At 68.7% G+C, this 56835-nt stretch carries 56 protein-coding genes (2 of these 56 only partly in view); 27 read left to right on the top strand and 29 right to left on the bottom strand.

Annotated elements, in window-relative coordinates:
- On the bottom strand, positions 1 to 575 hold the 5' portion of the coding sequence (locus ON43_RS17480; RefSeq protein WP_040808540.1) for an alpha/beta fold hydrolase. It extends 328 nt beyond the left edge of the window; 575 of the gene's 903 nt are visible here — the first part of the coding sequence; the start codon lies at positions 573 to 575; its stop codon lies off the left edge, out of view.
- 38 nt (positions 576 to 613) lie between these two features.
- Entirely contained in the window at positions 614 to 3646 is a 3033-nt protein-coding gene (locus ON43_RS46810) for a crotonase/enoyl-CoA hydratase family protein (RefSeq protein ID WP_281033319.1), read from the bottom strand.
- A gap of 165 nt (positions 3647 to 3811) precedes the next feature.
- Here ON43_RS46810 and ON43_RS17470 point away from each other — a divergent pair, with 165 nt between their 5' ends.
- Both ON43_RS17470 and ON43_RS17465 read left to right on the top strand, forming a co-directional pair.
- Positions 3812 to 4162 carry an ArsR/SmtB family transcription factor gene (locus ON43_RS17470; protein ID WP_040808538.1) on the top strand — a complete coding sequence of 117 codons (351 nt, stop codon included), beginning with the start codon at positions 3812 to 3814 and terminating at the stop codon, positions 4160 to 4162.
- Entirely contained in the window at positions 4159 to 4638 is a 480-nt protein-coding gene (locus ON43_RS17465) for an SRPBCC family protein (protein WP_040808536.1), read from the top strand. The genes ON43_RS17470 and ON43_RS17465 overlap by 4 nt, the downstream gene beginning before the upstream one ends.
- A gap of 4 nt (positions 4639 to 4642) precedes the next feature.
- On the opposite strand, the gene ON43_RS43765 is transcribed toward ON43_RS17465, so the two are convergent.
- The 6 genes from ON43_RS43765 to ON43_RS17430 form a co-directional block, all read right to left on the bottom strand.
- Complete coding sequence (locus ON43_RS43765; RefSeq protein ID WP_157514086.1) at positions 4643 to 5509, bottom strand: GNAT family N-acetyltransferase; 867 nt, start codon at positions 5507 to 5509, stop codon at positions 4643 to 4645.
- A 209-nt stretch (positions 5510 to 5718) separates the two neighbouring features.
- A complete protein-coding gene (gene mshC, locus ON43_RS17450) occupies positions 5719 to 6957 on the bottom strand; it encodes a cysteine--1-D-myo-inosityl 2-amino-2-deoxy-alpha-D-glucopyranoside ligase (RefSeq protein ID WP_040808534.1) in 1239 nt (412 codons plus the stop codon).
- Positions 6958 to 7168: 211 nt separating this feature from the next.
- Complete coding sequence (locus ON43_RS17445; RefSeq protein ID WP_051178559.1) at positions 7169 to 7996, bottom strand: SCO1664 family protein; 828 nt, start codon at positions 7994 to 7996, stop codon at positions 7169 to 7171.
- Complete coding sequence (locus ON43_RS17440; RefSeq protein WP_040808531.1) at positions 7944 to 8531, bottom strand: DUF3090 domain-containing protein; 588 nt, start codon at positions 8529 to 8531, stop codon at positions 7944 to 7946. The genes ON43_RS17445 and ON43_RS17440 overlap by 53 nt, the downstream gene beginning before the upstream one ends.
- 24 nt (positions 8532 to 8555) lie before the next feature.
- Complete coding sequence (locus tag ON43_RS17435) at positions 8556 to 9290, bottom strand: histidine phosphatase family protein (protein WP_040808529.1); 735 nt, start codon at positions 9288 to 9290, stop codon at positions 8556 to 8558.
- Positions 9291 to 9306: 16 nt separating this feature from the next.
- Positions 9307 to 10257, bottom strand: coding sequence for an undecaprenyl-diphosphate phosphatase (locus tag ON43_RS17430; RefSeq protein ID WP_040808749.1), 951 nt, complete (start codon positions 10255 to 10257; stop codon positions 9307 to 9309).
- Between the two features lie 388 nt (positions 10258 to 10645).
- Between ON43_RS17430 and ON43_RS17425 the strand changes: the two genes are divergently transcribed.
- From ON43_RS17425 to ON43_RS17410, 4 genes are all read left to right on the top strand, one after another.
- Positions 10646 to 11605, top strand: coding sequence for an aldo/keto reductase (locus ON43_RS17425; protein ID WP_040808526.1), 960 nt, complete (start codon positions 10646 to 10648; stop codon positions 11603 to 11605).
- A 20-nt stretch (positions 11606 to 11625) separates the two neighbouring features.
- Entirely contained in the window at positions 11626 to 12663 is a 1038-nt protein-coding gene (locus ON43_RS17420; protein WP_083913480.1) for a heme/hemin ABC transporter substrate-binding protein, read from the top strand.
- A 194-nt stretch (positions 12664 to 12857) separates the two neighbouring features.
- On the top strand, positions 12858 to 13946 hold the full coding sequence (locus ON43_RS17415; protein ID WP_373283452.1) for a FecCD family ABC transporter permease: 1089 nt from the start codon (positions 12858 to 12860) through the stop codon (positions 13944 to 13946).
- Positions 13943 to 14785 carry a heme ABC transporter ATP-binding protein gene (locus tag ON43_RS17410; protein WP_040808522.1) on the top strand — a complete coding sequence of 281 codons (843 nt, stop codon included), beginning with the start codon at positions 13943 to 13945 and terminating at the stop codon, positions 14783 to 14785. The genes ON43_RS17415 and ON43_RS17410 overlap by 4 nt, the downstream gene beginning before the upstream one ends.
- 61 nt (positions 14786 to 14846) lie before the next feature.
- Here the strand turns inward: ON43_RS17410 and ON43_RS17405 are convergent, their stop codons facing one another.
- The 4 genes from ON43_RS17405 to ON43_RS17390 all read right to left on the bottom strand — a co-directional run bounded on the left by ON43_RS17405 (position 14847) and on the right by ON43_RS17390 (position 18285).
- On the bottom strand, positions 14847 to 15197 hold the full coding sequence (locus ON43_RS17405; RefSeq protein WP_040808746.1) for a YrdB family protein: 351 nt from the start codon (positions 15195 to 15197) through the stop codon (positions 14847 to 14849).
- Positions 15194 to 17296 carry an MMPL family transporter gene (locus ON43_RS17400; protein ID WP_040808520.1) on the bottom strand — a complete coding sequence of 701 codons (2103 nt, stop codon included), beginning with the start codon at positions 17294 to 17296 and terminating at the stop codon, positions 15194 to 15196. The genes ON43_RS17405 and ON43_RS17400 overlap by 4 nt, the downstream gene beginning before the upstream one ends.
- Positions 17296 to 17823 carry a WKL family lipoprotein gene (locus ON43_RS17395; protein ID WP_245568632.1) on the bottom strand — a complete coding sequence of 176 codons (528 nt, stop codon included), beginning with the start codon at positions 17821 to 17823 and terminating at the stop codon, positions 17296 to 17298. The genes ON43_RS17400 and ON43_RS17395 overlap by 1 nt, the downstream gene beginning before the upstream one ends.
- 105 nt (positions 17824 to 17928) lie before the next feature.
- Positions 17929 to 18285, bottom strand: a complete 357-nt coding sequence (locus ON43_RS17390; protein ID WP_051178590.1) for a hypothetical protein — start codon at positions 18283 to 18285, stop codon at positions 17929 to 17931.
- Positions 18286 to 18513: 228 nt separating this feature from the next.
- Here ON43_RS17390 and ON43_RS17385 point away from each other — a divergent pair, with 228 nt between their 5' ends.
- The 3 genes from ON43_RS17385 to ON43_RS17375 are packed head-to-tail and all read left to right on the top strand — an operon-like array spanning position 18514 to position 20879.
- Positions 18514 to 19518: a YncE family protein gene (locus ON43_RS17385; RefSeq protein ID WP_040808514.1), complete on the top strand. Its 1005-nt coding sequence runs from the start codon at positions 18514 to 18516 to the stop codon at positions 19516 to 19518.
- Entirely contained in the window at positions 19518 to 19781 is a 264-nt protein-coding gene (locus tag ON43_RS17380; RefSeq protein ID WP_040808513.1) for a DUF5703 family protein, read from the top strand. Before ON43_RS17385 ends, ON43_RS17380 begins: the two co-directional genes overlap by 1 nt.
- Positions 19782 to 19799: 18 nt before the next feature.
- Positions 19800 to 20879, top strand: a complete 1080-nt coding sequence (locus ON43_RS17375; protein WP_040808743.1) for a quinone-dependent dihydroorotate dehydrogenase — start codon at positions 19800 to 19802, stop codon at positions 20877 to 20879.
- A 144-nt stretch (positions 20880 to 21023) separates the two neighbouring features.
- Here ON43_RS17375 and ON43_RS45765 read toward each other — a convergent pair whose 3' ends face one another.
- Together ON43_RS45765 and ON43_RS17365 are read right to left on the bottom strand one after the other, a co-directional pair.
- Positions 21024 to 21296 (bottom strand): hypothetical protein, encoded by a 273-nt coding sequence (locus tag ON43_RS45765; protein WP_174416472.1) that lies wholly within the window; start codon positions 21294 to 21296, stop codon positions 21024 to 21026.
- A 333-nt stretch (positions 21297 to 21629) separates the two neighbouring features.
- Complete coding sequence (locus ON43_RS17365; RefSeq protein ID WP_157514085.1) at positions 21630 to 21950, bottom strand: hypothetical protein; 321 nt, start codon at positions 21948 to 21950, stop codon at positions 21630 to 21632.
- Between the two features lie 458 nt (positions 21951 to 22408).
- Between ON43_RS17365 and ON43_RS17360 the strand changes: the two genes are divergently transcribed.
- Together ON43_RS17360 and ON43_RS42555 are read left to right on the top strand one after the other, a co-directional pair.
- Positions 22409 to 23968: a carbohydrate kinase family protein gene (locus ON43_RS17360; RefSeq protein WP_051178557.1), complete on the top strand. Its 1560-nt coding sequence runs from the start codon at positions 22409 to 22411 to the stop codon at positions 23966 to 23968.
- Between the two features lie 21 nt (positions 23969 to 23989).
- Positions 23990 to 24787, top strand: coding sequence for a GTP cyclohydrolase II (locus tag ON43_RS42555; RefSeq protein ID WP_083913479.1), 798 nt, complete (start codon positions 23990 to 23992; stop codon positions 24785 to 24787).
- On the opposite strand, the gene ON43_RS17350 is transcribed toward ON43_RS42555, so the two are convergent.
- A complete protein-coding gene (locus ON43_RS17350; protein ID WP_245568631.1) occupies positions 24784 to 25638 on the bottom strand; it encodes a GTP cyclohydrolase II in 855 nt (284 codons plus the stop codon). The genes ON43_RS42555 and ON43_RS17350 overlap by 4 nt on opposite strands.
- 368 nt (positions 25639 to 26006) lie before the next feature.
- On the opposite strand from ON43_RS17350, the gene ON43_RS17345 reads away from it, so the two are divergent.
- Positions 26007 to 27836 (top strand): AMP-dependent synthetase/ligase, encoded by a 1830-nt coding sequence (locus ON43_RS17345; protein ID WP_040808510.1) that lies wholly within the window; start codon positions 26007 to 26009, stop codon positions 27834 to 27836.
- Between the two features lie 113 nt (positions 27837 to 27949).
- On the opposite strand, the gene ON43_RS17340 is transcribed toward ON43_RS17345, so the two are convergent.
- Positions 27950 to 29254, bottom strand: coding sequence for a phthiocerol/phthiodiolone dimycocerosyl transferase family protein (locus ON43_RS17340; protein ID WP_157514084.1), 1305 nt, complete (start codon positions 29252 to 29254; stop codon positions 27950 to 27952).
- Between the two features lie 131 nt (positions 29255 to 29385).
- On the opposite strand from ON43_RS17340, the gene ON43_RS17335 reads away from it, so the two are divergent.
- Positions 29386 to 29937: a TetR/AcrR family transcriptional regulator gene (locus ON43_RS17335; RefSeq protein ID WP_040808505.1), complete on the top strand. Its 552-nt coding sequence runs from the start codon at positions 29386 to 29388 to the stop codon at positions 29935 to 29937.
- 45 nt (positions 29938 to 29982) lie between these two features.
- Here the strand turns inward: ON43_RS17335 and ON43_RS44865 are convergent, their stop codons facing one another.
- The 4 genes from ON43_RS44865 to ON43_RS17315 form a co-directional block, all read right to left on the bottom strand.
- Positions 29983 to 30156: a hypothetical protein gene (locus tag ON43_RS44865; protein WP_157514083.1), complete on the bottom strand. Its 174-nt coding sequence runs from the start codon at positions 30154 to 30156 to the stop codon at positions 29983 to 29985.
- Positions 30157 to 30306: 150 nt separating this feature from the next.
- Entirely contained in the window at positions 30307 to 30849 is a 543-nt protein-coding gene (locus ON43_RS17325) for a YbhB/YbcL family Raf kinase inhibitor-like protein (protein WP_040808501.1), read from the bottom strand.
- 19 nt (positions 30850 to 30868) lie between these two features.
- The gene (locus tag ON43_RS17320; protein WP_083913478.1) at positions 30869 to 32218 is read right to left on the bottom strand and encodes a M20/M25/M40 family metallo-hydrolase; all 1350 of its coding nucleotides are present in this window, start codon (positions 32216 to 32218) and stop codon (positions 30869 to 30871) included.
- A gap of 320 nt (positions 32219 to 32538) precedes the next feature.
- Positions 32539 to 33756, bottom strand: a complete 1218-nt coding sequence (locus ON43_RS17315) for a hypothetical protein (protein WP_051178554.1) — start codon at positions 33754 to 33756, stop codon at positions 32539 to 32541.
- Positions 33757 to 33936: 180 nt separating this feature from the next.
- Here ON43_RS17315 and ON43_RS17310 point away from each other — a divergent pair, with 180 nt between their 5' ends.
- From ON43_RS17310 to ON43_RS17300, 3 genes are all read left to right on the top strand, one after another.
- Positions 33937 to 35181, top strand: coding sequence for an LURP-one-related family protein (locus ON43_RS17310; RefSeq protein ID WP_040808499.1), 1245 nt, complete (start codon positions 33937 to 33939; stop codon positions 35179 to 35181).
- A 64-nt stretch (positions 35182 to 35245) separates the two neighbouring features.
- Positions 35246 to 36859 (top strand): FAD-dependent oxidoreductase, encoded by a 1614-nt coding sequence (locus ON43_RS17305; RefSeq protein WP_051178553.1) that lies wholly within the window; start codon positions 35246 to 35248, stop codon positions 36857 to 36859.
- 164 nt (positions 36860 to 37023) lie between these two features.
- Positions 37024 to 37902 (top strand): NAD(P)-dependent oxidoreductase, encoded by an 879-nt coding sequence (locus ON43_RS17300; protein WP_040808498.1) that lies wholly within the window; start codon positions 37024 to 37026, stop codon positions 37900 to 37902.
- Positions 37903 to 38034: 132 nt separating this feature from the next.
- On the opposite strand, the gene ON43_RS17295 is transcribed toward ON43_RS17300, so the two are convergent.
- The 6 genes from ON43_RS17295 to ON43_RS17270 all read right to left on the bottom strand — a co-directional run bounded on the left by ON43_RS17295 (position 38035) and on the right by ON43_RS17270 (position 45574).
- Positions 38035 to 39258 carry a hypothetical protein gene (locus ON43_RS17295; protein WP_051178552.1) on the bottom strand — a complete coding sequence of 408 codons (1224 nt, stop codon included), beginning with the start codon at positions 39256 to 39258 and terminating at the stop codon, positions 38035 to 38037.
- 5 nt (positions 39259 to 39263) lie between these two features.
- Complete coding sequence (locus ON43_RS17290) at positions 39264 to 39485, bottom strand: hypothetical protein (RefSeq protein WP_157514082.1); 222 nt, start codon at positions 39483 to 39485, stop codon at positions 39264 to 39266.
- A gap of 108 nt (positions 39486 to 39593) precedes the next feature.
- A complete protein-coding gene (locus ON43_RS17285; RefSeq protein WP_051178551.1) occupies positions 39594 to 41960 on the bottom strand; it encodes a GMC family oxidoreductase N-terminal domain-containing protein in 2367 nt (788 codons plus the stop codon).
- 13 nt (positions 41961 to 41973) lie between these two features.
- A complete protein-coding gene (locus tag ON43_RS44860) occupies positions 41974 to 43002 on the bottom strand; it encodes a hypothetical protein (RefSeq protein WP_040808495.1) in 1029 nt (342 codons plus the stop codon).
- 15 nt (positions 43003 to 43017) lie between these two features.
- Positions 43018 to 44583 carry an aldehyde dehydrogenase family protein gene (locus ON43_RS17275; RefSeq protein WP_051178550.1) on the bottom strand — a complete coding sequence of 522 codons (1566 nt, stop codon included), beginning with the start codon at positions 44581 to 44583 and terminating at the stop codon, positions 43018 to 43020.
- Between the two features lie 265 nt (positions 44584 to 44848).
- Positions 44849 to 45574 (bottom strand): FadR/GntR family transcriptional regulator, encoded by a 726-nt coding sequence (locus ON43_RS17270; protein WP_051178549.1) that lies wholly within the window; start codon positions 45572 to 45574, stop codon positions 44849 to 44851.
- Between the two features lie 532 nt (positions 45575 to 46106).
- On the opposite strand from ON43_RS17270, the gene ON43_RS17265 reads away from it, so the two are divergent.
- Positions 46107 to 47237: a glycosyltransferase gene (locus ON43_RS17265; RefSeq protein ID WP_040808493.1), complete on the top strand. Its 1131-nt coding sequence runs from the start codon at positions 46107 to 46109 to the stop codon at positions 47235 to 47237.
- Between the two features lie 94 nt (positions 47238 to 47331).
- Here ON43_RS17265 and ON43_RS17260 read toward each other — a convergent pair whose 3' ends face one another.
- A complete protein-coding gene (locus ON43_RS17260; protein WP_040808491.1) occupies positions 47332 to 48447 on the bottom strand; it encodes a hypothetical protein in 1116 nt (371 codons plus the stop codon).
- A 248-nt stretch (positions 48448 to 48695) separates the two neighbouring features.
- Between ON43_RS17260 and ON43_RS17255 the strand changes: the two genes are divergently transcribed.
- From ON43_RS17255 to ald, 5 genes are all read left to right on the top strand, one after another.
- Positions 48696 to 49895 (top strand): inorganic phosphate transporter, encoded by a 1200-nt coding sequence (locus ON43_RS17255; protein WP_040808489.1) that lies wholly within the window; start codon positions 48696 to 48698, stop codon positions 49893 to 49895.
- 12 nt (positions 49896 to 49907) lie between these two features.
- Positions 49908 to 50201 carry a hypothetical protein gene (locus ON43_RS17250; RefSeq protein ID WP_040808487.1) on the top strand — a complete coding sequence of 98 codons (294 nt, stop codon included), beginning with the start codon at positions 49908 to 49910 and terminating at the stop codon, positions 50199 to 50201.
- Positions 50202 to 50204: 3 nt separating this feature from the next.
- Complete coding sequence (locus ON43_RS46235) at positions 50205 to 50507, top strand: DUF3349 domain-containing protein (protein WP_040808484.1); 303 nt, start codon at positions 50205 to 50207, stop codon at positions 50505 to 50507.
- A gap of 33 nt (positions 50508 to 50540) precedes the next feature.
- A complete protein-coding gene (locus ON43_RS46230) occupies positions 50541 to 50852 on the top strand; it encodes a DUF3349 domain-containing protein (protein WP_040808482.1) in 312 nt (103 codons plus the stop codon).
- A 200-nt stretch (positions 50853 to 51052) separates the two neighbouring features.
- Positions 51053 to 52159, top strand: coding sequence for an alanine dehydrogenase (gene ald / locus ON43_RS17235; protein WP_040808481.1), 1107 nt, complete (start codon positions 51053 to 51055; stop codon positions 52157 to 52159).
- A 1-nt stretch (position 52160) separates the two neighbouring features.
- Here the strand turns inward: ald and ON43_RS17230 are convergent, their stop codons facing one another.
- Positions 52161 to 52667, bottom strand: a complete 507-nt coding sequence (locus tag ON43_RS17230; protein ID WP_040808479.1) for an Lrp/AsnC family transcriptional regulator — start codon at positions 52665 to 52667, stop codon at positions 52161 to 52163.
- A 458-nt stretch (positions 52668 to 53125) separates the two neighbouring features.
- On the opposite strand from ON43_RS17230, the gene ON43_RS44855 reads away from it, so the two are divergent.
- The 5 genes from ON43_RS44855 to ON43_RS17205 all read left to right on the top strand — a co-directional run bounded on the left by ON43_RS44855 (position 53126) and on the right by ON43_RS17205 (position 56387).
- The gene (locus ON43_RS44855) at positions 53126 to 53437 is read left to right on the top strand and encodes a hypothetical protein (RefSeq protein ID WP_157514081.1); all 312 of its coding nucleotides are present in this window, start codon (positions 53126 to 53128) and stop codon (positions 53435 to 53437) included.
- Positions 53438 to 53466: 29 nt separating this feature from the next.
- The gene (locus ON43_RS17220; RefSeq protein WP_306304972.1) at positions 53467 to 54573 is read left to right on the top strand and encodes an EamA family transporter; all 1107 of its coding nucleotides are present in this window, start codon (positions 53467 to 53469) and stop codon (positions 54571 to 54573) included.
- Positions 54574 to 54634: 61 nt separating this feature from the next.
- Positions 54635 to 55297 carry an HAD-IA family hydrolase gene (locus ON43_RS17215; RefSeq protein WP_040808472.1) on the top strand — a complete coding sequence of 221 codons (663 nt, stop codon included), beginning with the start codon at positions 54635 to 54637 and terminating at the stop codon, positions 55295 to 55297.
- Positions 55298 to 55444: 147 nt separating this feature from the next.
- Positions 55445 to 55927 carry a hypothetical protein gene (locus ON43_RS17210; protein ID WP_174416471.1) on the top strand — a complete coding sequence of 161 codons (483 nt, stop codon included), beginning with the start codon at positions 55445 to 55447 and terminating at the stop codon, positions 55925 to 55927.
- On the top strand, positions 55920 to 56387 hold the full coding sequence (locus ON43_RS17205) for a hypothetical protein (RefSeq protein WP_040808469.1): 468 nt from the start codon (positions 55920 to 55922) through the stop codon (positions 56385 to 56387). Before ON43_RS17210 ends, ON43_RS17205 begins: the two co-directional genes overlap by 8 nt.
- Positions 56388 to 56470: 83 nt before the next feature.
- Here ON43_RS17205 and ON43_RS17200 read toward each other — a convergent pair whose 3' ends face one another.
- Positions 56471 to 56835, bottom strand: partial view of an amino acid permease gene (locus ON43_RS17200; protein ID WP_040808468.1) — the 3' end only. The gene runs 1063 nt beyond the window's last position; 365 of the gene's 1428 nt are visible here — the last part of the coding sequence; the start codon falls outside the window, past its right edge — the gene reads right to left on this strand; it ends in the stop codon at positions 56471 to 56473.

Raw genomic sequence — 56835 nt, 5'->3', positions numbered from 1 at the left:
TGGCCCGCACCGAACTCCCAGCCCGGCGACCAGCGTCGCCACAACGCCCGCACGAACGCGGCCTCGCGGCGCACCAGCAGCCGCGGCGAGAACCCCGACTGCATCACCGGGATATACGACGACAGCAGCAGCTGCCGCGGCAGATATCGCCACAGGCCCGCCGCGACCCCGCCCCCGAACGGTGGAATCGCCAGCAACGTCAGCGACCGCCACCGCCCGGGCTCCTGCTTGGCCAGGACCATCGCCACGAACGCACCCCAGTCATGGCCCACCAGATGCGCCGGTGGCGCACCGAGTTCGGCATGCCAGGCCGCGATATCGGCACTGACCGCCATCAGGTCGTAGCGGGCATCGCGTGCGGCCGAGGCCGGGGTGTAGCCGCGCAGCCAGGGCGCCAGCACCTGATAGCCCGACTCGGCCAGCGCCGGGATCAGCCCGTCCCAGGTGTGCGGTGTGTCCGGGAAACCGTGCAGCAGCATCACCAGCGGGCCATCAGAGGGGCCGAAGCGGCGCGCCGACAGGGTGAGCCCGTCCCGCACCAGGGTGAGGGTGGACTCGGTGAGATCCGATGTCATGACCGTTCTTTCGTGCTCGCGTCTGTCGCGCCGCAGGTTCAGCGGCCCTGCCACACCGGCGGCCGCTTCTCCACGAACGCCCGCATCCCTTCCCCGGCGTCCTGCGACGACAAGGCCGCCGCCGCGACCTGGCTCTGCTTGCCGAACGCCTCGGCCACCGACCAATCCGGCGCTTGCTCGATGATCTGCTTGCTGGCATCGATACTCAGCGGCGCGTTCACCGCGATCCGCTCGGCCAGCACCAGCGCCGCTTCGAGGGCCTTGCCCGGTGCGGCGACCTGATTGATCAAGCCGACCTCGGCGGCACGGGCCGCGGTGATCGGATCACCGGTCAACGCCAACTCCATGGCGACCGCACGGGGTAGTCGCTGCGACAGCCGCAGCACACCACCGCCGACGGCGACCAGCCCGCGTTTGACCTCCGGAATCCCGAACATCGAATCCGCGGCGGCCACAATCAGATCCGCCGCCAACGCCAGCTCGCACCCGCCCGCCAGCGCCGGACCCTCCACCGCCGCGATCAACGGCTTGCGCGGCGGCGCCGACACGATCCCGAGAATGCCGCGCTTCTCGGTCACCGGCACCTCACCGCGCGCCGCGGCCTTGAGATCCATCCCGGCGCTGAAATAGCCACCCGCCCCGGTCAAGATCGCGATCCGCGCGTTCGGATCCGCCTCGTAGGCGTCGATCGCCCGCTCGAGCCCCAACGCGGTCGCCAGATTGATCGCATTGCGTGCCTGCGGCCTGTTGATCGTGATGATCATGACGTGGCCGCGGCGCTCGATCAGCACCGGCGCGGGCGGCGGTGGCGGCAGCGGCACCCGCGCGATACCCGCCGTACTGAGCCCCGTATGCGTGGCATCGGTCCCGGCGTCGGCGGCGGGCACGATCGCCTCGCCCTCCACGCGCACCGGCAATCCCAGCCAGTCGTCCTCGTCGAGAGCGGCCAGCAGGGCGGAATCGGTGGCGCGCACCAGGACTCGCTCACCCTGGGGAGTCAGCACGCTCACGATCCCCGCCTCGGGGACACCGTCACGGCCGTAGGGCAGGGTGTAGGCCTCGACCACGGCCGCACCGGTGTAGGTGCTGCGGGCCGGGCGGGCCGGGGGATGCTCGATGACCGGAGTCAGATGCTGGTAGCCGCGCCGGGGCGGGGTCGCGGAATAGACGCCCAGGGCGTGTTTGGTCAGGTACCAGCCCAGCGAGGTTGCCAGGCCGAAGGATTCGGGCTCGGCACGCAACCGGCCCACCAGGGTCGCGACCGCGTGACCGCCGTAGTTGTTGCCCGGCCCGCCACCGAAGGTCAGCCCACCGGTCACCGACAGCGGCCGCTTCGGATCGTCGACGGGCAAGCCCAGCTCCCGCGCCGCGATCTGCACCGCCACCGGGAAACACGCATACAGATCCACATGCGACAGATCCTCGGGGCCGATCCCGGCATGGTCGAGCACCGCGGCACCCAGGGCCGCGATGGCCGGGGAGGCGGCCAGCTCGGTGCGTTCGCTGACGAACCATTCGTCGGTGCCCGAGGCGCCCGCGTGCAGGAACACCCACTTGTCCTGCGGCACACCGGCCGCCTCCGCGGCGGCCGCGCTGGCCACGATGATGCCCGAGGCCATGTCCACGGTCAGGTTCGCGCACTCGAGCTTGGTGTAGGGCGTCGAGATCATCCGGTTGGCGTCGGTCACCGCCGCGATCTGCGCCGCCGAGAACTCCTGCGGCTGCCAGGCATGCGGATTGGCCGCCGCCACCGCCGAGAGCCGCGACCACAACTCGGCCACCGCCGCCGCATGCTCGGCCGGCGTACGACCCAGCCGATGCCGGTTGGCCGATTCGAGCAGCGCGTACATGTTGATCGGGGCCTGCAGCCCGGCCGCGGACTCGGCGGCATTGTTGGCGGGCTTGTCGATACCGACCGTGCGCGTCGGCGACACGCTCGAATCCTGCACCGGCCAATCCAATTCGATCCCGGCGCGCTGCGCCGCGGCCTGCGTGGCACCGGCCTCGGCGCCGGTCACCAGCACCAGCTCGTAGTCCCCGGCCGCGATCGCCGCGGCCGCCTCGTTGAGCACCAGCTGCCCGCCGTCCCCGCCGAACGGGCTCGACTGCACCGTCTCCACCGCACCCGCGCCCACCGCCGCGGCCACCAGCGCACCCAGATCCCGGTACTGCCACGACGTCGGCGCCACCGCGAACACCGCCTCGGCCTGCTTCAGCAACCGCTCCCCGGCCCCGGCGTCGGCCGCCGCGGCCCGCAAGGCCCGCACCGCCAGCGCCGCCGGATCGGCATAGGACCCTTCGGGATTGCGCTGCACGATCTGCCCGACCCCGATCAGCACCGGCGTCGTCGGCGCCAGCACCACCCCCGAGGCCCGATGCCGCACCGCCTTCGGTGCCGGCTTGCCGCCACCGGCGCGGGTCGCGGCCAGCGCGGCGGGCACCCGCGCCAGCGAATCACGCAGCGAATCGGCGAGCGCGCGCGCCACCGTCGCCCCCAACGGGCCCTCGATCGGCTGCCCCGACAACCCGGCATCCACGTACACGATCGACCCGGACCCGTTGGGCGCCACCGTGATCCACAACCCCAGCGCCAACCCCTGCGGCCCGGCGCCACGCAACCCCAGCCCGTGGTCGCCGATCTCGGTGACCGTCCACGCCACCTCCGCGGGGATCCCCATGAACTTCACGACCTGCGTGTACTCCACCCCCAGCGCCGCCGCCCTCGGTGCGTCCCCGCGCCAGCCCGCATGGAACACCACCCACTGCGGCAGCCGCCCCAACTGCGCCAGATACGCCAGCGTCGTCGCCACCCCGGTCTCGAGCTCGGTATGCGCGTGCACGGTGCGGGTGAACTCGGCCAGGCCCGCCGGGAGCGTGTGCTCGGGTGGCGCCGCCTCGGATTCGCTGCCGTGCCCGGTGAATCCGGCGATCAGCTCCCGCACGATCCGCGGATCCCGGCGCACACTGTCGAGCAGCTGCCCACCGGCGCGCACCTGTTTACGCACCGAGGCGCCCCGCTCACGCCCCTGCTCCACCACCGCACGCAAACGCTCGAAACCCGGCACATTCACAGCCCACCTCCTCATCGAGGGTCACACCATCGCGCCCTCACGGTATCGGCCGCCGACCGCGCGCGGGAAGCGGAATCGGGTTAATCGCGCGACTTCGCGCCACCGGCAACCGAATCCACGCACACCCCTACCACCCACCGATGCGTAAGCATAGACTTACGGTTCGTGGGTACTTACCAAAGCGCCGCGCTCGACGCCCTCGGCGACCCGACCCGGCGAGCCATCTTCGAACGCCTCGGCCAAAGCCCGTGCGCGGTCGGCGAACTCGCCGGCGAACTGCCCGTGTCACGACCCGCGGTCTCCCAGCACCTCAAGGTGCTCAAGGCCGCCGGCCTGGTCCGCGACGAAGCGGTCGGCACCCGCCGCGTCTACCGCCTCGACCCCGGCGGCATCGACGCGCTGCGCGCCTACTTCACCCACTTCTGGTCGACGGCGCTGTCGGCCTTTCGCGACGAAGTGAACAAACCCGATCCCGGCCAACCCCCAGATCCCGGCCAACCCCAGGAGCAGTCATGACCCAGCAGATCGACTCCCACGCCGTCACCGTCCAACTCACCGTGGAGGCCCCCATCGACAAGGCCTACCGCGTCTTCACCACCGGCATGGACTCCTGGTGGCCGCGCGAACACCACATCGGCGCCGGCCCGCTCGCCGAAGCCGTCGTCGAACCCCACGTCGGAGGCCGCCTCTACGGCCGCGAGGCCGACGGCACCCAATGCCCGTGGGGCCGGGTACTGGTGTGGAACCCACACACCCACTTCGCCTTCTCCTGGGACATCGACCTGTCCTGGAAACCCGAATCCGATCCCGCCCGCACCAGCCGCGTCGATGTCACCTTCACCGCCCTCGACGAGGACCACACCACCGTCACCCTGGTGCACTCCGGATTCGAGAACCACGGCCCCGGTTGGGAATCCATGCGCGAGGCCGTGGGCTCGCCCGGCGGCTGGCCAGCCCTGAGCGACAGCTACGGCACCGCCGTCGCCGCCTGAACCCTCACAACGTGCGGGTGAACCACACCTGATCCAGCATCCGGATCCCGTCGACCTCCACCACCTCCGGATACCCGGCCGCCGCGGTGAACACATCCGCCACCACCCGGCTCATCCGGAAACCACAACGCTGATAGAAACGCAGATTCCCCACATCCGCGGTGGCGGTGGCCACCTCGATCCGGGCCACCCCCGCCGCCTGCGCGGCCGCCACCACCGCCTCGACCATCGCCCGCCCCACCCCCGCACCCCGGAACGGTTGGGCCACCGCGGTATTGACGATCTCCCACACCGACGCATCGGCCTCCGGGGCCGCCTGAATATGCCCGGCCACCGCCCCGGACCCGGTGCGCGCCACCCACACCCGGCCCCGATCGATATAGGAGGCCAGCAACTGCTCGGAATCCTCGGCCAACCGGAACGACCACGCGATCTCGCCACGATCCCCGGTGAACTCCTCGATCCGCACCGGCTCCGGCGCCGCGGGCACCACGATCAGCATCCAGCCGTCGGGATCCAGCACCGCGAACGCCCCCGCCGCCACCCAATACGGATTCTCCGGAATCACCTCGGCCACACCATGATCGGCCAGCCGCTTGCGCAACTCCTCGAACCCGCCACGCAGATACACCACCAGCGCATGCTCGGGATCCGCCGGGGGCACAGGCGGGCCACCATCGGCACGCACCAACTCCAACTGCGAACGCGCATCCGGCAACCCGAACACGAACCCGCTGTAGCCCGCGTGATCGGAGAACGCGAAAAGCTGTGTCAGCCCCACGATCTCTCGATAGAATGCCGCACACTCCACCAGCCGATCGGTCCCGCGCGCGAACCGCGCCGCGGCGAACACCACACCGGAAGCATCCACGGACCATTCCTCCTCACGACAGCGACACCCGCATGCCAGCATGCGCGGCCCACCCCGGCGCGGGCGACCCATTTTCGCCGTGTCCGAACAGTTCTCGCTCACCTCCGGCCCGGGCCGCCACCGAAAACAAAGCGGCGCGCGAACCCGGATCCGGGCTCGCGCGCCGCTCTCACGCTCTCGGGCGGTGGCTCACGCCTTCCGCGGGTGGCTCACAGCTCGACACCGAGCAGGGCATCGACCGCATCCTTGATCAGCCCCGGCGCGGTCGTGTCGGGACCACCGTAGGTCAACGCCTGCTGCGCCCACGCGTCGATCGCGGCCAGGGCTTTGGGAGTGTCCAGATCGTCGGCCAGATGAGTGCGCAGCCGCGCCACCGTCTCGGTCGCGTCCGGGCCCGAGGCCAGCGCCACCGCCGAGCGCCAGCGCTCCAGCCGCGAAAGCGCCTGCGCCAGCACCGCATCCGACCATTCCCGATCCGCGCGGTAGTGCCCGGCGAACAAACCCAACCGGATCGCGCCCGGATCGGTCCCGGCGCGGCGCAGCTTGGACACGAACACCAGATTGCCGCGCGACTTCGACATCTTCTCGCCGTCGAGGCCGATCAGCCCGGCATGCACGTAATGGCGGGCGAAACGCCGCCCCTTGACCAGGGCCTCGGCGTGCGCGGCGGAATACTCGTGATGCGGGTAGATCAGATCGCTGCCGCCGCCCTGGATATCGAATTCGCTGCCGACCCGGTTGAGCGCGATCGCCGCACACTCGATATGCCAGCCCGGTCGGCCCGCCCCGAACGGCGCCGGCCACGACGGCTCACCCGGACGCTCCGCGCGCCACAACAGGGCATCGATCGGATCGCGCTTACCCGGGCGCGTCGGGTCGCCGCCGCGCTCGGCGAACAATCGCTCCATGGTCGCCCGGTCGTAACCGGACTCATACCCGAACTGCTCGGTCGCGTCATGACGGAAGTAGATATCGGCGAATTCCGGATCGTCGACCACATACGCCGCACCCGAGGCCAGCAGCTTGTCGACGAGCTCGACCACCTCCTGCACCGACTCGATCGCGCCGATGTAATCGCGCGGCGGAATCACCCGCAACGCGGCCATGTCCTCACGGAACAGGTTGATCTCCCGCGTGCCCAGCTCGCGCCAATCGATGCCGTCGCGCGCGGCACGCTCGAACAGCGGATCGTCGACATCGGTGGTGTTCTGCACGTAGTGCACCTGATGCCCGCTATCGCGCAGCACCCGGTTGACCAGGTCGAAGGCCAGATAGGTGGCCGCATGCCCCAGATGGGTCGCGTCATAGGGGGTGATGCCGCAGACGTACATCGTCGCGGTCGCACCCGGGGTCACCGGGCGCACCGCCGCATCGGCGGTGTCGTACAAGCGCAACGCTGGTCCGGATCCGGGAACGGTCGGGACAGCGGTATCGGACCAGGACTGCATGAATCGAGGTTAACGCCGCGAGTGCACGCGACCCCCGCCGCCCCCGCCCCGGTGTGCCGCGCGACACGCGTAGCGACGGGCCGACCTGCACCCTAGTCACGGGCACGCCGGTGTCAACGGTTGCAATCACAAAGAACCGATCGTTACCGTCGGCACCCGGTGTCGGCGGGCCCAGCGCGAGGACTGGGACATCGACGGGCGGAGCGCGGAATCAGAACGCGGGCCAGGGAATCGGGCGCTGGCTGGCCGGCATCGGCATCACCGGATTGTCCAGCAACGCCCGCCCGCGCGCCTCGAGGGCCTCGATCTCGGCGTCGGTGATCAACTCCGCGAGTCGCTCACCCAGCTCCCCGGGCAGCGCCTTGACGAAAACCGTGATGTCGGTGAGCAATTCCTCGGCGATCCGCTCACCGGCCCACCCCCACAACACCGTCCGCAGCTTCGGCTCGGCGTGCAGGCAGATCCCGTGATCCACCCCGTACACCCGCCCGTCCGCGCCGGCCAGCGCATGCCCGCCCTTGCGGTCGGCATTGTTGATCAGCACATCCAGCACCGCCATCCGCACCAACCCCGGATCCTCGGCATGCACCAGCGACACCGGATGCCCGCCCGGATCCAACGCCCGCAACACCTCCCGGTAACCGGCCGGAACCTCGCCCACCGGGCACAGATCCACCAGATCCGGGCCGTCGGTGTCCTCGACGACGTCGATCCAGCGTTGCACCATCCCCGGCCCCAACGGCCCGTCCCGCAACACCGTTTCGGGAATCACCCCCCACCCCAGCGCCTGCGACACCAGATACGAGGCCACCTCCCGCGCGGCCAGGGTGCCGTCGGGGAAGTCCCACAGCGGCCGCTCCCCGCGCACCGGCTTGTACACCACCCGCGGCCCGTCCTCGCCGGTCTCGCAGACCAGGGTGACATTGCTGGCGGTGGTGACCTGCCCGATCACCGTCAGCTCGGCGGTGCGCAGCGGGTCGCTCACGTCATTCCTCGTCGATCTCGGTGGCGCCGAAGATCTCGCCACGCTTGTAGCCATTGGTGCGCACACACATGTGCCCGACCGGGGACAACGGTTCCCCGCACAACGGGCACGGCGGCCGCCCGGCCGCGATCACGCGCGCCGAGCGCAACGCGAACTCCCGCGCCTGGATCGGGGTCAAAAACACCCGCACCGCGTCCGGGCCCTCCTCGGTGTCATCGAGTACCACCGACTCGTCGACCTCGGTCTCGGTGATCGCCAGCAACTCCACCACCACCGCGTTCGCGTCCGCGTCCCAACCCAAACCCATGGTGCCGACCCGGAATTCGGCATCGATCGGAGTCAGCAGCGGCGCGGTGTCGGCCACATCGGCGGCCTGCGGGGGCACCGAGGTCCCGAACCGGCGTTGCACCTCGTCCAGCAGGAGACCCATCCGATCGGCCAGCACCTTCACCTGCTGCTTCTCCAACAGCACACTGACCACCCGCGGTTCCTGCACCGCCTGCAGATAGAACGCGCGGTCGCCCGGCTCGCCGACGGTGCCGGCGACGAAACGATCGGGGGTGCGGAAAATATGGATTGCTCGGCCCATTGCACCTCCATTCGGTTCACTCACTTATGAATCGGGGCGTTCCGCAACCCCATTATCACTACTGTCCGTGGTACCCGTTTCCCCACCGGGAACCGGCCTCGAGCGCGATTCGCCGCCGGTTCGCGGTGAAATCGCCGCCAACCCGGAAAGATCCGGGCCGGTGTCGTTCACCCGCCAGACGTACGGGGCGGTCGGGGTGTAGCGGACCACGCTGATCGAGGCCGGTTCGACCACGATCCGCTGGAAACCGTCCAGGTGCAGACCGAACGCGTCGGCCAGCACCGACTTGATGACATCGCCGTGCGTGCACGCAATCCACAACACATCGCTACCATGCCGGGTCGCGAATTGCCGATCTCGTTCGCGGATAGCGGACACGGCGCGAAACTGTACCTGCGCCAAGGACTCTCCCGAAGGGAACGTGGCCGCCGAGGCGTGGCGCTGCACCACCTTCCACAACGGCTCGCTCACCAGATCCGCCAGCGCCTTACCGGTCCAGTCGCCGTAATCGACTTCCAGCAGCCGCTCATCGGGTTCGGCCTCGAGCCCCAGCTTGTCCGCGAGCGGGGCGACGGTGCGCTGGCAGCGCAGCAGCGGCGAGCACACGATGTGCTCGATCGGCAGCGAACCCAGTCTCTCGACCAGCGAGTGGGCTTGTTCGCGACCACGATCGGTCAGATCGACACCGGCGCTGCGCCCGGCCAGGGTGCGGGCAGTGTTCGACGTGGACACGCCGTGCCGCAACAGGATCACCGTCACCGGGACAGCCTACCGACTAGGTCGCCGACACGACGCCGGTCGCCAGCAGCGCCATCACCGTCAACCCCAGCACGATCCGGTAGCCCACGAACCAGTCCAGGGAATGCCGCGCCACGAACTTCAGCAGCCACGCCACCGACGCATACCCGACCACGAACGACACGATGGTGGCCACCAGCAGCTGCGGACCTGAAGCGTTGAGGCCCTCACCGGCGGGTTCGAACGCATCCGGCAGCGAGAACAGCCCCGAGGCCACCACCGCCGGAATCGCCAGCAGGAACGAGAACCGCACGGCCGCCTCACGAGTCAGCCCGCAGAACAGACCCGCCGACGACGTCGCCCCCGAACGCGACACGCCCGGGATCAACGCCAGGCATTGCGCGAAACCCATGATCAGCCCGTCGCGAGTGGTGAGCAGCTCGATCGGGCGGCGACGACGCCCGTAGGCCTTGCCCGAGTAGTACTCCGCCGCCGCGATCACCAGCGCGAACACGATCAGCATCGTGGAGATCAGCCACAGATTCCGTGCGCCGGTACGGATCTGGTCCTTGAACACCAGACCCAGCACCCCGATCGGGACGGTGGCGATGATCACATACCAGCCCACCCGGTAGTCCAGCGCCCGCTGCGTGTCGGGATCCGGGCCGTAGGAGAAGCGCCCGTCCTCGGTCAGCACCGGCAGCTGGGTGGTGGCCCGCTCGTGCAACGGCACCGATTCCCGTTGCGGGGCAGCGACTTTCCACCACAGCGTGGTGCACCAGGCGACCAGGATGCGCCAGATGTCGCGGGCGAAATACACCAGCACCGCCGCCTCGGTGCCCAACTGGGTGACCGCGGTGAACGAGGCGCCCGCGTCATCACCGAAGAACACCGCCGAGGTGATCCGCAGATGCGCCGAAGAGGAGACCGGCAGAAACTCCGTCAACCCCTGCACCAGGCCCAGCACCAGCGCCTGCACCCACGTCATCGACTCGCCCACACACCCTCCAGTCCCGAAAACTCGGCTCCCGAGCGACATTTCGCGCCCACACGCCCACCAGTCAACACCGTCGACCACAACCGCCGCCGCACCCACCCGGTCCCGGACCGGTTCCAGACCGCGCGGCCTGTCCCGGCCCGTGGTGGCGCAGGCGCGCCGCAACATCGCAGCGACCTTAATGGGCGCGGTCGGCGGAGCCGTCCTTGACCCCGCGCAGGGCCGGAGCGAATGCGGAGGTACGCCTACCGGGGTGTGTCCGAATCCGGACACGCATGCGCGAATTCGGATGACCCGCCGCGCTCGCCGCGGGCCATAGCGGGGCAGAAGCGACCGCTGCGCCTAGGCTGACGCGTGTGACGAAAGTGCAAGCGCGGTGATGGAACAACGCACGGTCGGCCGCAGCGGGCTGCGAGTCTCGCGGCTCGGGCTGGCCACCCACACCTGGGGCCGCGAAACCGACGCCGAGGACGCCGCCGCCCAACTCATGGCGTTCGTGGAAGCCGGCGGCACCCTCGTGGACACCTCCCCGTCCTACGGTGACGGCGCCGCACAACACATCCTGGGCGAACTGCTGTCGGAGATCGGGCGCGAAGACCTCGTGCTGAGCGGAAACGCCGGATACACACCGATACTCAGCGACGCCGCCGCCGAAGCGCCCGCCGCCGTGCGCTGGACCGTCGACGCCTCCCGGCGCACCATGATGCGCCAACTCGACCACACCCTGGCCCAACTGGGCACCGACCACCTCGACATCTGGTCGGTCGCCGCCTGGGACCCGCACACCCCCCTCGAGGAAATCGCCGACACCCTCGCCTGGGCGGTGCGCTCCGGACGCGTGCGCTACGCCGGCGCCCGCGGCTACGACGGCTGGCAACTGGCCACCCTCGCCGCCGCCGCGCCCCTGACCGCCACCCACATCCCGTACTCGCTGCTCACGCGCGGGGTCGAACACGAATTCGTGCCCGCCGCACAGCATCACGGCATCGGCGTCATCGCCACCGCACCCCTGGCCGGGGGCATCCTCACCGGCAAATACCGCGACGGCGTCCCCGCCGACTCGCGCGGCGCCGACGAGGCCACCGCCGCCGAGATCACCGCCCGCCTCGACGAGAACGCCGTACGCGTGGTCGACGCCGTCGTCACCGCCGCCGACGGACTCGGCACCTCCCCGCTGGCGGTGGCGCTGGCCTGGATCCGCGATCAGCCCGGGGTGGCGTCGATGCTGGTGGGGGCCCGCGATATCGGGCAGCTCACCGGAATCCTGGCCGCCGAGACCCTGGAACTGCCGCGTGCGATCACCGCGGCCCTGGGAGACGTGAGCGCACGCACAGAATGAGCAAGGCTACCCTTACCGGCATGAGGTGTCTCGTGAATGCCCGCCCGGCCATCCGCACGCTGCTGATCATGCTGCTGGGAATCGGTCTCGTCGCGGGCGCCACCGCCTGCGGCAGCGGCACGAGCGCCACCGGCGGGCAGAAGGGCCCGGTCACCGCCAGCGTCGGCGACCTCGACCCCGTCGCGCTCAGCCCCGAACCCACCCCGGTGCTGCCCGCGACGGTGAAATCCTTCGACGGCAGCGAGGTCACCGTCACCGACACCAGCCGCATCATCGCCGCCGACCGCTACGGCACCCTCGCCCAAACCGTCGTCGCCCTGGGCCTGCGCTCGAAACTGGTGGGCCGCTCCAACTCCGCGGCCTTCCCCGCCGTCCAAGACCTGCCGACCGTGTCCTCCGGCAGCGGCACCCTGAGCGTGGAATCGGTTGCGGCACTGCGGCCCACGGTGTTCCTCACCGACACCACCGCCGTCACCCCCGCCCTGCGCGACCAGCTCAAGGCGCTGGGCATCACCGTGGTCTACTTCGACTCCCAGCGCACCCTCGACGGGGTGATACCCCAGATCCAGGCCGTCGCCGACGCCCTCGGCGTCTCCGACGCGGGCAAGACGCTGGCCAAACGCACCAGCGACGAGATCGCCGCCGCCACCGCCTCGGTGCCGCACCAGGATTCCAAACCCAAGATCGCGTTCCTGTACCTGCGCTCCACCGCCATCACCATGATCTTCGGACCCGGCTCCGGCGCCGAATCGCTGATCGCGGCCATCGGCGGCATCGACGCGGCCACCGCGTCGGGTGTCACCCAGGACTTCCTGCCCATCACCAGCGAAGCGATGATCGCCGCCGCCCCCGACGTGCTGCTGGTCATGAGCGACGGCCTGGCCTCCGTCGGCGGCGTCGACGGCCTCGAGAAGGTCCCCGGCGTCGCCCAAACCCCCGCCGGCAAGAACCGTCGCGTCGTCGACATGTCCGACGCCGTGCTGCTGTCCTTCGGCCCCAACACCGGCCGCGTCCTGTCCGCCCTGGTCAAGGCCGTCTACGGCACCACCAACGCATGACCGATCCGCTACGCCCGCAACCGGACCCGGCCACCGGACCCGCCGCGAGCGCATCCGCCGACGCCGGCGACAGCCCGGCCACAGGCGCGATCACGGACACGTCCTCGGCCGCCCCGGCGAACTCTCCCGTCGCCGACAGCACGCATGCGGCGACCGAGCAGATCTCCGAGGTCGACAGCGCCGACGTGGAAGCGATTGCCGCACAGCGGTTCCCGGCCAGTGTCGACCCTGAGCCGACCGGTCGGCACGGTCGCTCGCGTCTCATTCTGATCTTTGCCGCGGCACTGGCCGGGCTGGTGGTGCTGGCGCTGATCTCCGCGGGGATCGGGCAGGTGCCGACCAGTCCCGCCGAGGTCGCGGGCAGCTTCTTTCACAAGATCGGGATCGACTGGGGGCCGCTGCCGCATCACCCCGCCGGGTACGTGACCCTGTGGGAAGTGCGGTTCCCGCGCGTCGTGCTCGCGGTGCTCGTCGGTGCGGCCCTGGCCACCGCCGGCGCGCTGCTGCAGGGCGTGTTCGCCAACCCGCTCGCCGAACCCGGTGTGATCGGTGTGTCGGCGGGAGCGGCGGTCGGGGCGGGCACGGTCATCGTGATCGGCGGCGCGTTCGCGGCGGCCTGGTCGGTAGCCGCGGGCGCGTTCGTCGCCGGGCTGGGGACCACCGCGCTGGTGTATCTGCTGTCGCGCTCGGGTGGGCGCACCGAAGTGGTGACCTTGATCCTCACCGGTGTCGCCATCAACGCCTTCGCCGGCGGCCTGATCTCGTTCCTGCTGTTCAAGGCGTCCCCGGCGGCGCGCGATCAGCTGGTGTTCTGGCAGATGGGCTCGCTCAACGGCGCCACCTGGCAGGCGGTCAACGTGGTGTGGCCGCTCACGCTGGCGGGCATCGCGGCCGCGCTGTGGATGGCGCCGCGCCTGGACCTGCTCGCCCTCGGTGAATCCGCGGCCCGGCATCTGGGGGTGGACGTGGAACGGTTGCGGCGCAACATCATCGTGGTCGTCGCCGTGCTGGCCACCGCCGGTGTCGCGTTCACCGGCATCATCTTGTTCGTCGGATTGATCGTGCCGCATCTGGTGCGCATGCTCGTCGGCCCCGGCCACCGCGTACTCATCCCGCTCTCGGCCATCCTCGGCGCCGCGGTCCTCGTCGCCGCCGATATCGGTGCGCGTGCCCTGGTGCACAACGCGGACCTGCCCCTGGGCATGATCACCTCACTGGTCGGCGGGCCGTTCTTCTTCTGGCTGCTGCGCCGCACCCGCTCGCGCGCGGGAGGCTGGGCATGAGCCGATTGCGGTCACTGGCCACGGTTTTCGGGCGCTCGACACAGCTGCCCGAACCGCCCGAACCCGGGGCGGTCACCCTGCACGCGCGCGGGGTGAGCGCCAAACGCGGGGAACGCACCGTCCTCGACGGCGTCGATTTCCCCGTCATCGCCGGACAGATCGTGGCGTTGGTCGGGCCCAACGGGGCGGGTAAATCCACGCTGCTGGCCGCCCTGGCCGGGGAACTCGAATTGTCCGGCGGCAGTGTCGATCTCGACGGGCACGCGCTGACCCACTGGACGCACCTGGACATGGCGCGCCGGCGCGCGGTGCTGCCGCAGTCGCACACCGTCGGATTTCCGTTCAGCGCCCGCGAGGTCGTGGCCATGGGCCGCTCCCCGTGGGCGCGCACGCCGCGCCAGGACGAGGACGACACCGCGATCGCCGCCGCCATGGCCGCCACCGACGTGCAACGCTTCGCCGCCCGCCCTTTCCCGGCGCTGTCGGGCGGTGAACGTGCCCGCGTCGCGCTGGCGCGCGTGCTGGCCCAGGACACCGCGACGCTGCTGCTCGACGAACCCACCGCCGCCCTCGATCTCGGGCATCAGGAGCAGGTGCTGCGCCTGGCCCGCGAACGCGCCACCAAGGGCGCCGCGGTCGTGGTGGTGCTGCACGACCTCGGGGTGGCCGCCGCCTACGCCGACCGCGTCGCCGTGCTCGAGAACGGGCGCATCGCCGCCGACGGACCCCCGCGCGAAATCCTCACCCCGGAGCTGCTCACCCGCGTCTATCAGCATCCGGTCGATGTGTTCGATCACCCGGTGACGGGGGCGCAGTTGGTGCTGCCGGTGCGCGGCTGACAGACCTCAGCGCAGCCACGCACCTGGTGCGTGGCCGCGTAAAGGGTTGCGGGTGGTGCGGTTACAGTTTCTGCTGGCCCCACACCAGCCGCAGCGCCCCGTTGGCGAACCACACCGCGAACAGCGCGATCCCCGCGACCGGTGTCCCCGCGACACCGAGCAGGATCGCCGCGGCCCCGAACCAGAGCACCTCCAAAAGCACCCGCCGCCACCCGGTTTGCGCGAACTTGGCGTCCTTGGCCGCCCCGAACAGCGCCCACACCACGATGAACACCGCCGGTGCCGCGATCGCCGCGAGCACCCGCACCGCCACCGGCGCGGACACGGTGGCGCCCCACCAGGCGGCCGCGCCCAGCACCGCCAGCTCCAGGAAGAACATCAACGCCAGGTTCGCGCCCTTGAGCACGCTCATCGCCACACCAACTTCAACACCGCCGGAGTCAACAGCATGCGAATCACGGTGGCGTCCAACACCAAGGCCGCGATCATGCCGTAGGCAATGTATTTCATCAGCACCAGATCCGAGAACCCGAACGCACCCGTCACCACGATCAGGATCGCCGCCGCCGAGGTGATCACGCCACCGGTGTGGGCGATGCCGTAGCGGATCGCCTCGGGCGCATCCGCGCCCGCCGCGCGAGCCTCGGCCATGCGCGACTGCAAAAACACCTCGTAGTCGGTGGACAGCCCGAACAACACCGTCACGATCAGCACCAGCACCGCGAACATCAACGGGCCCGGCGTGAAATCGAACAGGCCCGCCCCGTGACCCTCCACGAAGATCCAGGTCAGCACACCCAGCGTCGCGCCCATGGACAGCGCGCTCATCACCACCGCCTTGACCGCCAGCACCAGCGACCGGAACGCCGCGTACATCAACGCGATCGCCGCCGCCACCAGAATCGCACCCAGCAGCGGCAGCCCCTTGATCAGGCCCTGGATCGAATCGCGTTCCAGCGCGGGCACTCCGGCCACCATCACCACCACACCGTCCGGGGGCGGGATCGCGCGCAGCGCCGCGATCACGGTGTCGGCGTCGCGTTTGTCGGCCAGCCCGCTGGCCAGCACCGTCACCTGATCCTTGGTGGGGGCGGCCGGATCGAACGGGCCCGTCATCAGCGGCGCGACCGCCTGATTGGCCTCGTAGCGGAGATCGGAGAGCTGCTGTGGATTCGCGCCCACCACCACCAGTTTCAGCGGTTCGGTGCGGAAGTGCGGGAACAGGCGGTCGAAGTCCTGCTGCGCCACCCGCGCCGGATTACCCGCGGCCAGATAGCGTTCCGACAGGCCACCGAACTCGATGTGACGGAACGGCAGGATCAACGCCAACAGCATCAACACCACCGGCACGATCACCAGCCACGGGCGGCGCATCGCGAAAACCGCCAGCCGCGAGAAGAATCCGGCATCGATCTGCTCGGCGGTACGGATACTCGCCAGCCGATGCCAACCCCACAGATCGATGCGGCGTCCCACGATCGACAGCACCGCGGGTAGCGCGGTCACCGACAGCACCGCCGCCAGCAGTACCGAGGAGATCCCGCCGAGGGGCACCGAGCGCAGCACCCCGTTGGGGTAGATGAACAACGCGCCCAGGCTCACCGCGATGATCGCCGCCGAGAACAACACCGTGCGCCCGGCCGTGGCCACCGTCCGCGCGGTCGCCTCCTCCACGCTGCGCCCCGCCGCCAGCTCCTCCCGGAACCGGGTCACCGCGAAGAGCCCGTAGTCGATGGCCAGGCCCAGGCTCACCAAAGTCACCACGGCCGAGGCGAACACGTTGACCTGGATGTGATTGGTGAGCAGCCGCATGATGCCCTGGCTGCCCAGGATCGTCATCCCGCCGATGAGCACCGGCAGCAGCGCCCCGATCACCCCGCCGAACACGAAATACAGCAGGATCGCCACCAGCGGCAGCGCGATCAGCTCCGCGCGGTGAATATCGTCCTGCATGCCGGTGTTGATGCCCTCCACCACCGGCTGCATCCCCGCCAGCTGCACCGTCGTGCCACCGGGGCCCGAACCTGTTGGCCCGGCACCGAATTCGTCCTTGATGGCCAGATAGTTCTCGACCGTCGCGGTGCCGCCGTCCCCGCGCAACCCGATACTGGCGAAGGCGTGCGTGCGCGAGGCGTCGGCGAACTGACCCATCAGCGCGCCATCGAAATACGAGTCGATCTTGAGGATCCGGTCCGGATGCTCGGTGCGCAGGCGCGTCAACTCCGCGGCCACCGCACTGCGCACCGGTTCATCGTCGACGGTCAGCCCGGGCGGGGCGGTGTAGATCGCGATCAGATCCGCGTCGGTGTCGCGCCCAAACGTCGAATCGGCCAGCTTCGACGCCGCCACCGACTGACTGGATTCGTCGAACCAGCCCTCCTGGGTCAGATGATCACCCAGATCGCGCCCGTAGAACCCGGAAATCAGCACCACCAGCCCGAAGACCGCGAACACCAGCCACCGGAAGCGGTGGATCGCACGTCCCCACCGCAGGGATCCGGCCTCGAGCATCAGCCGCAGGCCGCGGTCTTGTAATCGGCCGAGCGCAGGATGCCGCACAGGTCGGTGCGCGAGATCTTCCAGCGCCCGTCCTTGTACACGAAATGCACCACCGTGGTGCGCACATTGCTGCCGGACCCGTCCTTGTCCAGGCTCAAGGTCGCGGTCAGGGTGCCGTCATGGTTGTCGAACACCGGATCCTTGACCCCGTACACCGCGCGCGGATTGTCCGCCAGCGCCTTGTACATGTCCGGAATCGCGTCCTTGAACGCCTCGCCGTCCTCGATCAGCGCGGTGCGCTCGGCGTCGGGCAGATTCGGGTCCAGCGCCGACTTGATCTGCTGATCCAGTTGCGTCGCGGTGGGAATCGCGGGCTTGTTCGCAGTGGTCTGCGCCGCCGAGGACGAACTCAATGCCGCGTACGCCGAGGAGCGCGCCTGGGCCACCTTGGACTCGTCATCGCTCCCGCCGCACCCGGCGAGCGACGCGCCGAACACGGTCAACAGGAGGGCGGCGGTCACCGGTCGTCGAAGTCGCATCAACATCCTCGTCAGCTCGAACTGCGGTTGTGTGCCGTTAGTTTGTCATGGCGTGCGCGCGACAGTGATTCCTGTGTCACAGACACCCCGGATGGGTACCCGGGTTCACATGCCGTCGATGACCGCACCCAACCGGCCCAGCAGCGCCCGCACCGTCGTCGCCTCCCGCGGCTGCGCCGCGGCCACCGGGCCGGCCTGCGGAATCAGATCCCGCACCAGCGCCACCACGGAGCGCTCGTCATCGAGATCGATATCGGTGACCGGAGCCAGCGCCACCGCCTCCACATCCTCGGGGCCGGGCACGGCGGTCTCGAGATCGGCCCGATAGATCTCGAGGGTCAAGGTCGCGCGGTGGGTCCGGAACGCGAACGAGCGCCCGTCCGCGGTGACCCCGAACCCGTGCGCGTAACGACCCACGGTCACGTCCTCGACGGTGAACCCCGGCGGGTGCTCGGCTACCAACACATCTCCCTGTTACAGCCCTGTTTTGCCTTCCACGGTAACCGCCGTCGCCGACAACGCCACCGAAACCCCATGTCACATCATGCAAATCGGCAGTCGATGCGACGATCACGATCACGGCGCGCCGCCACGAAGACCCCCGCTTGCTCGGCGTCGTGGCGCACCATGGTCAGATAGGGAAGCACGCATGATTTCGTCGGTCAGTTCGGTCAGTAAGGAGTTCGCTGCATGCGCCGTCGCGGCTGGATCGGTTCAGCCCTCGCGGGTGTGACCGTGGTGACCCTGCTGGCGGGGTGCTCCTCACAGGAGAGCAACGCCGACAACCCCACTCGCGAACCCGCCACCCCCGCCCTCGCGCCCGCCGCTGCGGCCGCACCCGCCGGGGTGGTCAGCCCGAGCGCGCCGATCTCGCTGCTACTCGACGAACCGGCCACCGGGGTGCTGGCCGCGGTGGTGGATTCCGGGACCACGCTGCAGCTCATCACGGGCGGTGTCACCCGCCCGATCACCTTGCCCGGCAAGGCCGCCGCGCTCGCCCTCGGCAAGCCCGGGGAGATCCTGGTCGCGGTGCCCGGCAAGATCCTGCGTGTCGACGCCGCCACCGCCGCGCTCAGCGAGGTCGCCGTCGACGGTGATGTGCGCGCGGTCGCGCTGCGCCCCGACGGGGGCCTGGTCGCGGGCCTGGCCGGCGGCAAGGTGCTGCTGCTCGACGCCGACGGCACTGTGCGCCACAGCATTTCGGGCCTGTCTGCCGCCGACGCCATCGACGCCCGCGACGGCGCGGTGGTCGTGCTCGACCGCCGCCAGACCGCCATCGTCGAACTCGACGGCGACAGCAAGCTCGGACTGTCCCTGCGCGCGGGCGACGGGGCCACGAACATGATCGGCGACCACTTCGGCCGCCGCCTCGTCACCGACACCGCCGGGGGCGAACTGCTGGTCTACACCGCCGATCCCTTGGTGCTGCACCAGCGTTTCCCGGTAGGCTCTGCTCCCTACGCACTCGCCTACGATCAGCGGTCCGAGACCGTGTGGGTGACGCTGACAGGCAGCAACCAAGTCGTCGGCTACGACCTGTCGACGGGTATACCGGTAGAGGTGGGGCGCTACCCGACGGTGCGCCAGCCCAACGCGGTGACCATCGACGACCGCACCGGTGACATGTTCGTGGGATCCGCGACCGGCGACGGTCTGCAACGGATCGGCGCGGACCAGCGGAAGAGAGGGCAGTGATGGCTCGGGCCTCACGATCGGCGCACCAATCGCGCACATTACCGGAAGGCTGGGAGGAATCCAGCGACGAATGGGAATACGTGCCCCTGCGGCTGCCTCCCGGCGTCAGCAGGGTCACCGCCGCCCTCCGCCTGTCCATCCACGCGGAATACAGCGGCTGGGAGCTCTCCCGGGTCCGCGCCTACACCGACGGCTCGCGCCGGGTGTTATTGCGCCGCCGCAAGACTGCCCTCCTATCCCCGACACCCGAGGCGGTGATGTAACCCACCATGTATGAGCGCCTGTACGCCGTGTTGCTGAAGGTGATGTTCCTGCTCGCGCCGGAACGCGTCCACCATCTGGCCTTCGCCGCCATGCAGCTCGCGACCCGGTTCGCCCCCGGCCGCAAGCTCACCACCGCGTTGCTCGTCGCCGACGACCCGATCCTGCGCACCCGCGTGTTCGGCGTGGACTTCCCCGCGCCCCTGGGTCTGGCCGCCGGCTTCGACAAGAACGCCGACGGCGTCGACGCCTGGGGACCCCTCGGCTTCGGCTACGCCGAAATCGGCACCGTCACCGCGGCGGCCCAGCCCGGCAACCCCGCCCCCCGGCTGTTCCGCCTGCCCGCGGACCGCGCGCTCATCAACCGCATGGGATTCAACAACTTCGGCGCCGCCGCGGCCGCCGAACACCTCGCCCACCGCCTGCCCGGCGGCGTCCCCATCGGCGCCAACATCGGCAAAACCAAGGTCGTCGAACCCGAAGACGCCGCCGCCGACTACGCCATCAGCGCGAAACTGCTCGGCCCCCTGGCCGACTTCATGGTCGTCAACGTCTCCTCCCCCAACACCCCCGGCCTGCGCGACCTGCAAGCCGTCGAATCCCTGCGCCCCATCCTGCAAGCCGTCCTCGCCGAAGTCTCCATCCCCGTCCTGGTCAAAATCGCCCCCGACCTCTCCGACGACGACATCGACGCGGTAGCCGACCTCGCCGTAGAACTCGGCCTGGCGGGCATCGTCGCCACCAACACCACAATCCGCCGCGACGGCCTCAACACCCCGTCCGCCGAGGTGGAACCCATTGGCGCAGGAGGCCTCTCCGGCCCACCCGTCGCCGACCGCTCGCTCGAGGTCCTGCGCCGCCTCTATGCCCGAGTAGGCGACAAACTCGTACTGATCTCTGTCGGTGGTATCGAAACCGCCGACCAGGCCTGGGAGCGCATCCTCGCCGGGGCGTCGCTGCTCCAGGGCTACACCGGCTTCATCTACGGCGGCCCGTTGTGGGCCAAACACATCCACCGCGGCCTCGCCGAGAAACTCCGCGCCCACGGGTACACCAGCCTCTCCGAAGCCGTAGGCGCAGAACACAAAACCCGCGCCTGACCTACGGCGCATCGCCCCGACCGACCGCGACGCTCGCCCCGGCCCCGCCCGGCGAGCTCGCGGTCGGCGTCGTCTCCCGCCCGGTGTCATCGTCTCCTGCCCAGCGTCGGCGCGTGTCCGGCGCTCGGCAGCAACGACTTTCGCTCACCCCCAGAGGTGACGTGACCGAGCCCCCGCATGGGCAGGCCGACGCGATTCGCCGAACACATCGACCACAATCGGCGTGTTCGGCACGTCATCGTCGTCCCGCGCAGCGGCCCCACCACCCAAATGCATCCGCTCGGCCAGCCGCTGCGCCAACAGAATCACCGCCCGATCCACCCCGATCCCCAACCGCGCCGCATGCACCGCCGCCATCGCATGCGCCTGCTCGTCATAAACCACCCCCGGATCCGACAACAACTCATCCAACTCCATTCCCGCCCGAGCCTCCTCCCACGACAACCGCCGCCGAGGCAACCAACTCAACCGCCACTCCCCGCCTCCGTAGCCGGTGACGCGAACCGCGTACTCCGGGCTGAGATCACTCCTCATCTCCCGCGCCGTCATATCAATACTCACGAATTCCTCCCAAGGCCATCGACGCGATCAACGGGATCTCCGTCTGCGCGCCATATTCCGCCCGACGCAACCGTTCGTCGCCCCAGGCCCTGCCAGCCCCTCATCAGATCTCTCCCCCACATCGAATCCCAACCGCTCGGTATTTCATCACTCTCACGATTTCCCCCGATTCCGGCCGAAATATCGGATTCATCCGAAACGACACGCCCGCCGCCATTTCCACCACCGCTGCCTCCCGCGCCACGTGAGCGCTCGCCACGATGGCTCCCCCCGCTCGCGTCGCCGACGCTGCAGCACCGCGAGCACCTCCTGGACGGTCATGCCCAACTCGGCGGCCAACGCCTCGGCGCGCTTATCGAGTTCCGCTCCGCGACTGCACATCTCGGTGAGTTCCAGAGCGGCCCTGGCCTGGTCCCGCAACAACAGCGGCTCCGGCCGCCAACTCAACTTCCATGCCGGCTCATCCCGCGCCAGCCGCCGCGCCCACTCGGGCGTCTCACTGCTGGTCATCGATCGGCTGCTCTCGTAAATCACGACGGGTCTCCATGTAGGTGGGGTGTCGTCGCCGATGGCGGCCGTGGTGACGGAATGCCCGCAATCCGGTCGATCGTGAATCATGATCGACCGGTGATGTCGCTGTCGGCAGAATGCGAGTGCCGACCGAGCGGCGACGACAGGGGCGAATGAGTTATCCGGAAGGCGGGCAGAACAATTGGTCCGCCCGCGCCGTCGTGCATTCGGTGTCGAGATCCCGATCGGCCGTTCCCGCCGCCGCACGCGGCTCCCGTCGGATGCGTCGGATCCGATGCACCGTCCCCATGGCCGCCACCTCCCGAACCGCTAGGCGGGTGCGATATTCTCTCCCACGAGTATGGCATTTGCCGACGCTGTTCGGCATTTGCCGTTGCTACAAGGGAATTGACGTTTTGCCTGTTCGTTAAACCTGCCCAGCGGTACTGTTGAGACAGATGGCCAGCAACGAGACTCCACGAAATGTCGGTCCAGCCAAGGTGCCTCAGGATCCCGGCATGGTTGCTGTGCGCAGCATCCTCATCCGGTTGCGCAAACGGTCGGGCCTGAGTTCTGCGCGCCTGGACATGACCGAGATCGATATCACGGCGTTGCTGCAACTCAGTGTTGTCCGGCGCTACGCGCACCGGCTTCGAACCACACCCCAGGCGGCGGCACCTGTGGTCATCGCGCATTTGGCCGACCGGCTTCCGCCGACCTTACGTTTGATTGTCGACGCCGAGTTGTGCCTGGGTCTGCTGCGCGAAAGTGCCCCCGCTGGAATTGATCTCGAGCACTTGTACGCCGCCGATCTCGGTGAGAGGCGACGATATCTGACATTGCGGTGGAGTCAGTTGCATGCGGCGTGGCAGATCGCCGACATCCCGCCTGCCCCCACTGTGCGCGGCCTGCGCGGCACACCCGAAACACAGGCGTTCACAGCGCTGGCAGAATTGCTGACCTCTGTCTCGGACGTGGAAACCGCCGACATGCCTACCTCCGCCACGGTGACCGTAGTAGGTGATGCCGCGGTTGATCTCATGACGATCGTCGAAACCTTTCCCCGTCCCGGTGATTCGATCTGGGGTGACTTCCGCCGGCACCCGGGTGGCAAGGGTCTGAACCGGGCCGTGGCCCTGGCCCGTTTGGGCCTGGATGCCCGGCTGGTTGCGACAGTGGGAGCCGACGATGAGGGTCAGATGATACTGACGTATCTGCACAGGATGGGTGTCGATACCAGCCTGCTGCGGGTGACCGATCAAGCGCGGACTCCGGTCGCGACGGTGATCATGCCGCTGAGCGGAGAATTCGCCACCATCGCCTTCCAAGAGGACAGGATTCGGCTGACCGAACGTGATCTCGACGTGCCGACCATGCAGCGGGCCTTCGAATCCTCGGCCGCGGTATTGGTGACTTTCGAACAACCGATCGATGTCGTCGCACGGGTCCTCGCTATGGTTCATGACCTGCCTGATCCGCCGTGGCTGCTGGTCAATGCCTCGCCTTCGGTGGTGCTGCCCGGTCACGTTCATGAGCATCTATCGGCAGTCGACTATCTGATCGGGACAGAGAGCGAAATCGCGGCGACGTGGCCGAACAGCACTGCCAGGGAATCGATCCGACGATTGTTGAGACTGGGCGTCGGGGCGGTCTGTTCCGTCGATCCGGCCGGATGTACGGTCCACACAGCCATTGGTGAATCGATTGTCCCGCAGGTGAACACCGGGATGGCCAATTCCGCCGGTGCCTCCACCGCCTTCTCGGCTGCACTCGCCTATCGGCTCGTGACCGGTGGCACCACAGCCAGCGACAGGGATTTCGCCTGGGCCGCCGCCGCCATGTCGGCTCGTCGCCCGGTTCTGAACATTCCCGATTCGATGCCCTCTGTTGCGCGGATCGAGAAAACTATCGAGACCGGTAACCTGTATGGGGACATTGTGATTCGCGGAAACTCGGACAACCCCCGGGTTAGGGGCCGCGCACGGCGAGGCCGCCGCCCGCCTGAACCTGACCGGTGACACCGGCGTAGGGAGCAAGCAATGCCGTGGCACGACGCGGTCCCTGCCCCACCTTCTCTCTCCGAACCACGCCACTTGTTCAGCCGCAAACGCCGGGTACTGCCTGTCGAAGTGCTGGAAGTACCCGGGCCGGATGACGGCGGTCACGTATTGATCTTCGGTGAGGTCCTGCCACGAGATCCCCTGGTGCGCATCCATTCTCGGTGCCTCTACGGAGACGTGCTGCGGTCCGATGACTGCGATTGTGGCGACGAACTCGTGGAATCGCTGGACAGGTTCCTCGATGCCGGGGCCGGCGTGCTGATCTATCTGGAGCAGGAGGGGCGCGGACTCGGGCTGATCGCCAAGGCGCGTGGTTACCACTACAGCGAGCGGACGGGGGCTGATACATACGCCAGCTACGAAGCGCTCGGATATCCTGCCGATGGCCGCACCTACGATGCGGCCGCGGCGACTTTGGCGCAGCTCGGTCGGAAACGGGGATTGCGTTCGGTCCGGTTGCTCACCAACAATCCGGACAAGGTCGACGCCGTACGGCGCACCGGGCTGTCGGTCATGAGGGAACCGCTGTACTGCCGACCGCGCAGCGAACGTGGACGGCACTACCATGACGCGAAACGCCGCCGCGGACATCAGATTCCGGTACGCGAACGACGATTTCGACAACTGCTTGCGCTCGGTGGTCGCGGCCGAGCGCCGTCGGTGCGTGCGGTGGCGATTGCGACGGCTACCGCAGGCGTGTGCTCAGCGGGCGTATACCTGGGTCGGCAGCGTCGTGTCGAGAACCCCGGCGGCACAGATCATGTGCGCACGGCTTAACAGGTACCGGTGAACCCCACCAGCGCGGTGGCACCACCGACCACCATGACCATGGTGCCGACAAGACTATGGCCGCCCCAGACCACATGCCCGCCGAGACCGAGCACCAAAGCTGACAGTAGTGGCACAGCCCGCCGAGACTGATAGTGGAAGGGAAGCCTGTGCCCGCCGCGACGCCGTTTCACCTGCATGTATTCATCGGCGCGGGGACTCAACGGCGTGGTGTGCAGTAGGATCTGGTTTACCGTCAGCCCCGAATCGCGCAGCGCCACAACCTTGTCCGGGTTGTTGGTGAGCAGACGCACCGAGGTCAGGCCCAGCTCGGTGAGCGCTGCGGCTGTGGGCTGATACGACCGCAGATCGGACGCCTCGAGCCCGAGGGCCTGGTAGGCAGCGAAGGTATCCATGCCCTCGACCTCGCTCAGCCGAAGCCCGCGAGCCTTGGTCTCGAGTCCCGCGCCACGCCCTTCCTGTTCGAGATACACCAGGATGCCAGCGTCTTCGGCTTGGAACAGGTCCAGCGCTCGTTCCAGCTCGGGGCCGCAATCACAGTCTTGAGAGCCCAATGCGTCGCCGTACAAGCATCGGGAATGGATGCGGACCAAGCAGTTGTCCTCGATTTCCCCAAAGATCAGGACGTGGCCGCCGTCGGTCGGGTGGTCGAGTCGTTGGACCTGTATCCGGACTTCGCGGCCTTTGCGAGTCAAGTGATGATCGGCGGTGCGTACTTCTTGTGGCAGCGACAGGGAGAGTGTGCGTTGGGATTTTGCTGCCTCGGGAGCAGTGGGGAGATTCGGGATCCGTGGCCGTCGGAGTCCGTGTTTGGTGCGACGTTTGAGGGGTGTGGACACGCCAGAAAATCCTCCGTTCTTGATCCGGTATTACCGAAATGTGCGTGTTGGAGACTCCGCGTGTCGCCACCCGATGTGTCTCGGGTCACACCGCAGCGGCGACCAGCCTAAAGCGTCATGCCGTGGGTCCTTGCGCTGGGCTAGCCGATCAGCGGGCGGCGCGCGGCCTCAATCGGTAAATTCGGCCACGACCCTGGCCGGTGTAGCCCGCGACACAATCGCGACAATCTGGCACGATGAGTGAGCCGCGCCACAGATGGCGCGTGGCCATCGCGTGGATCGGGTTGGTCGTTCTCTCGGACGTCGGGGTTCGCGCGGTGGGTGCGCGAGGTGGCGTGGTACAGCGAGAGGCAATCGGGAAAAGGGTTATGACGACTGACATCGGGTATGCGCACGCATCTGGGAAGACTGTTCACACGATTCCGGAGGCGTTTCAGGAAACTTTGACGCTGCGGCCGGAGCAGGTGGCGTTGCGGACTGTCGGGGGGACACGGCAGATCACCTGGCGTGAGTACGGGGAGCGGGTGCGCAGCATTGCGGCGGGGTTGGCCGGGTTGGGGGTGGGGCCGGGCGACACGGTGGGGATCATGTTGACCAATCGGCCGGAGTTCAATCTGGTTGATACCGCGGCGCTGCACGTGGGGGCGACGCCGTTCTCGATCTACAACACCAGCTCGCCGGAGCAGATCGCGCATCTGTTCACCAATGCCGAGAACAAGGTCGTCATCACCGAGCCCGCGTTCCTGGACACCGTGCGCTCGGCCGGTGTGGAGCTGGAACACATTGTGCTGGTGGAGGGTTCGGCGGCGGGCACCAAGACCTTGGCCGAGGTGGAGGCCGCGCCGAAGGAAGACTTCGACTTCGACGCCGCCTGGAAGGCCGTCAAGCCCGAGGACGTCGCGACCCTGATCTACACTTCCGGCACCACCGGACCCTCCAAGGGTGTGGAACTCACCCACGCCAATGTCGTCGCCCAGATCGTCGGCCTGGTCGAGGGCCCGCTCACCGTCGGCCTCGACGACCGCTCGGTCTCCTATCTGCCCGCCGCCCATGTGGCCGACCGCATTTCGGGCCACTGCGCCAACCTGTTCACCGGCGTCCAGATGACCTGTGTCCCGGACCCGCGCGAGATCGCCGCCGCCCTGCCCGACGCCCGCCCCACCGCGTTCTTCGGTGTCCCGCGCGTGTGGCAGAAGATCAAGGCAGGCATCGACGCCAAGCTCGCCACCGAGGCCAGCCCGGTGAAGAAGGCCCTGGCCGGCTGGGCCATCGGCGTCGGCGCGCAGGCCGCCCGCGCCGATCTGGCCGGCACCGGCCGCGGCGCGCTACTCGACGTACAGCACAAGCTGGCCGACGCGCTGGTATTGAGCAAACTGCGCCACGCCCTGGGCTTCGACGAGCTCAAGGTCGCCGCCTCCGGCGCCGCCGCCATCCCGCCCGAAACCCTGGAATACCTGCTGGGCCTGGGCTTCACGGTCACCGAGGTGTGGGGCATGTCGGAAACCTCCGGCGTCGGCACCTACACCCCGCTCGCCAAACCCAAGCCGGGCACCGTTGGAGTCCCGTTGAAGGGCCTCGAGATTCGCCTCGCCGAGGACGGTGAACTGCTGGTGCGCGGCGGCATCGTCACCCGCGGCTACCGCAAGATGCCCGACAAGACCGCCGAGGCCATCGACTCCGACGGCTGGCTGCACACCGGCGACGTCGCCACCATCGACGGCGACGGCTACGTCAGCATCGTCGACCGCAAGAAGGAACTCATCATCAACGAGGCGGGAAAGAACCTGTCTCCCACCAATATCGAGAACACCGTCAAGGCCGCCTCCTCCCTGGTCGGCCAGGTCGTCGCGATCGGTGACGCCAAACCGTTCATCGCCGCGCTCATCGTCCTGGACCCCGACACCGCCGTGGTCCGCGCCAAGGCCCTGGGCACCCCCGACGCCGAACTGAAAACCCTGGCCGCGCACCCGGAGATCATCGCCGAGATCAAGGCCGCCGTCGCCACCGCCAACGCCAAACTCTCCCGCGTCGAACAGATCAAACGCTTCACCGTCCTCGACACCGGCTGGGAACCCGGCGGCGACGAACTCACCCCCACCCTCAAGCTCAAGCGCAACCCGATCGCCACCAAGTACGCCACCGAGATCGCCGCGCTCTACCTGACCCCCGCCCCCGACGGCGTGGTCAACATGAGCTGATCCCCCCTCGGCGGCCACACCCGGCCGCCGACCCCCGAACGCCCCGGAGGCGACTGTGGGCCTGGACGAAAAGTCCAGGCCCACAGTTGTTGCGCAGCAGAACAACTCGACGGCTACCCGCGCACCGCCGCCGAATGCCCCACGCGCGCGAGCTGATCGCTCATCGCCTCCGCGACCCGGCCCATCTGATGATGACTGTGCTCGGCCGTGTCGTACTCGACCTGGATCGTGAGCCGGTCACCGACGGTGAAGACGGTCATCTTCGGCGGCATGCCCGCGGTCATCGCGAAGATCTCGTCACGCACGAACTCCAGGCCTGCCGGCAGCGGATGCGCGGGCAGACGGCCCATATTCGACAACGCGATCGCCGGTGCCGCCGACAGCGCCGCCGCCACCTGCGCCTCCAGCACGCGCTGCGAGGCCCGCATGAACAGCGCCGGGAACCGCGTATCGAGCATGAACCGCATGCTCTGATCGACGATCGCGCCCACCACCGCCGGGTCCGCGTCCCGATCGACCACGACCGGCGTCCCGGTACCGGAAGCGCAATTGAGCACGGTCGAGGCGGGCAGGCGCGGCGACAGCGCCGGGCGCAGATCCGCGGCATGCCCGCACATCAGCGGCACCGGGCCGTCCACCGGCAACTGTGTGCGCACCGCGACCACCGCCGCAGCGGCGAGCAGACTGTTGACCGAAATACCTTGTGCGCGAGCGGCATCCACGACCTCCGCGGTCTGCTGCGCACTCAACTCGATGCGCCGCAACGCCAATCGGCCACCCGGATCACCCACCCCGTCCCCATCGACGGGCAACGTCTGCGGCACCGCCTGCCCAGGGCTCGCCGCCTCCGCCTGGATCTGCGCCAGGAACCCGTCCACCTCGGCCTCGGAGACCACCCGCGCCAGCAACTCGTCGACCCCGCCGACCAACTCCCGATCCGACTCCCCGATCGGCAGCGGACGTCCCGCGACATGGGCGCCGTAGCGCCGCCACATCTCATCCAGCAGCGCGAATGCCGAACGCCCATCACTGATTCCGTGATGGATGACCAACACGATCCGGGTCTGCACCGGCCCGCGCAGCAGCACCGCCCCGAACAGCCCGGCCTCCCACTCCGGTCGGCCGTTCACCAGTTCCCAGTACTCGTCGACCTCACCGACGCGCTCCACCAGCGCCGGCACATAGTCCTCGTCGACCTCGAAAAGGCCCACCCCGCCGACTGTGACCATGCGGCTGCGCAGCAGCACATGCGAGGCCGCGAGCTCACGCAGCACCCGCCGCAGGATGCCCGCATCCACCGCACCGCGCACGGTGGTGCCGATGAACAGCGGCATCCCGCCGACCGGCACACTGCCCAACCGGGCATCAGCGGCGAAATAGCTGGATTCGAAGGGCGACAGGGGTCGCTGAACAGTCATATCGGGCTCGTACTTCCGTGTGATGGATCGTGCCGCCTCCGACCATACACACGTTTCATACATATGTTCAAAACAATTGTTTGAAACGCACGTCACAAACGCCCGTATGACCTGCTGCTACGCTGACCCACGTGGGAACCCGAGAAGACCTGCTCGCCGCCGCCAAGCAATGCCTGGCCGACCGCGGCTACGCCCGCACCACCGTGCGCGATATCGTCGCCGCCTCCGGCGCCAACCTCGCCGCCATCAACTACCACTTCGGCACCCGCGACAACCTGCTCAACCAGGCCATGCTCGAAGCCACCGCCGCCGCGGTCACCCGCATGCTCGACTCCCTACCCGACGAGCCCGACGCCGACCCCGCGACCCGCCTGAACACCTTCTGGCACAAGCTGATCGGCTCCTTCGCCACCGACCGCGCCCTGTGGACAGCCAATGTCGAGGCCATGGCGCAGGCCCTGCACTCCCCTGTCCTGCGCACCGAAATCGGTGCCGCCCAAGCCGAAGCCCGCGCGGGTCTGTCCCACGACCTCGGCGACGACAATCCCGCCCTCGGCGCGGTCCTGCAAACCCTCATCGGCGGTCTGCTGGTCCAACACCTCATCGATCCCGAGCACGCCCCCTCCGCCGAGGAGCTGGCCGCCGGTCTGCATGGCCTCGCCGAACGCTCGAACCCCGCCTGAACGCACCCGACCCCGTCGGCAAGCCCTCGCCGCCGTCCGCGGTGATCACACGGCGACGAGCTCTCCGGCCAGTAGCTCGCTGGTGTTCCCCGCCTCGTTGCGCACCGTCACGATCTGCCGGCCGGACTCGTCGGTATGCACGGCAACCACTTCCAGCGCCTGCTCCGCCGACTCCGACGCGATGCGAGGCAAAACCTTGTCACCCACGGTGAAAGCCACGTCGACCTCCTCGACAGCGATCCGGACCCGATCGCCATTCCCCGGCAGGCTCGGAAATAACCTCCGATCGACCCGTTCCCGGACATCCGGACCCTGGAACAGCAGTGTGGCCCCGGACGAATCGTCCGGGGCCACAACGGGTTCGGAAACCTACTTCGCGGGCTCGTCGTAGGTGGCGACGATCTGAGCGCGGCCCAGGGTGTGGAAGAACAGGTTGAACCCCAGATAGGCCGGAGTGCCGTTCTCGTCGATGTCCAACGATTCCACGTCGACGGCATGCACCGTGATGAAGTACCGGTGATAGCCGTGCCCGGCGGGCGGAGACGCGCCCACGAACCCGGGGAACCCGCCGTCATTGCGCAGCTGCACCGCACCCGCGGGCAGCGTGCCGCCCTCGCTGCCCGCGCCGCTGGCCAGCGAGGTCACCGACACCGGAATATTGGCCACGGCCCAGTGCCAGAAGCCCGACGCGGTCGGGGCGTCCGGATCGAAGACGGTGACCGCGAAACTCTTGGTCTCGGCCGGGAATCCCGACCACGACAGCTGCGGGGAGATGTCCTTGCCGCCCGACCCGAACACCCCCGAGACCTGATCATTGGCGAAGGGCTGGCCGTCGGTGACATCGGCGGAGGTCACGGTGAAGCTGGGGACCTGCGGCAGCGGGGCGTAGGGGTTGTACGAATAGTCGGGCACGGGTGGTCCTTTCGAATCGTCAGCTGTGCAGAAGGAAGTGTTCCAGTACGCGGGCGCCGAATTCGAGCGATTCCACCGGAACCCGCTCGTCGACCCCGTGGAACAACGCGGTGAAGTCCAGCTCGGGCGGCAGCCGCAGCGGCGCGAAACCGAAGCAGCGAATCCCCAACTTGGCGAACGCCTTCGCGTCGGTGCCGCCCGAGAGCATGTAGGGCACGGTGCGCCCCGCCGGGTCGTGGGCGAGGATCGCATCGTTCATGGCATCGACGAGATGCCCGTCGAAGGTGGTCTCGTAGGAGTCGAGCTTGGTGATCCACTCGCGCTCGACATCCGGGCCGATCAACGCGTCGACCTCACGCTCGAATTCGGCCTGCCGACCCGGCACCACACGGCAGTCGACCACGGCCTCGGCGGTCTGCGGAATCACATTGGCCTTGTAGCCCGCCCGCAGCATGGTCGGATTGGCGGTGTCGCGCAGGGTCGCGCCGATGATGCGGGAGATGGTGCCCAGCTTGGCCAGCTGACCCTCGATATCGGGTGAGGCCGGATCGAATTCGAGCCCGGACTCCTCGGCCACCGCCGCCAGGAACTCCGCCACCGAATCGGAGACCACCAGCGGGAAGGTGTGGGTGCCCAGCCGCGCCACCGCCTGCGACAGGATGGTGACCGCGTTGTCGTCGTGCAGGAACGACCCGTGCCCGGCGCGCGCCTTGGCGCGCAACCGCATCCAGCCCAAACCCTTCTCCGCGGTCTCCACCAGATACAGCCGCCGCTCGGACCCGTCGCGCTTGGGCACGGTCAGCGAGAACCCGCCGACCTCCCCGACCGCCTCGGTCACCCCCTCGAACAGATCGGGCCGATGCTCCACCAGCCACTGGCAGCCCCACCGCCCGCCGTTCTCCTCATCGGCCACGAACGCCCACACGATGTCGCGCGGCGGCACCGTCCCCTCGATCTTGAACTGCCGGGCCACGGCCAGCATCATGCCGACCATGTCCTTCATATCGACCGCCCCGCGCCCCCACACGTAACCGTCGCGCACCGCACCGGAGAACGGATGCACACTCCAGTCGGCGGCCTCCGCGGGCACCACATCCAGATGCCCGTGCATCATCAACGCCCCCCGCGAGGAGTCCGCGCCCTTCAACCGCGCGAACACATTCCCGCGCCCCGGCGCCCCCGACTCCACATACTCGGTCTCATACCCCGCCTGCTCGAGCTGCTCGGCCACCCACAGCGCACACTCGCGCTCGCCCTTGGTGGTTTCCAGTTCACCGGTATTGGAGGTGTCGAACCGGATCAGCGAGCTGACCAGGTCCACCACTTCCGAGACGGCACGAGGGGTACGGGTTTCGGCAGTTTCGGACACGTCACTTTCCTACCACCTCCCCGACACGCCCCGCCCCACCGCCGCCCGCCCCACCCCGATCCCACCCAGCTCGCCCCACCCCCGACGGGTTGAAATCACCCGTCGCCCAACAGTTCCCACCCGCCCCATCCCCGCCCCCGGCGCGCCCCATGCAGCCACCCGGCCGCCGAGTGGCACACAGTGGAGGGCATTCGCCCGAATTCTCCCTAATTCCGCCTCCAGCATGTGCCGCTCGGCGGTACCTGGCGCGGGGTGGCTAGGCAGGGCCGACGTGTTGGGCGGCGAGGCAGGCCGCGGGGGCTCGGGTGGCGAGGTGGGCGTTAGCGCATGAAGCGGATGGTTGTGGTCAAGGTGGCCAGGAGGGAGCCCAGGTGCTGGTCGGCGATGCGGCGTTCGAGGACGGACAGGTCGACTCGGGTGGCGGTGGCCCACAGTTCACCGATGTGGGCTTGGACGTCGACGTCGGTGGCGGAGAGGACCCACAGCAGTGGGGGCCACAGGCGGGCGGCTTGGGCCAGGGCTGGGAGGGTGAGGAGGGTGGGGGTGTCGAGTTGGGCCAGGCGTAGGCCGGCGTGGCGGCGGACTTCGGCGGGGGTGCGGGCCAGGGACTCGAGGACGCCGCGCCAGACGGCGACGTCGCTGCTGCCGTCGACGGTCGCGACCAGGATGTCGGCGACTTCGGACAGGACAGGGTTGAGGCCCAGGCGGGTCAGGGCGGTGGGGCTCAGGTGGCCCAGGAAGCGGAGCATGTCGCCGGTGGCGTCGGCGGCGATGTAGGTGGCGAGTAGGTCGGCGATGGCCGAGGGCGGGGCGACCTCGAAGAGGATGTCGCCGACCGCGGCGATGACATCGGGGGTGCAGCGGGCGAAGACCGACAGCGCGGCCAGCCGTAATTCCTTGGAACCGTTGATGACCGTGCCCAGCAGCGCGGGCAGGCGAGCGCTGCTGCCGGCCAGCAGCTGGCGCACCACCGCGCTGATCGATTCACCGGAGTAGGCGTAGGAGGCCGAGAGGATCAGCCCCTCGTCATCGGGCACCCCCTCCTCCACGGCCCGGATGAGTTCCGGTGTCGCATAGGCCAGGAACGGCCCGGCGGTGATGTAGTCGCGCCGGGCCAGCAGCTCGTTGACGATCGCCACCACCGGCGCGGGCGGCGCGTCGTCGGCGAGCTGGCCCACCGTGCGCGGGTCCAGGTACGGCGCGCAGTCCGCGGCGTATCCGACATCCAGCCGCAGCAGCGCGTCGATCGCCTTGGCGGGATAGCGCACCCCGATCGCGCCGGCCGCGCGCCCGGTCATGCTGGGCGGCACCAGTTTCTGCACGATCGGCAGCGAAATGCTCAGCGGGATGATCGGAACCAGCGTGGCGATCCGCTCGAAGACGGGGGTGTGCTGGTCGAAAAGCTTGCCCGCCATGCGTTGCTGCATCTCGTGCAGTTTGTGCGGGCCGAGCTTCTCGAGGTGAGCGAGCCGTTCCACCGGCACATGCAGGGTCCGTGCCAGCAGGATGAGCTGGGCTCGCGTCACCAGGTCGGTCATAAGCCCAGCCGATTAACGCATCCGTGGCAAACCGCGAATTCGACTGTGGCGGACATGTATTCCCCGTTTCCCCGGGTGACCTGAATCCGGCCTCCCGATGTCGACCGCCCATCATAGAGGCGAGCACCGGGCGAAAAGTGCAAAAAGTGCAGAGTCCCTGTACACCGTTAGGATGCGCCCATGAGTCAACCCGCGGGGTGGTACCCCGAGCGTCCCGGATCCCCAGTGCTCCGCTGGTGGGACGGCAGCCAATGGACCAATCACACTCAGCCCCAACAGCAACCCGCGCAGGCGCCCCAGCAACCGGATCGGTCGCAGTCCGATCCGTTCGCCCAGCAGGCACGGCCGCAGCAGCACCCGCAGACCGGCGGACAGGCTTTCGTCCCGCAGACCGGTGGGCAGCCGAACGCCCAACAGTCTCGGACCGGCGCGCAGCCCTACGCCCAGCAGCCGCAGACGGGCGGGCAAGCCTTCGCCCAGCAGGCGCAGACCGGCGGGCAGCCCTTCGCCCAGCAGTCGCAGCCGCATCAGCTTCAGCAGCACAACCCGCAGGCCCCGCATCAGTTCGGGCAGCTGCCGCCCAAGCCGCAAGGTCAAGCGCCACAACAGCAGTTCGCCCAGCAGCAGTACGGTCAGCAGCCCTACGGTCAAGCGCCGCAGCAGAACTACGGTCAGCAGCCCGGTCAGCCCTACGGTCAGCAGCAGTTCGCTCCGCGCAATGAGTCCACCCCCTGGGAACTCGAGATCGGCAGCGCCAACAACCCGGCCGACATCCAGCGCCAGGTCCAGCAGCAGGCGGGCGTCGCCCCCGCGCAGGCCGGCGGCGGCACCGTCTTCACCGAACCCGTGCTGGTGGTGAACCAGAAGGTCAAGTTGATCGAAATGGTCAACGAGTACAGCGTCTTCGACCAGCACGGCCGCCAGATCGGCGCGGTCGCCGAGGTCGGCCAGTCGGCGCTGAAGAAGGCAGTCCGGTTCCTGTCCAGCTATGACCAGTTCATGACCCACAAACTGGAGATCCGCGACGCGCACGGCCAGTGCCTCATGCGAATCACCCGCCCCGCCAAGGTCTTCAAGTCCAAGTTCCTGCTCGAGCAGGGCAATGGCGCGCCGATCGGTGAGATCATCCAGGAGAACATGATCGGCAAGATCAACTTCGCCTTCATGGTCAACGGCCAGCAAATCGGCGGCATCCGGGCCGAGAACTGGCGGGCCTGGAACTTCGCCATCCACGATCACACCGGTCAGGAGGTCGCCCGCATCACCAAGACGTGGGAGGGCCTGCTCAAGACCATGTTCACCACCGCCGACAACTACGTCGTGCAGATCCACCGCCAGCTCCCGCAACCGCTGCTGTCCATGGTGGTGGCGTCGGGTCTGGCCATCGACACCGCCCTCAAGCAGGACCAGCGCGGCTGGAACTGACCACGCAAGCGGCGTGCAAGCCGACGCAAGCGCCCGGCAATCGGCCACCACCACTGTGGGTCCCATGAACGAGACACGAGATGTGGTGGTGGTCGGAGCCGGACCGGTCGGGCTCATGCTGGCATGCGAGCTGCGCCTGGCGGGAGTGGACGTCCTCGTGGTCGAGCGGCTGGCCGCACCGGATATGACCATCAAGGCGGGCGGCATCAACACCCCCGTCGCCCAGGCCCTGGACCGGCGCGGGCTCGAACCGGACCTGCGCGCCGCCCACGAGGCCGCGATGGCCCGCATCACCGGATTGTTCGCGAGGCCGAAAGCCCCCGCCGAGCCCCAGGCACCGCAGTCGCCCACCGACCCAGCGGCTCCCGCAGCGCCGAACACTCCCACCGACCCCGCGACTCCCGCAGCGCCGCAACCTCCCGCGCCCGCGATGCGCCCCCGCGCGGGCGGGCACTTCGCCGGAATCATGCTCTACGCGGACCGCATCGACACCGAGGACCCGGCCTTCGCCGATCTGGGCCCGGCCGCCGAATCCCGCTTCGTCGACCAGCAGGCCCTCGAGGCGATGCTGGGCCGCCGCGCCGCCGAACTCGGCGTGCCCGTGCGCCGCGGCATCGAGGTGACCGGTTTCGCCGACGACGGCGTGGGCGTCGACGTCGACTGCGGTGACCACCGCATCCGCACCAGCTGGCTGGTCGGCTGCGACGGCGGCCGCAGCACCGTGCGCCGCCTGGCCGGATTCGAATTCCCCGGCCTGGACCCCGAAATCACCGGCCGCCAGGCCCTGGTCGAGATGACCGGCGCCGAGAACGTGCCGCTGGGCTGGCAGACCACCCCGACGGGCATCTTCGTCAACGGCCCCCAGCCCGGCCGCATCCTCACCGTCGAACTCGACGGCCCGCCCGCCGACCGCGTCAGCCCCGTCACCGCCGAAGAGCTCGAGGACAGCTTCGAACGCGTCACCGGCGTGAAAGTGTCCATCTCCAAGGTGATTTCGGCGACCCGCTTCACCGACAACACCCGCCAGGTCCCCGACTACCGCAAGGGCCGGGTCCTGCTCGCGGGCGATGCCGCCCACGTGCACTCCCCCTTCGGCGGCCAGGGCCTGAACCTCGGCATCGGCGACGCGGTCAACCTCGGCTGGAAGCTCGCCGCCGTCATCCGCGGCCGGTCCCCGGAGTCGTTGCTGGACACCTATTCTCGCGAACGCCACCCGGTCGGCGAATGGGTCCTGGACTGGACGCGCGCGCAGGTCGCGCTCATGCGCACCGATCCGCGCAGCCGCGCCCTGCGCACGGTCGTCACCGAACTGCTCGACACCCGCGACGGGGCCACCCAGGTGGCCAAGCGGATCTCCGGCGTCCTGCAACGCTATGACCTGGGCAGCGACGATCCGCTCGTCGGCAAGGCCACCCCCGATTTCGAGCTGGCCGACGGCACCCGCCTGGCCGAGCATTTCGCTTCGGGCAAGGGCGTTCTGCTCGACCTCACCGACTCCCCCGAGCTACGCGCCGCCGCGTCCGCCTGGTCGGACCGCCTCGAGGTGGTGACCACCAAACCGGCCCAGCCCCGCGAGCCACTGTCGCTGCTGATCCGCCCCGACGGCATCGTCGCCTGGACCTCGGCCACTCCCCACGGCCTCGACGCGGCCCTCACCCGCTGGTTCGGCGCCGCCTGATTCCTGCGAATTTTTCGCCCTTTCGCCGCGGCTGGAGCTGGAGACAAACCTCGAAGTAAGTCCCTGAGCAGGAAGTACGTACTTGTGGGCCGCTTTCGATCCCGGCAATCTCGACCTCAGCGCGCGCCGGAACAGTCGGAAACGATCGAAGGAGTTGTCCCCCAATGACGAACACTCAGCACAGCCCGGTGACCGTGCTCGGACTCGGCGCCATGGGCAAGGCGCTGGTGCAGGCATTTCTGAAGGGCGGGGTGGCGACCACGGTCTGGAACCGGACGCCGGGCAAGGACGGCGAACTGGTTGCGGCCGGGGCGGTTTCGGCGGCCACCGTCGGCGAGGCGGTGCGCGGCGGTGGGCTGGTCGTCGCCGTGCTGCTCGACCACGCCTCGGTGCACGAGACCCTCGACCCGATCGCGGCCGAGCTGCGCGGCAAGCAGCTGTTGAACCTGACCAGCACCTCCCCGGAGCAGTCGCGGGAGCTGGCGGGCTGGGCCGCGCGGCACGGCATCGAATTCCTCGACGGCGGCATCATGGCGGTCCCGTCCATGATCGGCGCCGATGGCTCGAGCATCCTCTACAGCGGCTCGCAGACCATCTTCGACACCCACCGCCCGACCCTCGAATTGCTGGGCTCCGCCGAGTTCTTCGGCACCGACGCGGGCCTGGCCGCCCTCACCGATTTCGCGCTGCTGACGGCCATGTACTCGATGTTCGGCGGCTTCTTCCAGGGCACCGCACTGGTCGGATCGGCGGGCGTGTCCGCCTCGGAGTTCGCCCCGCGCGCGGCGGCCTACATGATCGCGATGTCGCAAATGCTGCCCGCCTACGCCCGTGTCATCGACAGCGGCGACTACACCGGCGACGTCTTCCAGGATCTGGTGTTCACCAAGAGCGGTCTCGACGCCCTGCGCCAAGCTGCAGTCGATGCCGGAATCAGCAGCGAACCGCTGTCGGGCATCGCGTCTCTGGTGGATCGTCAGGTCGCCGAGGGACACGGCGCGGCCGCCTTCGAACGCAGTGTCGCGGCGCTGCGCAAGCACTGACCGCTGGACTGGACGCGCACAGCAAGCCCACGCGGTTCCGACCGCCTCGGCCCCCGCCATCGACAATGGCGGGGGCCGAGGGCTTTCCGGCCGCGTTCGACATCGCGGCTCCGATTGCCGCGCGCGACAGTGTTATTGCGTGAGCTGCAACGTTGCGGTCAGTGTCGCCAACGCCTCGCCCAATCCGAGATCGGCGATCCGCCGCTCGATCTCGCTGCGCTCGAGCACCGGCAGTGCCGACCACAGCTCCCCGATCCGCGACTGCGCGTCGGGTTCGGCGGTGGCCAGCACTTTCAACAGCGGCGGCCACAGATGCGCGGTGCTCACCAGCGCCGGCAACTGGGTCAGGGTCGCGGTGTCGAAATGCGAAATCGCCCCGCCGATTCGGCGCGAGATGCCCGCATCGGTGCGCTCGGCCAGTTCCAGCAGGCCGCGCCAGACCGCCGCCTCGGTGCTGCCGTCCAGGGCGCCCGCGATCGCGTCGATCGATTCGGGTTCGGCGATGACCGGGTTCGCCGCCAGCTGATCCAGCGCCGCCGGGCTCAACTGCCCTACGAAGCGCAGCGTCTCGGGCACCGCGTCGTCGGCGAGGAACGCCGAGATCAGATCGCCGATCTCGTCGGCGGTCCCGGTGTCGAACAGGATGTCGCCGATCGCCACGATCACATCGGCATCGCAGCGCGCGAACACCGACAGCGCCGCGAGCCGCAACTCCTTGGACCCCTGCACGATCGTGCGCACCAGCTTCGGAATCCGTTTGGTTTCACCGGCGAGCAGATGCCGGATGATGACACTGATGTTCTCCCCGGAATAGGAGTAGGACGCCGAGCGGATCAGCCCCTCGTCATCGTGCACATCCGTCTCGACCGCACGCACCAATTCCGGTGTCGCATAAGCCAGGAACGGCCCGGCGGTGATGTAGTCCCCGCGCCCCAGCAACTCGTTGATGATCGCCATGACGGGTTTGACCGGCGCGATATCGGCCAGCTGCCCCACCGCGTGCGGATCCATGTAGGGCGCGGCCTCGGCGGCATACCCGGGCTGGAGCATGGTCACCGCCTCGGCCGCCTTCTTGGGATGATCCACCCCGATCGCGCCCGCCGCCCGCCCGGCCATCACCGGCGGCACCATCTTCTGCACCAGCGGCAGCGAGATGGACAACGGAATGATCGGCACCAGCAGCGACAGCCGCGAGAAGATCGCATTGTGTTCGGCGAACATCACTTTCGCCATGCGCTCCTGCAGTTCGTGCAGATTCGCCGCGCCCAGCTTCTCGAGGTGCGCCAGCCGCTCCTCGGGCACGTGCAGCGTCCGGGACAGCAGCGTGATCTGCGCCCGGGTCACCAGGTCGGTCATCTCCCCTACCCGAGCTTGTTGCCGAACATGATCTTCTTCGCCGCCGTGCGCAACGGCCACGGCAGCGCGCCGACGGTCTTGTCGACCGCCTCCACCATGGCGGTGTTCTCGGTGCGGCGCGCCTGCTGGAAGATGCCCAGCAGGTCGGCGGTCTCGGCTTCGGTGAGCAGGTCCAGGGCGCTCAGTGGCCCACCCAATTCCCGTTCCAGTTCGGCTCTGGCACCCACTGATTCGTCCCCATTCTCCGGAATGATCCGGATCACCCCTTATGTCCGTCCATCAATCTCTATCAAGATCGGTGGTGGTGCGCCAGCCCACGAGAAGACAAAGAAGCGTCAATTGAGGTCGGCTGCAATCAGATCGGCTGCGCGCAGGGCGAAGGCCATGATGGTGACCTGCGGGTTGACCCCCAGCGAGGTCGGGACCACCGAACCGTCGGCGACATAGAGCCCTGACGTGCCGAAGACCCGATGGTCGAAGCCGACCACCGCCTCGCGGGCATCGCGGCCCATGCGGGCGGTGCCCAGCGGATGCGGGCCCATCATGCGGAACTGCCGGGGGCTCAGGCGAACCTCGGCGATCGTGCGGGCCTGATCGAGGGTGCGGATCGGCGGGGTGCCCGCGATCGGCAGCGCGACCGCCTCCGCACCGCCACGCAGGAACAGCTCGGCCAGCCCGGCGCAGGCGTGCTGCAGGGCGGCCTGCACGCGCGGGGTCAGGTCGTAGCGGATCAGCGTGCGACCGCCCGGCCCGTGATGGACGCTGCCGCAACCGGTGTCGCGCACCATCGCGCCGAACTGCTCGGTGTGGGTCCAGCGGTTCATCCACTCGGTCAGGCGCGCGCCGTGGAAGGGCAGGACGCCGGCGGCGAATTGCGGTGGGATGGTGACGCCTTCGAAGGTCACCAGCTCATCGCCCAGGCCCTCGACCTGATAGCCCTGCGGGATGCCGGTCCACGGCGACCCGGGCTCGGCCATCAGGGCGACCGCGCCCAGCGACGGATGCACCGACAGGTTGCGGCCCAGTGCGGGCAGGCTGATCCCGTTGCGGCGCAACAGCAACGGCGTCATGAGCGTCCCGGTCGCGACCACCACCGCGCGCGAGCGGATCTCGACGGTGCGCGGTGCGCCGTGTTCGTCCTGCCCCTCTGCCAGCACCCCGCCGGCGTGGCTGCCCGACATCAGGATCCGGTTGACGCTCAGACCGGTGTAGAGCTGCGCGCCACCCTTCAGCGCGCGCGGCACCCAGCTGACATTGCTGCTGCGTTTGGCCTCGGTCGGGCAGCCGTACACGCATTGACCCTGACCGTCGCAGCCGACGGCATTGCGCGGCAGCGGCCCGTGCGCGGCGCCCATCGCGTCCGCGCCCGCGCCGATGATGTCGGCGACGCGGCCCAGATACCGGGGATCGGCGGCGGTGATGCCCAATTCGGCGGCGACCTCGTCCAGATACGGGGTGAACGCCTCGGGGGTGAAATCGCCGGGAAAGCCCAGCTCGAGCCATTCGCGCAGCACCGCGTCCGGTGTGCGGAAGGCGGTGCCGGAGTTGATGGCGGTGGTGCCGCCGACCAGCCGCCCGGTGCTCACACCCAGTACCGAGTTGCCGAGCGCCAGGTTGTATCCGCCGTCGCGCCAATACTTCTGGGTGCGGTCCCCCAGCGCGCCGCGGAATTCCGTGCGGCCCGCGTACTCGCCCTCCTCGACCATCACCACGCCCAGGCCCTGCTCGGTGAGCCGGGCCGCGACCGCCGCACCGCCCGCGCCGGTGCCGATCACCACCACATCGCAGTCGACGAGCTCGCGGGGCGAGAGTTCGCCCGCGGTGGTGACATTGGCCATCCAGCCCGGACGCTGCTCGCGGACGGGCGCGTCGTAGCGGGGCGCGCCGATCGCGTCCAGGTACCAGCGGTCACTGAAATGTGCAATCCGCAACGGGGTTTCGATCGCGTCGACGGCATGACGCAGCGTCTTGCCGCGGCGGGCGTCCTCGACCAGCGCCTGACGCTGCGTGATCGGCAGTGCCGCCGCGCGTTTGCCGTGCTTGGCGCGCGCCGCCGCGTCCAGACCGCGCAGCGCCGTGCGCAAACCCGACTGCATCAGCGGGGTCATATTGCCGATGTAGGCGTCCAGGCGGGCGAGGGTGGCCGCGTCGACCGGTGGCACCGACCCGCCCGGCTCGATGAGCACCTCCGCCAGCGCGGCCAGGGTCTCGAGCTGTCCCGGGGTGAACACTCCTTCGGGCCGGGTGCCGTCGGGCAGGTCCGAGCGCAGCGACACCCACGGCTGGAACGAGCGCAGGAAACTCGGATAGTCGTTGGCGAAGAACTGCATTCGGCCCTGCGCGACCTGCTCGCCCTCACGGAAGAGCGTGGTGTCGAGATTGGTGAGGCTGGCGTGCGCGCGCCGCAACCAGCGCACATCCTTGCGCCCGCTCAGCCGCCAGTCGCGGCCCTCGTCGTCGCGGAAGTCGAGTTCGTAGCTCATCAGCCGCTTGGTCACCGGCAACGCGACCAGGGTGCCCAGCACTGCGGCGCCGTCCACCCACGGCAACGCGCGAATGGTCCCGGTGATGCGGGCGCGGCCATTGGTGACGAACCCGCGCGCATGCCCGGACTCGCAGCGCAGATCCATCGCCACATGATGGGCGTGCCCGTCGGCGTCGTAGAGCTCGCCGCGCATGGTCTCGAAGAAGGTCAAAGGCATATCGGCAGCTCTCTCACACGATCGGGGACGACACGGCCGCGACCGGTTGCGGGACAAGGAATTCCAGCGCCCCACCGTGCGGGCTACGCAACTCGAAGGCATTGCCGGCGATCGGGGCGACATGCACCGACACCGCGGCGGTCTTGGAATTGAGGCAGTAACTCGTGGCGCGGGCCGGATTGCGGTAGGCCAGGCACACCATCTGCTCGGGGTCGGCGTGGGTGCGCAATTCCGCTGTGCCGTGGCGGCCTCGCATGCGCAGGGTCCAGGACGGGAAATCCAGATGCGGGCGTTGGCGCCACAGGTCCAGCACGCGGTCGAAGCGGAACTCCTCGTCGCCGCGGCGGAGGACCAGCATGGAGATCAACGGCGAGGTGCGGCCGGCCAGGCGGGTGCGAGCCGAGGCGGCCTCCATCACCGCGAAGGGCCGCCCGCCGCGGGCGTCGGTGAAAACGGCCTGGCCCCAGGCGTATCCGGGGCTGTGCTCGCGGCCCCAGTTGTGGCCCTGCATGCCGTGCCAGCCAGTCAGATCCCAGCGTTCGCCCGCCCAGTCGAGGTGACCGGTGCAGGTGAGGACCGGGAACGGGGTGACGAGTTTGTTGCTCGGGACCGCGGTATCGAGCAACCGGTCGGTCGGAAGCAACGACATCGGCTCACCCAAGCCCGCGATCTTCGAGAAGCTCAGATCCCAGGAGATGGTCTGCACGGCATCCGATAGCTTGCCGCCGGTGGTGCCGCCGTGCCCCGTCAGCAGCATCGTGAGCGGGCCCACGCTGATGTCCTGGCCCACCGCGTGCGCCTCGAATCGCGCAGCCTCCAAAGGAATGTCGAGGCACCAGGCGTGGGTGCGTTGCCCGTCGAACACGCTGCACCAGGCCTGGGCCAGGGCGGTGCCGTCGGCGGCGGTGAGCACGGTCGCCTTGATCCACACCGCGCGTGGCGAGTGCGGGTCGTTGGCGCGCACGAACCAGGATTCGACATGATCGCCGCCCGGACGCAGGCGCGGGGAGTTGTAGGCGATGGCTGTCATGGTGTCGTTCACCGGAATTCGCGCCTTTCAGAGTTTCGGCTGACGGCTGAGCATGCCCAGCAGGGACTGACCGGCCCGCCCGTAACCGCGCAACCGGGCGGTGGAATGCGGCGCGGCCAGGCTCGACGCGAGTGCGCGCATGGCGTCCTCGAGTCCCGCGCCGTAGGGGAACCACCACGGCCGCTTCGGCCCGAACGCCGGTCCGCGCGGCAGATCCAGCACCTGCACCCAGCTCGCGTCCAGCAGTGCGTCGACCCCGTGCGAGCGACCGAATCCCGACAGCCCGACCCCGCCCCAGGGCAGCTCCGGCGTCGAATACATGGTCGCCGCAACGTCATTGATCGATACCGCGCCCGCCCGCAGCCGCCCGGCCAGCGCCCGCGCGCGAGCCACATCGCCGGAGAAGACGCTGGCGGTCAGGCCGTACTCGGTCGCATTGTGCAGCGCGACCGCCTCGTCATCGGTGCCGAACCGGGCCACCGCGACCACGGGCCCGAACGTCTCCTCCCGCCACACGGCACTCGTCGTGACCGCGTCACCGCTGACCAGCGCTGGCGCGATATGCCGCCCCCGCACCGACTCTCCGCCCTCGACCCGGATCCCCTCGGCGCGCGCCGCCTCCAGATGCCGCTCCCACACCTGCAACTGTCGCTCGTCGATGGCAGGTGCGAGATCGCGGCCGATATCGATGCGCCGCAACTTGTCCGCCAACCGCACCAGAAACGCGTCGTGCAACGACTGGTGCACCAGCACCCGCTCCACCGAGCAACACGCCTGCCCACCATTGAATGTGGCCCCCCACGCCACCGCCGAAGTCGCGAACTCCAAGTCCGCGTCCTCCAACACGACCGCCGCATCGATCCCACCCAACTCCAACCCCACCGGAATCGGATACCGCGCCGCTGCGGCCATCACCTTCCTGCCCGTAGCCACCGACCCGGTGAACAACACCTTGTCCGGCCGAGCCTCGATCAACTCCGCCCCGACCGTCCCGTCCCCAACCGCCAACTGCAACAACCCCTCCGGCAGCCCCGCTGAAATCACATCGACCAGCACCTCCGCCACCTTCGGCGTCAGCTCGGAAGGCTTGAGCACCACCGCATTCCCGGCAATCAACGCGGGCAACACCTGACTGAACGGAATCAAGAACGGCAAGTTCCACGGTGCGATAGCCACCACCACCCCATAAGGCCGATGCGTCCGCACCCCCTTCCGATACGGCGCCGTCGCCGACGAAATCCGACTCGCCCCCAACGTCTCGACCGCCGACTCGAGGTGATGCTTCGCCAACGCGATCGCCGGAACCACCTCATGCGCCAACGCCTCCGCCCGAGGCTTCCCGTTCTCCCCGACAATCACCTCCGCAATCCGCTCGAGCTCCCCACTCAGCCGCTGCGGCAACTCCCCCAAAACCCGCACCCGCTCATCAACGCTCAGCGCACCCCACCCCGCCTGCGTCACCCGCGCCCGGCCCACCAACTCCGCCGCCGACGGCACCTTCACCGCCCCGCCCGCCGATAGCCCGCCGGTCGCCCCGGATGTCTCCTCCGGATCCGGATTCCCTTCGCGTTGCGATTGCAGAAGGTGCGTCATGCGCAAACCACCTCGTCGACGACAGCAATGATCTTGGCCAGATGGCCAAGTGGTCAGACCAATATAGCGAGCCGACGCCAGAGGGCAAGACGTGAATTCACGAATCAGCAGGTCGATCGTGGACGAAGGCCGGAGAACGCCGTCAGGCTTCGCCTACCGGCCTAGCTGCGCCCGGCTCGGCTCGGGCCGACCTGCCAGCCCTCGAACGCTCGGGGTCTACGTGCGAGCCCTCGGGACTAGCTGTGAGCCTTCGGACGCTCGGCGTCTAGCTGCGAGGGTTCGAGTGCTGGCCCATGACGGTCTCGAACTCTCCGGCGGCGATGCTCAGCAGTGCATCGGCGATGGTTCGCGCTTCGGGGGCGTCTCCGCCGACCACCGCGGCGGCGAGGGCGCGGTAGCGGGCGGCGCTGCCGACCTCGGCGGCCATCAGACTGGCGAGGGCCTCGACGGCGGGTTCGTAGACCGCGCGCAGGTCGTTGTAGAGCAAGCGGTAGACGATGGAATCCGCGCCATCGACGAGGTGGTCCCAGAAGGTGACCGCCAGGAGCTGCTGGGCGACGGGATCACGTTCGGCTGCAAGGGATTCCACGATCGGGTCGAGTTGCGCTGCGAGGCTGTCCGCGGCGCGCTCGGCCGCGAGTCCCGCTACTTCGCGCCCCAGTGCGCGCCGGGTCTCCAGGATCGACCGCACCACCGCGTAATCCAACTCCCCCTGCCGAATCAGCAACCGCGGCAACATCTCCAGCCCCGCATGCCGCCGAAAATCCCGCACCGTCGTCGACCCACCCTGCCGCACCTCGACCAGCCCGGTATGCGCCAACCGCTGCAACGCCTCCCGCACCGTAGGCCGAGACACCCCCAACGTCTCCGCCAGCGCCCGCTCGGCCGGCAGCGCCGCCCCCGGCGCCAACTCCCCGTCCAGCACCTCCCCCACCAGCTGCTCGAACACGCTGTCCGGCACCGTCCGCCGATCGATCCGCTTGAACGCCATGCCCCGAACGCTAAATCCCGCTGGTCAACAGGTCAAGCGGCCAGACCAGTTCGCGCCCCCTCATCCACCGCCCGAATCCTGCCCGGGACGCCCACCGTCGGCTCGACCCCACACCGCCGCGCAGCCCAAGCGCGTCGCAGCCCGCGTCCTCACTCCACGGTCGGCAAGGCGTACGCACCAGCGCGCAACATACGCGTCGTGCCGCCGCCGAACACCACCCCGTGTCGCGTGGTCCAGCTGGCGGAATCCACGGCCAGGGATCTCCGGACCAAGATCAGGGAGCTCGCAGGGTCGAGTTCGGGGGCATTTTGCGCACTGAGAGCTCCCTGATCTTGATTCGCCGGGTGTGGGGCTGGGCAATGCCGGGAGATGGGCTGGCACTGTGGGGAGGTGCGTGGTTCCGGGTGCGGGGTTCGGATGGGTGGGCGCGGGGTGATGACCACGGGTGGTTCGCCGGGTCTTTCGCGGGTGTTCATGCGGTGTTGGGGCCGGGGGTGCCGTCGGGAGATTCGCGCACTGCACGATCGGCCGCGTGCGCATCGTTCAGCTGGCGAATTTCTACGGTCCGCGCTCGGGCGGGTTGCGTACCGCGCTGCATCATCTCGGCGAGGGGTATGTGGCCGCCGGGCACGAGGTGGTGCTGATCGTGCCGGGGCCGCGGCGGGCGGAAGAGGTGTTGGGGAGCGGGGTGCTGCGGATTACGGTGCCCGCGCCGGAGATTCCGTGGACAGGGGGTTATCGGGCGGCTGATCCGCGGCGGGTCGCCGATACGCTGGCGGGGCTGCGGCCGGATGTGCTGGAGGTGTCGGATCGGTTGACGCTGCGCGGTTTCGGGCGGTGGGCGCGCCGCCGCGACATCGCGGGGGTGATGATCTCCCACGAGCGCCTGGACCGGCTGCTCGGCCAGGTGCTGCCGGGACCGATGGCCCGCCGCGCCGCCGACGCCGCCAACCGGCGCACCGCGGAGAACTACGACATCGTCGTGTGCACCACGCAATTCGCGCGCGAGGAGTTCCAGCGCATCGACGTCGAGAACGTCGAACTGGTCCCCCTCGGCGTCGACCTGGACATGTTCCGCCCCGACCGCCACGACCGCCGCCTGCGCACCGACCTCGGCGCCGACGACTACCCGCTGCTGGTCCACTGCGGCCGCCTCTCGGTCGAGAAGCGCGTCGACCGCAGCATCGCCGCCGTGAGCGCCCTGCGCCGCCGCGGCCTCGACACCCGCCTGGTCGTCGCCGGTGACGGCCCGCGCCGCGACTCTCTCGAACGCCAGGCCCGCCTGATCCCCGCCCTCCCCGACGGCCGCCCCACCGTCCACTTCGCCGGATTCATCAGCGACAGACCCTCTTTGGCCACCCTGCTCGCCACCGCCGACGTCTCCCTGGCCCCCGGCCCCCACGAAACCTTCGGTCTCGCCGCCCTGGAAGCCCTGGCCGCAGGCACCCCCGTGGTAGCCAGCCGCTCCTCCGCCCTCGCCGACATAGTCACCGCCGAAGCCGGCGCGGTAGCCGCCGACCACCCCCGCGCCTTCGCCGAAGCCGTCACCGACGTCCTGGCCCGCCCCCTCGTCGAACGCCGCCAAGCCGCCCGCCACCGCGCCGAGCAATTCACCTGGCCCGCAGCCGTTTCCGGCATGCTAGGCCTCCTCGGCGCGCCCTAGCCCGCCGCACTTCACCGAGCGGCACATCCTGGAGGGCAATTGCCCGAATTCTCCCTGATCCTGCCTCCAGGATGTGTCACTCGGCGAACGAGAATCAGTCGCGGGTGGGGTCGGGGTGCCAGGGGATGTAGTCGCGGCCGGCGGCCTGGGCGGCGGACTTCGAGGAGTTCAGCTGGTAGGGGGTGATGCCGCCGGGCTGCCAGGGACCCGCCGAGCCCGCGGCGATGGCGGAATCGGCCTTGGGAACGAGGCCGATTTCGTTGCGCACCACGGTGATCGGACGGTCGGCCAGGGTGAACCAATCCAGGTCCAGGAAGTCGTGGCTGCCCTGGGTGAGGGCGCCGCGACGCATGGCGTCACCGAGGCGCTGGGCCATGCCCGCGGTGCTGAGGTGCCCCGCGTCGGCTTCGAACAGGCCCGCACCGGCGCGCAGATAGCCGGTTTCGAAGAGGGAGATGACCATTGCCAGCAGGCTGAACGCGCGCGGATCATCGTTGGCGCGGGCCATGAACGCGAACACCTCGATCTCGTTCTCGAGGGTGGTGCCATACCCGGCGAGCACGTGCACCCAATCGTGCTGGGCCAGTAGCGGCGGCGCGGAACCGGCGAGGCCGGGGGTGACGAAGCCGCGGTCGCGGTAGAAGTCGGCGACACCGCGTCCCAGGGTGCCGACCGGCAGATCCCACAGCTCGGCCCACCGTCCGGCGAGCACCGGATCGTCGCTGACCGCGCTCCAGGAGCTGTCGAGCCCCTCGGTGTGCAGCGCGTCCAGTCGCAGCGCATCCGTATTGCCCAGATAGCCGTTGCGCGAGAAGTCGACCGCCGCCAGATCCACCGCGCCCTCGGCATACAGTCGCGCCACCGCGATCATGTCGTCGTCCACCTCCAGCGCATCGGCGAACTCCCGCAGCCGATCCCCCACCTCGGCGGGCAGCGGCCGCACCACCAATGCCGCCAGCAGCATGGTCTGCACGATCCGCTCCCGGAAGATCCGATTGCGCCGCGCCATCCCGTCGGCGAATTCCGCCGCCCCGATCGGCCGCACCTCGGCCAACTCCACCGGATGCCCGGTCATCGACAGGAACATCGCCGGAATCAGCAACTCCTGCAACGGCGTCAGTCCCGCGGCCCCGGCGGCCGCACTCACCACGCCCCGCGCCAGAAACCGCACCTCGGCGGCATCCGGCGGCGTGAGCAGCACCTCTTCCATCTCCTACAGCCTCCCGAAGCTCAGGACCGCAACGGCCCGCCCCATTGTCGCCACGAAAACGCCCCGCCGCCTGTTCATTTCACTGACGGCGTAGTTCGGTGGCCGGGCGTGCGCAATGATGTCGGGTCGCTGTGGACAGGCGAGCGTCGGCTACCCCGGGATAACGGTCCGGGTTGGCCACCTGAATATCGGGTGAACAGCCGACCGCGGGCATTGGGAACGTGGTAACGCGTTGTGACACTTGAGGCGTGAGCGCCGAGCTACTCGTTCTCTTGATCGTGATCATCACCGCGTTGGCCTTCGATTTCACCAACGGTTTCCATGACACGGCGAATGCGATGGCCACCTCCATCGCGACCGGTGCGCTGTCTCCACGGGTGGCGGTGGCCCTGTCGGCCCTGTTGAACCTGGTGGGGGCGTTCCTGTCGGTGGAGGTGGCCAAGACGGTCTCGGGTGGGCTGCTGAATATCGGCGGCGTGCACCATATGGCCTTGCTGCACATAGTTTTCGCGGGTCTGGTGGGTGGAATTCTGTGGAATCTGCTCACCTGGCTGTTCGGAATTCCGTCGAGCTCCTCCCATGCCCTCTTCGGCGGACTGATCGGCGCCGCGGTGGCCGCGCTCGGCGCGAGCGGAGTGATCTGGACCGGGGATCAGAAGACCGGCCTGATCAACAAGATCATCGTCCCGGCGCTGCTGGCCCCCTTCGTGGCCGCGCTGGTCGCCGGGCTGGGCACCTACGCCGTCTACCGCCTGACCCGCAGCTCGCGAAAAGACAAGGTGAGCACCGGATTCCGCTGGGGCCAGATCGGTTCGGCGTCGCTGGTCTCACTCGCCCACGGCACCAATGACGCACAGAAGACGATGGGCGTCATCTTCATGGCCCTGGTCGCGCACGGCACCTACACCGGCTCCGACGACATCCCCCTGTGGGTCAAGGTCTGCTGCGCCCTGGCCATCGCGCTGGGCACCTATCTGGGCGGTTGGCGCATCATCCGCACCCTGGGCAAGGGCCTGGTCGAGATCGACTCCCCGCAGGGCTTCGCCGCCGAAACCTCTTCCGCGGCCATCATTCTCACCTCGGCCCAGTTCGGTCTGCCGCTGTCGACGACCCAGACGGCCACCGGCTCGATCCTGGGCACCGGCCTGGGCAAGCCGGGTGCGGAAGTCCGCTGGGGTGTCATGGGCCGCATGGCCGTCGCCTGGATCCTGACCCTGCCGCTGGCCGGTCTGGTGGGCGCGTTCTGCTGGTGGCTGGCCGATCTGGCCAGTGGATTGGCGGGCGTGCTGCTGGTCGCGGTCCTGCTGATCGCCGCGTCGGGCGCCATGTTCCTGCGCTCGCGGCGCAATCCGGTCGACACCCACAATGTCAACGACGAATGGCAGGGTGGTCTCGCCCCGACACCCCAGCCTCCGGCACGCCGGCCGCGTGAGACGACCACGGTCTAGAGGAGCATTCGCATGCACACCTTCACCGCCATCGCCAAGTCGCTGGGCGAGGTCACCCTGATCGCATTGACGCTGGGCATCGGTGTCCCCGTGGTCGTGGCGACCGGAATCCGCTTCTGGGCACTGGAACCCGCGACCGATGGACCGCGCTCCTCCGGCCGTCAGACTCTCGCCGCCGCGATCGCCTACGCGTGTTTCGCCGCCGCACTGCTCGTGGTCGTCGCCGGAATCCTCTATATCGCCAAGGATTTCATCAGTCACACTTTCGACATCCAGTTGTTCGGCGCGAAACCACCGAAGAAGTGAGTCATGACGACCAATCGCTCGATTCTCGCCGCGGTCCTGACCTGGCTGCGCGCCGGTTACCCGCACGGGGTCCCGCGGGAAGACTATGTGGCGCTGTTCGCGGTCCTGCACCGCAAACTCACCGACCGGGAAGTCGACGAGGTGATCCAGCAATTGCTGGCCTCCGACGGAGTTCTCGATCGCGCCGCCATCGAAACCGCCATCCGGCGACTGGCCCACGAGAAGCCGGGCGCGGATGACGTGAACCGGGTCGCGGCCCGGCTCGCCGCCGGGGGCTGGCCGCTGGCCCACCCCTCCGAGGCGTGAAAACCGTTCCACCGTCACAGAACCCGGGTACCGATGGCGCTGTCCGAGCTGCTGAGCAGGATTATCGGCTGGCTGCGCGCGGGCTACCCGCAGGGTGTTCCCGACACCGACTACCTGCCGCTGCTGGCGGTGCTGGCGCGGCGGCTGTCGGAGGAGCAGGTGCGGCAGGTGGCCGAGGAGTTGATGTTGCTCGGCGCGCTGCCCGTCGACCGCGCCGATGTCGGGGTGATCATCACCAGGCTCACCGACGAGATGCCGCGCGAGACCGATCTGGAGCGGGTCCGTAAACACCTGCGTGCGGGCGGCTGGCCGATCGACGAGGGCTGGCCCGAGGCACCGGAGTAAGAGCCGTGAACAGCGGGTCCGAGAGTCCGAATATCCTTCGATGTGACCCACCTCTCAGCCAGCTATTTCGCATGTTCGGATAGATCCTTAATCAATTAGAGAATCTTCTTCAGCCATCTGGATCTGATCTCGCACAATCTTCATACTCTCTCCCGGGCGGCGATCCCGCCCCGACCAGTCGAACCAACCGAGGAGTGGGCATGAAGATCGGAATCCCCCGCGAGGTGAAGAACCACGAATACCGGGTGGCCTGCACCCCCGCCGGCGTCCACGAATTCGTGGCCCGCGGGCACGAGGTCTACGTCGAGACCGGTGCGGGCGTCGGCTCCACCTTCGAGGACGACGCCTACCGCTTCGCCGGCGCCCGCGTCCTCGACACCGCCGACGAGGTCTGGGAGACCGCCGATCTGGTGCTCAAGGTGAAAGAGCCTGTCGCCGAGGAATATTCGCGCCTGCGCGCCGATCAGGTGCTGTTCACCTACCTGCACCTGGCCGCCTCCAAGGACTGCACCGACGCGCTGCTGTCCTCGGGCATCACCTCGATCGCCTACGAAACCGTCACCGCCGCGGACGGTTCCCTGCCGCTACTGGCCCCCATGAGCGAGGTCGCGGGCCGCCTGGCCCCGCAGGCCGGCGCCTACCACCTGATGCGCAGCGGCGGCGGCCGCGGCGTGCTGATGGGCGGGGTCCCCGGTGTCCGCCCGGCGCGCGTGGTCGTGATCGGCGCGGGCGTGGCCGGGCGCAATGCCATCGCCGTCGCGCACGGCATGCACGCCGACGTCACCGTGCTGGACCTGAACATCGCCCGCCTGCGCGAGATCGACGACCTCTACCACGGCCAGGTGCGCACCATCATGTCCAACCGGCTCGAGGTGGAGAACCTGGTCCGCGAGGCCGACCTGGTCATCGGTGCGGTCCTCGTCCCCGGCGCCAAGGCTCCCACCCTGGTCTCCAACGAGCTTGTCGCCCAGATGAAGTCGGGTTCGGTGCTGGTCGATATCGCCATCGACCAGGGCGGCTGCTTCGCCGACTCGCACCCCACCACCCACGCCGACCCCACCTACCGCGTGCACGACTCGATCTTCTACTGCGTGGCCAACATGCCCGGCGCGGTGCCCCACACCTCGACGGTCGCGCTCACCAACGCCACCCTCCCCTACGCGCTCGCCCTCGCCGACCAGGGCTGGCGCGCCGCGGTCGCCGCCGACGCGGGCCTGGCCGCGGGCCTGAGCACCCACAAGGGCGAGCTGCTCTCGGAATCGGTTGCCGCGGCGCACGGTTACGCCGCGCACCCGCTGGTCGCCTGACTCAGGTCGTGCCGTGATGCCCCGGCCGGACGTGATCGAAGATCAGAATGGTCTCCGTCGATGCCACGGCCGGATGCGCACTCAGGTGCTCGAGCACGAACGTCCGTAACTCCCCGGAGTCCGCGGTCGCCACATGAATCAGGTAATCGTCAGCTCCGGCAATGAAATACACGTTCTCCACCTCCGGCAGCGCAGCCATCTGATCGCCGAACTCGGCCAGATGGCTGCGCGCCGACGCATGCACCCGCACCGCGATCATCGCCTGCAGATCCCGCCCCAGCGCCGAGGGATCGATATCGGCATGAAACCCCCGAATCACCCCCCGCTCCACCAACGCCCGCACCCGCCCCAAACACGTCGACGGCGCAATCCCCGCCGCCGCGGCCAGCGCATTGTTCGTCATCCGCCCATCCCGGGCCAACTCATCGAGCAGCAGCCGATCGATAGCGTCCAACGGCACACCCCGGCCCCCACCCGCCCCATTACCTCCCGAAGAAACCTTCTTCATAACCGAACAGTACAGAAGATCCTTCGCACCGCGGGCCGAGATCAACCGAATCTTCGTCGCCTCGGGTGGGTTCGGTGGCAGATGGTTCAGGCGGGGTCATCGGCGAGCAGGAGGTCGAGTTCTTCGGCGATTGCCTGACGGACAAGGTCGTGGTCAGGGCTGCGGGCGTATTCGGGGGCGGTCCAGCGATCGGGTGGGTAGCGCCAGACGGGGCCGGGGAGGAGGTCGGGGGGTTCCCAGGTGTAGCGGGGCCAGATGTGGGCGTGGACTCGGGGATAGGTGTTGCCGAGGATTTCGAGGTTGATGCGGCGGAAGGCGGGGTGCAGGCGCGTTCGACCGCCTCGCCGAGCAGGGCCATGTCGGTGAGGAAGGCTCGACGGATGAGGGCCGGGAGGTCGGAGAGGTGTTCCGCCGTGGGGCTTTCCGAGAGGAGCAGGCAGTAACCGGGGAGGAATTGGGTGTCGCCGAAGACGGCGAATCCTGATGTCATCCGCCGGATCACGGTGGGGTTCTCGCCGCGCAGTGCGCTCTCGATCGGGTCCATGGTCGTCGCTGTCCGATCGTCGACGGGGCAGGGCTGGAATGTCGTTCGGTTGGCCGGGTTCGCCACGGTACGCCGGATTCGAGAGCGCGAGTGTCGAATTCACCAGCTGCGTGAAGTTTTCGCCCAGCTCGGAGTGCTGTGGCGGCGTCGTGTAATCTCGTCGCGTGGGTACTTATTGGCACGCTGTCACGCCGCCGCCGGTCGCCTGATCGGGCGCATCGGCTGATTCTTGCTGGACGCTCCGGCTGATCTGTTGTGGCAGCCCGGGTTTCGTCGTGCGCCCGTTTCGATTCCTTCCCCCACCGGAATTCGACGACGGAGTTCACGACCGTGTCCCCTCGCACCTCTACCATTACCGCTGCACGCCCGCATACCGCCGGTTGGCGTGGCAGTGCCCCGATCCTCGCCGCCTCGGTGATGTGGGGCAGTACCGGCACCACCGCTTCCCTGGCACCGGCTGGAACGCCGGCCGCCGCTATCGGTTCAGCGGGACTCGCCCTCGGCGGGCTGTTGCTCTACGCCACCGGTCGCCGACATCGAGCGCGTCCTGCCACGCCCGGACGGCGTAATCGACTGCAGCCCAGCACCTCCGAACGTGGTGACAGGTTGCGTTCCACCTCCTCGGGTCGTAGTGACCGATTCCGTCGCTTCGCTTCGGAGCGCGGGCTGTTACTGCTGGGGGCTGTGGCTGTGGCTGGATATCCGGTCACGTTCTACCCTGCCGTCGCGCGGACCGGTGTTGCGGTGGCGACCGTCATCGCTCTCGGCAGTGCGCCGATATTCGCGGGTCTGCTGTCGTGGTCGACGGGTCGCGGCAGGCCCACGTCGCGGTGGTGTCTGGCCACGCTGTTGGCCGTGATCGGTTGTGCCTTACTGGTTGTCGGCCCCGAGCTCGGCGTGGTGGGAACTGCGATCGACCTGCTCGGTGTCCTGCTCGCCGCCTGCGGTGGGCTGGCCTACGCGGTGTATTCGCAGATCGGCGGCGCCCTGATCGGACGTGGTCACGCCTCGAACACGGTCATGGGCAACATGTTCGGGCTCGCGGCGGTCCTGGTGCTGCCCGTGGTCGTCGTCGCGGGTCCCGGCTGGCTGGCAACCCCGCGCGGCCTGGCCGTCGCCGTGCATCTGGCCGTGTTCACGACCTTCCTCGCCTATCGTCTCTTCGGCTACGGGCTGCGCCACACCACGGTCGAAACGGCCACCGCGCTGACTCTCGTCGAACCGGCCGTCGCCGCCCTGCTCGGCGTCACCGTCGTCGGGGAGCGCCTGCCCGTGCTGTCCTGGTCCGGCCTGGCGGTCCTCGCCCTGGGCCTGGTCATGCTGACCCGGCCGAGCAACACCGGAGCGACCTCGGCCACCTGAGCCACGCGAGGGGACCACGGGCACATTGCGCGCCCGCGGGATTTGTGGTTATAACCAGTACATGACGGTTGACGCCACGCTGATCGCTCGCGGACTACTGCTCGACATGGACGGCACGCTCGTGAACTCCGATGCGGTGGTGGAGGCACTGTGGCGGGGCTGGGCCGATGCGCACGGGCTCGCCGTCGAGGACGTGCTGGCGGTGGCGCACGGTCGCCAGGGCTGGGCGACGATGGCGGCATTGCTTCCGGATCGCCCCGAGGCGGTCAACCGCGAGGACAACGCGCGAATGCTGGAGCAGGAGAAGACGATCGTGGAGGGCGTCGTACCCGTCGCGGGTGCGGCGGCCTTCATGGCCGCGATTGCCGACCTGCCCCACGCCCTGGTCACCTCCGCCGACCACGCCCTCGCCGAAACCCGCATGGCCGCGGCCGCTCTCCCGATGCCCGGCCTCCGCATCACCGCCGAATCCGTCTCCGCCAGCAAGCCCGACCCCGAGGGCTTCCTGAAGGGCGCAGCCGAACTCGGCTTCCGCCCCGAGGACTGCCTGGTGTTCGAGGACTCGGACGCGGGCATCGCCGCCGCCAAATCCGCCGGTATGCGAGTGATCGGCGTGGGCCCCCGCGCCGCCTCCTTCACCCCCACCGCCCACGTCGACGACCTGACCCGGATCCGCGTCGAGGCACGCCTCGACGGCACGATCGCCATTCATGTGACGCACTGAGCCGCAGCCGAATTCGGTCCCCGAACTCCGGAACGGCCGACCGCTGATCCGCACAGGATCTCCACAATCGCTCCTCTGCGCCCGCAAATTCGACCGCTACGGTCATCGACGAGGCCGGTGACGATGGCCGATGCGGGAGGAGTATCCGTGACGCAGCGCTGGTCGGCGGCCCGGGAGATCCGGCGCAGGATCGCGATGGTCTTGGCGACTGCCGGGGTACTCGCCTGGGCCGGTGAGGCATTCGGCGCCTGGATGACCTCGATGGAATCGAAATTCGTCGGGCTCCCCTATCTCGGCTCGATGACCGCCGACGAGGTACTGCAGCTGGCGGCGCTCGCCTTCGCCTCGGCAGCCGCAATCCTGGCGGTGGGAGTAGTCCTGCTGGCCCGCCGGCAGCGAATGGGACGGGCGACTGTAATCACTGGCTGCACACTGGTTCTGCTGGGCCAGACTCTCGCCCTCACGCTGGCCGCGATACCCATCGACGCCTTCTACTACCAGCCGCCGCCCAGCCTGGCCTTCGACTGGCCGCTGATGATCTTCCCGCTCCTCACCATCCTGCTGTTGCTGGAAAGCACCGCGAACGCGGCGGCAAACGTGCCCGACGTACAGGAGACCGCACATGAGTGAGCAGCACGAGTCGCTGGACTCGGCAGGGGTCTGGCATGCGACGCGCGAACTGCGGCGCTGGACCGCCGTATGCCTGGCGGGGGCCGGATTCCTGGCGTGGGGCGTGGAAACGCTGAGAGTGCTTGCGAATTCGCTGTGGCTGAGGGACGCGAGCGACAACTACCTGGGTGACAGCGTCCAGCTCACCTTCGACCTGATGGCACTCTGGCTCGGCGTGCTGGCCCTGATTCTGGGTGGCGGTGTGTTCCTGCTGTTGTTCCGCCTGCGTGTGGGTCGCATGCTGGTGATCGCCGGATCGATGCTGGTGCTACTGGCGCAACTGCTGTCGACCACGGTCGTCTCGATCCCCACCGGCGCCTCCTACAAGGGCCTGCACCCCACCCTGCTCGAGTCCTGGCCGCTGATGATCTTCCCGCTGTTGACCATCGGCCTCCTGCTCGGAGCACCGCACGAGTACTGAAAAGAGTGCGCCCGTGGGGATTCCACGGGCGCACCGGACCGGGCGGCACCGGCGTCAGTGCGCCGCCCGGAGTCTGCGGGGGCTCAGGCGTTCTCGGCCCGCACCGGGGTACCCAGCTTCGAGTGGAAGCGGGAGTAGCCGAAGTAGATGATCAGGCCGACCACCAGCCAGGCGGCGAAGCGAACCCAGGTTTCCCAGGGCAGCGACCAGATCAGGTAGATGGAGAAGCCGATGCCGACGATCGGGACCACCGGCATCAGCGGCAGCCGGAATTCGCGGGGCTCGTCGGGCCGGGTGTAGCGCAGCACGACGACGGAGATGCTGACCACGATGAAGGCCATCAGGATGCCGATATTGGTCAGTTCCGCAACGACATTGATCTTCAGGAAGCCCGCCAGGATGGCCGAGCCGACACCCACGATCCAGGTCACCCGAGTCGGGACCTTGC

The organism is Nocardia concava NBRC 100430 (assembly GCF_000308815.1).
In the GTDB taxonomy this organism is placed as follows: Bacteria; Actinomycetota; Actinomycetes; order Mycobacteriales; family Mycobacteriaceae; genus Nocardia; species Nocardia concava.
Note: the sequence above shows the minus strand (reverse complement) of the source record. Positions and strands in the feature narration are given on the sequence as shown.

Bases quoted from the DNA above. Each gene is read 5' to 3' on its own strand.
- ON43_RS17465 (WP_040808536.1), top strand. From the start codon at position 4,159: ATGACCCAGCAGATCGACTCCCACGCCGTCACCGTCCAACTCACCGTG.
- mshC (WP_040808534.1), bottom strand. From the start codon at position 6,957: ATGCAGTCCTGGTCCGATACCGCTGTCCCGACCGTTCCCGGATCCGGA.
- ON43_RS17445 (WP_051178559.1), bottom strand. From the start codon at position 7,996: ATGGCTACAAGCGTGGCGAGATCTTCGGCGCCACCGAGATCGACGAGG.
- ON43_RS17440 (WP_040808531.1), bottom strand. From the start codon at position 8,531: ATGGGCCGAGCAATCCATATTTTCCGCACCCCCGATCGTTTCGTCGCC.
- ON43_RS17430 (WP_040808749.1), bottom strand. From the start codon at position 10,257: ATGACGTGGGTGCAGGCGCTGGTGCTGGGCCTGGTGCAGGGGTTGACG.
- ON43_RS17425 (WP_040808526.1), top strand. From the start codon at position 10,646: ATGGAACAACGCACGGTCGGCCGCAGCGGGCTGCGAGTCTCGCGGCTC.
- ON43_RS17420 (WP_083913480.1), top strand. From the start codon at position 11,626: ATGAGGTGTCTCGTGAATGCCCGCCCGGCCATCCGCACGCTGCTGATC.
- ON43_RS17410 (WP_040808522.1), top strand. From the start codon at position 13,943: ATGAGCCGATTGCGGTCACTGGCCACGGTTTTCGGGCGCTCGACACAG.
- ON43_RS17405 (WP_040808746.1), bottom strand. From the start codon at position 15,197: ATGAGCGTGCTCAAGGGCGCGAACCTGGCGTTGATGTTCTTCCTGGAG.
- ON43_RS17400 (WP_040808520.1), bottom strand. From the start codon at position 17,296: ATGCTCGAGGCCGGATCCCTGCGGTGGGGACGTGCGATCCACCGCTTC.
- ON43_RS17395 (WP_245568632.1), bottom strand. From the start codon at position 17,823: ATGCGACTTCGACGACCGGTGACCGCCGCCCTCCTGTTGACCGTGTTC.
- ON43_RS17385 (WP_040808514.1), top strand. From the start codon at position 18,514: ATGCGCCGTCGCGGCTGGATCGGTTCAGCCCTCGCGGGTGTGACCGTG.
- ON43_RS17380 (WP_040808513.1), top strand. From the start codon at position 19,518: ATGGCTCGGGCCTCACGATCGGCGCACCAATCGCGCACATTACCGGAA.
- ON43_RS45765 (WP_174416472.1), bottom strand. From the start codon at position 21,296: ATGGAGTTGGATGAGTTGTTGTCGGATCCGGGGGTGGTTTATGACGAG.
- ON43_RS17365 (WP_157514085.1), bottom strand. From the start codon at position 21,950: ATGACCAGCAGTGAGACGCCCGAGTGGGCGCGGCGGCTGGCGCGGGAT.
- ON43_RS17360 (WP_051178557.1), top strand. From the start codon at position 22,409: ATGGCCAGCAACGAGACTCCACGAAATGTCGGTCCAGCCAAGGTGCCT.
- ON43_RS42555 (WP_083913479.1), top strand. From the start codon at position 23,990: ATGCCGTGGCACGACGCGGTCCCTGCCCCACCTTCTCTCTCCGAACCA.
- ON43_RS17345 (WP_040808510.1), top strand. From the start codon at position 26,007: ATGACGACTGACATCGGGTATGCGCACGCATCTGGGAAGACTGTTCAC.
- ON43_RS17340 (WP_157514084.1), bottom strand. From the start codon at position 29,254: ATGACTGTTCAGCGACCCCTGTCGCCCTTCGAATCCAGCTATTTCGCC.
- ON43_RS17315 (WP_051178554.1), bottom strand. From the start codon at position 33,756: ATGACCGACCTGGTGACGCGAGCCCAGCTCATCCTGCTGGCACGGACC.
- ON43_RS17310 (WP_040808499.1), top strand. From the start codon at position 33,937: ATGAGTCAACCCGCGGGGTGGTACCCCGAGCGTCCCGGATCCCCAGTG.
- ON43_RS17305 (WP_051178553.1), top strand. From the start codon at position 35,246: ATGAACGAGACACGAGATGTGGTGGTGGTCGGAGCCGGACCGGTCGGG.
- ON43_RS17300 (WP_040808498.1), top strand. From the start codon at position 37,024: ATGACGAACACTCAGCACAGCCCGGTGACCGTGCTCGGACTCGGCGCC.
- ON43_RS17295 (WP_051178552.1), bottom strand. From the start codon at position 39,258: ATGACCGACCTGGTGACCCGGGCGCAGATCACGCTGCTGTCCCGGACG.
- ON43_RS17285 (WP_051178551.1), bottom strand. From the start codon at position 41,960: ATGCCTTTGACCTTCTTCGAGACCATGCGCGGCGAGCTCTACGACGCC.
- ON43_RS17275 (WP_051178550.1), bottom strand. From the start codon at position 44,583: ATGACGCACCTTCTGCAATCGCAACGCGAAGGGAATCCGGATCCGGAG.
- ON43_RS17270 (WP_051178549.1), bottom strand. From the start codon at position 45,574: ATGGCGTTCAAGCGGATCGATCGGCGGACGGTGCCGGACAGCGTGTTC.
- ON43_RS17260 (WP_040808491.1), bottom strand. From the start codon at position 48,447: ATGGAAGAGGTGCTGCTCACGCCGCCGGATGCCGCCGAGGTGCGGTTT.
- ON43_RS17250 (WP_040808487.1), top strand. From the start codon at position 49,908: ATGCACACCTTCACCGCCATCGCCAAGTCGCTGGGCGAGGTCACCCTG.
- ON43_RS46235 (WP_040808484.1), top strand. From the start codon at position 50,205: ATGACGACCAATCGCTCGATTCTCGCCGCGGTCCTGACCTGGCTGCGC.
- ON43_RS46230 (WP_040808482.1), top strand. From the start codon at position 50,541: ATGGCGCTGTCCGAGCTGCTGAGCAGGATTATCGGCTGGCTGCGCGCG.
- ald (WP_040808481.1), top strand. From the start codon at position 51,053: ATGAAGATCGGAATCCCCCGCGAGGTGAAGAACCACGAATACCGGGTG.
- ON43_RS17230 (WP_040808479.1), bottom strand. From the start codon at position 52,667: ATGAAGAAGGTTTCTTCGGGAGGTAATGGGGCGGGTGGGGGCCGGGGT.
- ON43_RS17215 (WP_040808472.1), top strand. From the start codon at position 54,635: ATGACGGTTGACGCCACGCTGATCGCTCGCGGACTACTGCTCGACATG.
- ON43_RS17205 (WP_040808469.1), top strand. From the start codon at position 55,920: ATGAGTGAGCAGCACGAGTCGCTGGACTCGGCAGGGGTCTGGCATGCG.